General features: G+C 72.3%; 50 protein-coding genes and 2 pseudogenes (1 of these 52 running past the window's edge). 27 read left to right on the top strand and 25 right to left on the bottom strand.

Going from position 1 to position 56,018, the window contains the following annotated elements; translation table 11 throughout:
* Positions 1–908, bottom strand: partial view of a wax ester/triacylglycerol synthase family O-acyltransferase gene (locus AB0J69_RS35850; RefSeq protein WP_364126780.1) — the 5' portion only. It extends 523 nt beyond the left edge of the window; the window shows 908 of its 1,431 coding nt (coding positions 1–908); its start codon is at positions 906–908; the stop codon falls past the left edge of the window.
* 24 nt (positions 909–932) lie between these two features.
* Positions 933–1,982 (bottom strand): winged helix DNA-binding domain-containing protein, encoded by a 1,050-nt coding sequence (locus tag AB0J69_RS35845; protein WP_364126778.1) that lies wholly within the window; start codon positions 1,980–1,982, stop codon positions 933–935.
* A gap of 9 nt (positions 1,983–1,991) precedes the next feature.
* Here AB0J69_RS35845 and AB0J69_RS35840 point away from each other — a divergent pair, with 9 nt between their 5' ends.
* A complete protein-coding gene (locus AB0J69_RS35840; RefSeq protein WP_364126776.1) occupies positions 1,992–3,170 on the top strand; it encodes a cysteine desulfurase-like protein in 1,179 nt (392 codons plus the stop codon).
* A gap of 151 nt (positions 3,171–3,321) precedes the next feature.
* Here the strand turns inward: AB0J69_RS35840 and AB0J69_RS35835 are convergent, their stop codons facing one another.
* Both AB0J69_RS35835 and AB0J69_RS35830 read right to left on the bottom strand, forming a co-directional pair.
* Positions 3,322–3,765, bottom strand: coding sequence for a hypothetical protein (locus AB0J69_RS35835; protein ID WP_364126773.1), 444 nt, complete (start codon positions 3,763–3,765; stop codon positions 3,322–3,324).
* A gap of 1,140 nt (positions 3,766–4,905) precedes the next feature.
* Positions 4,906–5,202 (bottom strand): hypothetical protein, encoded by a 297-nt coding sequence (locus tag AB0J69_RS35830; protein WP_364126770.1) that lies wholly within the window; start codon positions 5,200–5,202, stop codon positions 4,906–4,908.
* Between the two features lie 398 nt (positions 5,203–5,600).
* On the opposite strand from AB0J69_RS35830, the gene AB0J69_RS35825 reads away from it, so the two are divergent.
* Positions 5,601–5,879: a hypothetical protein gene (locus tag AB0J69_RS35825; RefSeq protein WP_364126767.1), complete on the top strand. Its 279-nt coding sequence runs from the start codon at positions 5,601–5,603 to the stop codon at positions 5,877–5,879.
* A 133-nt stretch (positions 5,880–6,012) separates the two neighbouring features.
* On the opposite strand, the gene pta is transcribed toward AB0J69_RS35825, so the two are convergent.
* On the bottom strand, positions 6,013–8,049 hold the full coding sequence (pta, locus tag AB0J69_RS35820) for a phosphate acetyltransferase (protein ID WP_364126764.1): 2,037 nt from the start codon (positions 8,047–8,049) through the stop codon (positions 6,013–6,015).
* A 113-nt stretch (positions 8,050–8,162) separates the two neighbouring features.
* Between pta and AB0J69_RS35815 the strand changes: the two genes are divergently transcribed.
* The 3 genes from AB0J69_RS35815 to AB0J69_RS35805 all read left to right on the top strand — a co-directional run bounded on the left by AB0J69_RS35815 (position 8,163) and on the right by AB0J69_RS35805 (position 10,194).
* The gene (locus AB0J69_RS35815; RefSeq protein WP_364126761.1) at positions 8,163–8,564 is read left to right on the top strand and encodes a VOC family protein; all 402 of its coding nucleotides are present in this window, start codon (positions 8,163–8,165) and stop codon (positions 8,562–8,564) included.
* A gap of 261 nt (positions 8,565–8,825) precedes the next feature.
* Positions 8,826–9,635 (top strand): metalloregulator ArsR/SmtB family transcription factor, encoded by an 810-nt coding sequence (locus AB0J69_RS35810; RefSeq protein ID WP_364126759.1) that lies wholly within the window; start codon positions 8,826–8,828, stop codon positions 9,633–9,635.
* Between the two features lie 49 nt (positions 9,636–9,684).
* The gene (locus AB0J69_RS35805; RefSeq protein ID WP_364126756.1) at positions 9,685–10,194 is read left to right on the top strand and encodes a hypothetical protein; all 510 of its coding nucleotides are present in this window, start codon (positions 9,685–9,687) and stop codon (positions 10,192–10,194) included.
* A gap of 151 nt (positions 10,195–10,345) precedes the next feature.
* Here the strand turns inward: AB0J69_RS35805 and AB0J69_RS35800 are convergent, their stop codons facing one another.
* On the bottom strand, positions 10,346–10,738 hold the full coding sequence (locus AB0J69_RS35800) for a hypothetical protein (RefSeq protein ID WP_364126754.1): 393 nt from the start codon (positions 10,736–10,738) through the stop codon (positions 10,346–10,348).
* Between the two features lie 110 nt (positions 10,739–10,848).
* On the opposite strand from AB0J69_RS35800, the gene AB0J69_RS35795 reads away from it, so the two are divergent.
* On the top strand, positions 10,849–11,427 hold the full coding sequence (locus AB0J69_RS35795) for a TOPRIM nucleotidyl transferase/hydrolase domain-containing protein (protein ID WP_364126751.1): 579 nt from the start codon (positions 10,849–10,851) through the stop codon (positions 11,425–11,427).
* A gap of 5 nt (positions 11,428–11,432) precedes the next feature.
* Here AB0J69_RS35795 and AB0J69_RS35790 read toward each other — a convergent pair.
* Positions 11,433–12,033 (bottom strand): annotated as a pseudogene (locus AB0J69_RS35790) (SDR family oxidoreductase).
* A 68-nt stretch (positions 12,034–12,101) separates the two neighbouring features.
* On the opposite strand from AB0J69_RS35790, the pseudogene AB0J69_RS35785 reads away from it, so the two are divergent.
* The 4 genes and pseudogenes from AB0J69_RS35785 to AB0J69_RS35770 form a co-directional block, all read left to right on the top strand.
* A pseudogene (locus tag AB0J69_RS35785) lies at positions 12,102–12,230 on the top strand (TetR family transcriptional regulator); the annotation flags it as partial.
* Positions 12,231–12,286: 56 nt separating this feature from the next.
* On the top strand, positions 12,287–12,730 hold the full coding sequence (locus AB0J69_RS35780; RefSeq protein WP_364126749.1) for a hypothetical protein: 444 nt from the start codon (positions 12,287–12,289) through the stop codon (positions 12,728–12,730).
* 23 nt (positions 12,731–12,753) lie between these two features.
* A complete protein-coding gene (locus AB0J69_RS35775) occupies positions 12,754–13,632 on the top strand; it encodes an AraC family transcriptional regulator (RefSeq protein WP_364126747.1) in 879 nt (292 codons plus the stop codon).
* Between the two features lie 59 nt (positions 13,633–13,691).
* Positions 13,692–14,129, top strand: coding sequence for an SRPBCC family protein (locus tag AB0J69_RS35770; RefSeq protein WP_364126744.1), 438 nt, complete (start codon positions 13,692–13,694; stop codon positions 14,127–14,129).
* 80 nt (positions 14,130–14,209) lie between these two features.
* On the opposite strand, the gene AB0J69_RS35765 is transcribed toward AB0J69_RS35770, so the two are convergent.
* Positions 14,210–14,638 carry an MmcQ/YjbR family DNA-binding protein gene (locus AB0J69_RS35765; protein WP_364126742.1) on the bottom strand — a complete coding sequence of 143 codons (429 nt, stop codon included), beginning with the start codon at positions 14,636–14,638 and terminating at the stop codon, positions 14,210–14,212.
* A gap of 118 nt (positions 14,639–14,756) precedes the next feature.
* On the opposite strand from AB0J69_RS35765, the gene AB0J69_RS35760 reads away from it, so the two are divergent.
* A complete protein-coding gene (locus AB0J69_RS35760) occupies positions 14,757–15,356 on the top strand; it encodes a TIGR03086 family metal-binding protein (protein ID WP_364126739.1) in 600 nt (199 codons plus the stop codon).
* A 45-nt stretch (positions 15,357–15,401) separates the two neighbouring features.
* Positions 15,402–15,683 (top strand): TIM-barrel domain-containing protein, encoded by a 282-nt coding sequence (locus tag AB0J69_RS35755; RefSeq protein ID WP_364126737.1) that lies wholly within the window; start codon positions 15,402–15,404, stop codon positions 15,681–15,683.
* Here the strand turns inward: AB0J69_RS35755 and AB0J69_RS35750 are convergent.
* Together AB0J69_RS35750 and AB0J69_RS35745 are read right to left on the bottom strand one after the other, a co-directional pair.
* Positions 15,680–18,313 carry an AAA family ATPase gene (locus tag AB0J69_RS35750; protein ID WP_364126734.1) on the bottom strand — a complete coding sequence of 878 codons (2,634 nt, stop codon included), beginning with the start codon at positions 18,311–18,313 and terminating at the stop codon, positions 15,680–15,682. The genes AB0J69_RS35755 and AB0J69_RS35750 overlap by 4 nt on opposite strands.
* Positions 18,310–20,538, bottom strand: a complete 2,229-nt coding sequence (locus tag AB0J69_RS35745; RefSeq protein WP_364126732.1) for an NB-ARC domain-containing protein — start codon at positions 20,536–20,538, stop codon at positions 18,310–18,312. Before AB0J69_RS35745 ends, AB0J69_RS35750 begins: the two co-directional genes overlap by 4 nt.
* A 249-nt stretch (positions 20,539–20,787) precedes the next feature.
* Here AB0J69_RS35745 and sigJ point away from each other — a divergent pair, with 249 nt between their 5' ends.
* Both sigJ and AB0J69_RS35735 read left to right on the top strand, forming a co-directional pair.
* Positions 20,788–21,660: an RNA polymerase sigma factor SigJ gene (gene sigJ, locus AB0J69_RS35740; RefSeq protein WP_364126729.1), complete on the top strand. Its 873-nt coding sequence runs from the start codon at positions 20,788–20,790 to the stop codon at positions 21,658–21,660.
* Between the two features lie 68 nt (positions 21,661–21,728).
* Positions 21,729–22,883: an FAD-dependent oxidoreductase gene (locus tag AB0J69_RS35735; RefSeq protein ID WP_364126726.1), complete on the top strand. Its 1,155-nt coding sequence runs from the start codon at positions 21,729–21,731 to the stop codon at positions 22,881–22,883.
* A gap of 91 nt (positions 22,884–22,974) precedes the next feature.
* On the opposite strand, the gene AB0J69_RS35730 is transcribed toward AB0J69_RS35735, so the two are convergent.
* Positions 22,975–26,136 (bottom strand): amidohydrolase family protein, encoded by a 3,162-nt coding sequence (locus AB0J69_RS35730; RefSeq protein WP_364126723.1) that lies wholly within the window; start codon positions 26,134–26,136, stop codon positions 22,975–22,977.
* 336 nt (positions 26,137–26,472) lie between these two features.
* On the opposite strand from AB0J69_RS35730, the gene AB0J69_RS35725 reads away from it, so the two are divergent.
* The gene (locus AB0J69_RS35725; RefSeq protein ID WP_364126721.1) at positions 26,473–27,126 is read left to right on the top strand and encodes a hypothetical protein; all 654 of its coding nucleotides are present in this window, start codon (positions 26,473–26,475) and stop codon (positions 27,124–27,126) included.
* A gap of 278 nt (positions 27,127–27,404) precedes the next feature.
* On the top strand, positions 27,405–29,051 hold the full coding sequence (locus AB0J69_RS35720; RefSeq protein WP_364126719.1) for an FAD-binding protein: 1,647 nt from the start codon (positions 27,405–27,407) through the stop codon (positions 29,049–29,051).
* Positions 29,052–29,154: 103 nt separating this feature from the next.
* Here the strand turns inward: AB0J69_RS35720 and hutC are convergent, their stop codons facing one another.
* The gene (gene hutC, locus AB0J69_RS35715; RefSeq protein WP_364126717.1) at positions 29,155–29,916 is read right to left on the bottom strand and encodes a histidine utilization repressor; all 762 of its coding nucleotides are present in this window, start codon (positions 29,914–29,916) and stop codon (positions 29,155–29,157) included.
* A gap of 168 nt (positions 29,917–30,084) precedes the next feature.
* Here hutC and AB0J69_RS35710 point away from each other — a divergent pair, with 168 nt between their 5' ends.
* Genes AB0J69_RS35710 through hutI form a run of 5 tightly spaced genes read left to right on the top strand, consistent with a single transcriptional unit; the run spans position 30,085 to position 36,958 of the window.
* On the top strand, positions 30,085–31,512 hold the full coding sequence (locus tag AB0J69_RS35710; RefSeq protein WP_364126714.1) for a cytosine permease: 1,428 nt from the start codon (positions 30,085–30,087) through the stop codon (positions 31,510–31,512).
* A gap of 19 nt (positions 31,513–31,531) precedes the next feature.
* Positions 31,532–33,187, top strand: coding sequence for a urocanate hydratase (gene hutU, locus AB0J69_RS35705; protein WP_364126711.1), 1,656 nt, complete (start codon positions 31,532–31,534; stop codon positions 33,185–33,187).
* Positions 33,187–34,410 carry an allantoate amidohydrolase gene (locus AB0J69_RS35700; RefSeq protein ID WP_364126708.1) on the top strand — a complete coding sequence of 408 codons (1,224 nt, stop codon included), beginning with the start codon at positions 33,187–33,189 and terminating at the stop codon, positions 34,408–34,410. The genes hutU and AB0J69_RS35700 overlap by 1 nt, the downstream gene beginning before the upstream one ends.
* A complete protein-coding gene (locus AB0J69_RS35695) occupies positions 34,401–35,747 on the top strand; it encodes a formimidoylglutamate deiminase (RefSeq protein ID WP_364126706.1) in 1,347 nt (448 codons plus the stop codon). Before AB0J69_RS35700 ends, AB0J69_RS35695 begins: the two co-directional genes overlap by 10 nt.
* Positions 35,744–36,958: an imidazolonepropionase gene (hutI, locus tag AB0J69_RS35690; protein WP_364126703.1), complete on the top strand. Its 1,215-nt coding sequence runs from the start codon at positions 35,744–35,746 to the stop codon at positions 36,956–36,958. The genes AB0J69_RS35695 and hutI overlap by 4 nt, the downstream gene beginning before the upstream one ends.
* Positions 36,959–37,085: 127 nt before the next feature.
* On the opposite strand, the gene AB0J69_RS35685 is transcribed toward hutI, so the two are convergent.
* On the bottom strand, positions 37,086–37,553 hold the full coding sequence (locus AB0J69_RS35685) for a cupin domain-containing protein (RefSeq protein ID WP_364126700.1): 468 nt from the start codon (positions 37,551–37,553) through the stop codon (positions 37,086–37,088).
* Positions 37,554–37,648: 95 nt separating this feature from the next.
* Positions 37,649–39,049: a hypothetical protein gene (locus AB0J69_RS35680; RefSeq protein ID WP_364126697.1), complete on the bottom strand. Its 1,401-nt coding sequence runs from the start codon at positions 39,047–39,049 to the stop codon at positions 37,649–37,651.
* A gap of 155 nt (positions 39,050–39,204) precedes the next feature.
* Between AB0J69_RS35680 and AB0J69_RS35675 the strand changes: the two genes are divergently transcribed.
* Entirely contained in the window at positions 39,205–39,609 is a 405-nt protein-coding gene (locus AB0J69_RS35675) for a VOC family protein (protein ID WP_364126694.1), read from the top strand.
* A 24-nt stretch (positions 39,610–39,633) separates the two neighbouring features.
* Here the strand turns inward: AB0J69_RS35675 and AB0J69_RS35670 are convergent, their stop codons facing one another.
* From AB0J69_RS35670 to AB0J69_RS35645, 6 genes are all read right to left on the bottom strand, one after another.
* A complete protein-coding gene (locus AB0J69_RS35670; protein WP_364126692.1) occupies positions 39,634–40,167 on the bottom strand; it encodes a hypothetical protein in 534 nt (177 codons plus the stop codon).
* A 135-nt stretch (positions 40,168–40,302) separates the two neighbouring features.
* Positions 40,303–41,007 carry an ABC transporter ATP-binding protein gene (locus tag AB0J69_RS35665; protein ID WP_364126689.1) on the bottom strand — a complete coding sequence of 235 codons (705 nt, stop codon included), beginning with the start codon at positions 41,005–41,007 and terminating at the stop codon, positions 40,303–40,305.
* Positions 41,004–41,780 carry an ABC transporter ATP-binding protein gene (locus AB0J69_RS35660; RefSeq protein WP_364126686.1) on the bottom strand — a complete coding sequence of 259 codons (777 nt, stop codon included), beginning with the start codon at positions 41,778–41,780 and terminating at the stop codon, positions 41,004–41,006. Before AB0J69_RS35660 ends, AB0J69_RS35665 begins: the two co-directional genes overlap by 4 nt.
* Positions 41,777–42,823 carry a branched-chain amino acid ABC transporter permease gene (locus AB0J69_RS35655; RefSeq protein WP_364126684.1) on the bottom strand — a complete coding sequence of 349 codons (1,047 nt, stop codon included), beginning with the start codon at positions 42,821–42,823 and terminating at the stop codon, positions 41,777–41,779. The genes AB0J69_RS35660 and AB0J69_RS35655 overlap by 4 nt, the downstream gene beginning before the upstream one ends.
* Before the next feature lie 55 nt (positions 42,824–42,878).
* Positions 42,879–43,751: a branched-chain amino acid ABC transporter permease gene (locus AB0J69_RS35650; RefSeq protein ID WP_364126681.1), complete on the bottom strand. Its 873-nt coding sequence runs from the start codon at positions 43,749–43,751 to the stop codon at positions 42,879–42,881.
* On the bottom strand, positions 43,751–44,950 hold the full coding sequence (locus AB0J69_RS35645) for an ABC transporter substrate-binding protein (RefSeq protein ID WP_364126679.1): 1,200 nt from the start codon (positions 44,948–44,950) through the stop codon (positions 43,751–43,753). Before AB0J69_RS35645 ends, AB0J69_RS35650 begins: the two co-directional genes overlap by 1 nt.
* Before the next feature lie 288 nt (positions 44,951–45,238).
* On the opposite strand from AB0J69_RS35645, the gene boxB reads away from it, so the two are divergent.
* Complete coding sequence (gene boxB, locus AB0J69_RS35640; protein ID WP_364126676.1) at positions 45,239–46,717, top strand: benzoyl-CoA 2,3-epoxidase subunit BoxB; 1,479 nt, start codon at positions 45,239–45,241, stop codon at positions 46,715–46,717.
* Here boxB and AB0J69_RS35635 read toward each other — a convergent pair.
* Positions 46,714–47,598 carry a PaaX family transcriptional regulator C-terminal domain-containing protein gene (locus AB0J69_RS35635; protein ID WP_364126674.1) on the bottom strand — a complete coding sequence of 295 codons (885 nt, stop codon included), beginning with the start codon at positions 47,596–47,598 and terminating at the stop codon, positions 46,714–46,716. The two genes, boxB and AB0J69_RS35635, sit on opposite strands and share 4 nt — an antisense overlap.
* 201 nt (positions 47,599–47,799) lie before the next feature.
* On the opposite strand from AB0J69_RS35635, the gene boxC reads away from it, so the two are divergent.
* The 3 genes from boxC to AB0J69_RS35620 are packed head-to-tail and all read left to right on the top strand — an operon-like array spanning position 47,800 to position 51,939.
* Positions 47,800–49,440, top strand: coding sequence for a 2,3-epoxybenzoyl-CoA dihydrolase (gene boxC / locus AB0J69_RS35630; protein ID WP_364126671.1), 1,641 nt, complete (start codon positions 47,800–47,802; stop codon positions 49,438–49,440).
* Between the two features lie 2 nt (positions 49,441–49,442).
* Positions 49,443–51,020, top strand: coding sequence for a benzoate-CoA ligase family protein (locus tag AB0J69_RS35625; protein WP_364126668.1), 1,578 nt, complete (start codon positions 49,443–49,445; stop codon positions 51,018–51,020).
* Positions 51,021–51,069: 49 nt separating this feature from the next.
* A complete protein-coding gene (locus AB0J69_RS35620) occupies positions 51,070–51,939 on the top strand; it encodes an amidohydrolase family protein (protein ID WP_364126665.1) in 870 nt (289 codons plus the stop codon).
* Between the two features lie 61 nt (positions 51,940–52,000).
* On the opposite strand, the gene AB0J69_RS35615 is transcribed toward AB0J69_RS35620, so the two are convergent.
* The 3 genes from AB0J69_RS35615 to AB0J69_RS35605 form a co-directional block, all read right to left on the bottom strand.
* A complete protein-coding gene (locus AB0J69_RS35615) occupies positions 52,001–52,582 on the bottom strand; it encodes a GNAT family N-acetyltransferase (RefSeq protein ID WP_364126662.1) in 582 nt (193 codons plus the stop codon).
* A gap of 114 nt (positions 52,583–52,696) precedes the next feature.
* A complete protein-coding gene (locus AB0J69_RS35610) occupies positions 52,697–53,257 on the bottom strand; it encodes a TetR family transcriptional regulator (RefSeq protein WP_364126659.1) in 561 nt (186 codons plus the stop codon).
* Entirely contained in the window at positions 53,254–53,841 is a 588-nt protein-coding gene (locus AB0J69_RS35605; RefSeq protein ID WP_364126656.1) for a sugar O-acetyltransferase, read from the bottom strand. Before AB0J69_RS35605 ends, AB0J69_RS35610 begins: the two co-directional genes overlap by 4 nt.
* Positions 53,842–53,991: 150 nt before the next feature.
* Between AB0J69_RS35605 and AB0J69_RS35600 the strand changes: the two genes are divergently transcribed.
* Positions 53,992–54,687, top strand: coding sequence for a TetR/AcrR family transcriptional regulator (locus AB0J69_RS35600; protein ID WP_364126653.1), 696 nt, complete (start codon positions 53,992–53,994; stop codon positions 54,685–54,687).
* Positions 54,688–54,703: 16 nt separating this feature from the next.
* Here AB0J69_RS35600 and AB0J69_RS35595 read toward each other — a convergent pair whose 3' ends face one another.
* Positions 54,704–55,864, bottom strand: coding sequence for an inositol-3-phosphate synthase (locus tag AB0J69_RS35595; RefSeq protein WP_364126649.1), 1,161 nt, complete (start codon positions 55,862–55,864; stop codon positions 54,704–54,706).
* Positions 55,865–56,018 lie beyond the last annotated feature (154 nt).

Raw genomic sequence — 56,018 nt, 5'->3', positions numbered from 1 at the left:
GCCACCAGCGGCTGGCGCGGCACGCCCCCGTGCGCGGCCAGCCACCTGCGCAGCGCGCCCGCGCACACGGCCATCACCACGTCGTTCACGGTGACCCCGAACGCCTTGCGCACCTGCTTGATCTCCTCCAGCGGCAGCGACACGAACGCGAAGCGGCGGTGTCCCGACAGGGGGCCGCTGAACGGCGTCCTGGGGGCGGGCAGCGGCGGCAGGTCCGGGGCCCGGCCGCTGCCGGCCAGGCGGCGGGCCAGCCCGGAGACGAGGTTGGCGCCCGGGATCGAGGAGACGACGGGGATCTCGTCCAGGTGCGGGATGGCGCGGGCGGCGAACCGTACGGCGTAGGCGGGGTTGGTCGCCAGCCTGGCCAGGCCGCGCGCCAGCATGCCGGCCGGCCCGGGCGGCGGCGAGTCGCGCTCCGGCGCGTCCGCCGGCGCCGGCGCGGGCTCGGGGCTGGTGTCAAGCAGCGCGGCCAGAACGTCGGCGCCGCCGATCCCGTCCACGGCCGCGTGATGGATCTTGGTGTAGAGCCCCATGCGGCCGTCGGACAGCCCGTGGATCAGGTAGATCTCCCACAGCGGGCGGCCGCGGTCGAGCCGGCGGGAGTGCAGGCGCGAGATCTGGTCGGCGAGCTGCCGGTCGTCGCCGGGCGGGGGCAGGCCGATCTCGCGTACGTGGTAGTCGAGGTCCAGGTCGTCCTCCTGCATCCAGTACGGGTGGTCCAGCCCCAGCGGCACCGTGGCCAGCTTGCGCCGCAGGGCGGGCACGTACGGGAGCCGCCGTTCGAGCAGGGCCTGCAGGTCGGCGCGGTTCAGGTCGCCGTCGAGCACGGCCAGGCCGGCGATGTTGGCGATGTTGGTGGCGGTCTCGAAATGGAGGAACTGCGCGTCCAGGGCGGTCAACTGCGGCATCGTCCCACCTCCGCCACGAACAAATCAGACTGTGTCCGCCACTTCAAGGGAAAGGGTGACAGCGTCCGGTTCGGCGAAGGCCAGCAGCCGCGTCCCCTCCTCCTCCAGGAGACCGAGGTCGGCGCCGGCGAAGGGGCTGACCAGCAGCCTGGCCTTCTTTCCCGAGCGCTTGATCTGCCACGTCCCGGCGGCGAACCCGTCCACCAGGTACACCGCCCTCACCCGCAGGTTCTTGGTGGCCACCCGGCCCTTGTACTCCTCGGCCAGCACCCGGGTGCGGTCGGCGTGGCCGAGGACCAGGGTGTCGAAGTCGGGCAGGAACCGTACGGGCGCGGGCACGTCGCCGCCCGGCCTGGGCGCGCCGGGCAGGTCGAACAGCTGTCGGCCCGCGAAGTCGGCGACCCGCTCCAGGTCCATGCCCTCCATGACCTTCCTGAGCCCGCCCAGCCCCGACCAGGTCTGCACGTCGGCGGGGGTGGCGGGGCCGAAGGCGGCCAGGTACCGCCCGATCAGCGCCTCCGGGCCGGCGGGCGCCGGCTCGATGCCGGGAAGGCCGAACGACGGCTCGCGCGGGAAGCTCCACCGGTCCTCGGTCGGCTCCATGACCAGCGGGGTGAGCATGCGTACCGCGTAGCCGAGCGCGCGGTCGTACGCGTCGGGGAACTCCGCCAGAAGCCGCGGCCGCAGCTCGTTGAACGTCATGGGCCCCGCCGCCAGCAGCCGGTCGGCGGCGGCCACGACCGCGTCGAAGTCGACCTCCGGGAAGCGGCGCGCGGCGGCGGCCAGCACGGGCCGCACCACCGGCCGGAACACGGCGAAGTCGGCGGCCGTCACCAGGTGCAGCGTGGCCCGCCACATGGTGGCCCGCACCAGCGTGCGCGCGTGCAGCGCCGCGTGCAGGTCGTCGCGCTCGAACCCCGCCAGCCGGCTCCAGATCCCCAGGTACGGGGGCCGCGGCTCCTGCGCCTGCAGCCCGGCCAGCCGGTGCACGACGTCGGCCACGTCGCCCTCGTGGCGGGAGAGCAGATGCTGGCGGGCCAGCGTGGCACGGTTGAGGTCGCGCAGGGTGAGCATCTACCTATCATGCCTTTCCCCATCAAAGAGGTACGCGCCACGTACCCCGCGCTCTCCGACGGTTACGCCTACCTCGACGGCGCCGCCGGCACCCAGGTGCCCCGGCCCGTGATCGACGCCATCGCCACCGCCTACCGGACGGGGATCGGCAACGTCGGCGGCGCCTTCCCCGCCAGCCACCGCTCCGACGCCATCGTGGCCGCCTGCCGCGCCGCCGTCGCCGACCTGGTCGGCGGCCATCCGGACGGCGTGCTCCTCGGCCCGAACATGACCACCCTCACCTACCGCCTGGCCAGGGCCGTCGCGGGGCCGGGCGACGAGGTGGTGGTCTCCCGGCTGGACCACGACGCCAACGTCCGTCCCTGGACCCAGACGGGCGCCGCCGTACGCTGGGCCGAGGTGGACCCGGTCACCGGGGAGCTGCCGGTCGAGCAGTACGCCGGCCTGATCAACGAGCGCACCAGGGTGGTCGCGGTCACGGCGGCCAGCAACATCCTCGGCACCCGCCCCGACGTGCCCGCCATCGCCGCGCTGGCGCACCAGGCCGGGGCACTGGTGTACGTGGACGGCGTGCACGCCACCCCGCACGGCCCGGTGGACATGCGCGCGCTGGGCGCCGACTTCTACGCCACCAGCGCGTACAAGTGGTCGGGCCCGCACATCGGCGCGGTCGTCGCCGACCCCGCGCTGCTGGAGACGATCAGGCCGGACAAGCTGGCCTCCTCGCCGGACACGGTGCCGGAGCGGTTCGAGATGGGGACGGCCGCGTTCGCGGACCTCGACGGGGTGACGGCGGCCGTGGATCATCTGGCCGCCATGGTGCCGGGCACGGGCAACCGCCGCGACCGCCTGCTGACCTCGATGACCGCCGCCGAGGAGCACGAGCTGTCGCTGTTCGCGGTGCTGGTCGCGGGGCTGGAGACGATGCCGCACGTCACGTTGTACGGCAAGCCGGCCAGGCGCACGGCCACCGCCTACTTCAACGTCGCCGGCCGTACCCCGCGCCAGGTCGCCGAGCACCTGGCCAAGCTGGGGGTGAACGTCTGGAACGGCCACAACTACGCCTGGGAGCTGACCGGCGTGCTCGGCCTGCGCGACACGGGCGGGGCGGTCCGCGCGGGCCTGGTCCACTACAACGATCGCTCCGACGTGGACCGGCTCCTCGACGGGGTGGCCCGCCTGGCTTGAGCCGGCGCCTCCCAGTGCTCGATGCCGGCGGAGCCGCGCCGAGCACTGGGCCGCGTCACCGGCGGCCTCCATCGCCTTCGTGTCCCGGCTCGACGGGCGAGCCGGGACACGAACGCGGTGCCGCCGTGGGCGGGTTCACCGGGACGAGGGATCAGTCCAGCCCGTCCGGCCACCACCAGTTACCGTCGTCGCGCTTCTCCGGCTCGACCTTGTCGATCTTGTCTTCCTTGTCGTCCTTGACCGGCTCCGGCTTGACCACGTCACGCCTGACTTCCTCGTGGCGCCGGTCGAAGCGGTGGTGCTGCCTGTTGTGGGACCGGTTGTCGTTGTCGATGATGACGTCGATGTTCGGAGGACGCCACCGCGGGTGGTGCAGGATCGGCTTCTCCCTCGGGACGTACCTAGGCTTCGAGACGTGCTTGACCGGCTCGGCCGGCGGACCCCCGGCCTGGACAGCGGGGAAGCCCGCGCTCGCGTTGGCCACCCCCATGCCCAGGGGAAGGGCCATGACGCCGGCGGCGACCGCGCCGGTTAGAGCCAGTGCCGCGAGCCGCCCATGGCGCGGCGCCCACGACTGCCGAATCTTGGTGTTCATTTGCTCTCGTTTCCGTTCATGGATACATCGGCCAGACTCCGGCACCCACGCTTCTGGCGGGCACCCAGACGGAAGCAGACGTACCCATACAGATATTCTCAGTTACCTCCTTAAACCCAAACAACCCGTCAAAACCCACAGATCCCATCAATAACAGGGTTCCCTGTGATCGCCCACGTCACAGAGCTGGAACCCCCACCGGTAGATCATTCTTGGGCTCGGGCGCCCTACGTGATCGGGCTGATTACCTTTCCCTGGCACCGGCGCCGCATTTACCCCAAAAAATCGTGCGAAATGTTCTGTTCGTCGTATTAGGGGTTGGTTTCGTACGGCCGATTATGCGGGCGAGGGCGTCGGCCCAGACGAAGGGCCGGGGGATCTCGTACCTGGCCGGCCTGCCACGCCGGAACGCCACGAGGTCGCCGGAGCGGAACCGGCCGTCGTCCGTGCGGGCCGCCCTGGCAGCGGCGTACGGGCTGGTCAGAGGGTGGAGGCATCAGCAACGGATGCGAAGGAGGTGCCCACGAACGAGGCACAGGCCCATCGCTCTCGACGCCACCCGCCAGGGAGACCGTGGCCTGGCCGGCCAGGCCGGCGCACGAGCCGGTGCTCGACGCGAAGGTCACGCTCGCCCCCGCCCCCCGGGCACGCGATGGGGCGGCGGAGGCTCGCGATGCGACGGCGGACGGCGGAGGCCGTGCTGGACGTCCAGGGGCGGCTCATCAGGACCCGGGCCGGCGCCACTCGGCGACCGGCGTTCTGGGGTCCGCCAGCGACTGGGAAACCCGGCGCAAGCTCCATCACCGGGAGCCCCGCCCTCGACCGGACCGGTAGGAGCCGCGGATCGTACCGACTGTCGCGGCGGACCGTACCGTGCCCGACGAGGCGGTCATGGACATCGCCTGGTCAGCACCGTTCACAACGCCTGACGCCCGCACCGCGGCCGCCGAAGGCGCAAGCGGGGCCGCGGTCGCCGGCCGGCTCAGGAAGCAGCCGGTTCGTCGCGCACCTGGGACTCATCGCCGAACTTCGACGGTCGCGCCACCCGAACGCTCCCCTCTATGGAAAAAGATCCATTGCCGGGGGGCGTCCTCACCTCGGAGAGCCCCAGACTCCCAGCAGACATCAGTCTTCCCGGCACTACCGCGCCTGGTAATTCACGCGCCCTTTCCAACGGGCGGCGTCGGCCTGTGCCTTGACCACCGTCGTCATGTTGATCAGATAACCCTGGAGCGCGAACGCTCTCGCCTGCGTCTCGGCCATTTTCAGGGCAGTGATCCTTGATGAAACCGCCGCTGAATACCAATCACAGGGAGTGGCACAGGCCAGAGCCGCCTGAGCCGGAACGGCCCGATTCGCGGTCGTGGCCGACACGGGCGAGGCGGTAACCGCCAGGGGCACCGCAAGCACGGCCACCGTCGCCAGGAGCCGGGCCATGGGCCGCGTCTTCCCCGACCTTCCTGCTGTCTGCATGGGCTCTCCCATCGAGTTCGCCGGAGTGGTTGAGAAACAGTCTCGGTTCATCGAGGGGAAACAGCCCAGGACATCGACCGGCCATTCTCAGGACATTCATGTCCACGCGAGAGTCGAGAAAGCGCAGGCCCTGACCTGCATCAGATGGACGGCCCGCCTCCGATCGGAAAGGAGAGCGTCGCGAGCGAAGAGCTGGCGCTCCTGGGTGGTGTCGAGCCGGATTCTCCATCGGGCCCCTTCCCTGGAAGCCCCCGCTCTGGGCCGCGGACCAAGGCCGGAGCTTCGCCGCTGGTGAGGAATGCACATCTCCTGGTGACAGACCGCATCTAGGCCGGCCTGCACCGCGCTTCTACGGTCAGGTCATGACTCTCCGACGCTTCGCCGCCGCGGCCGGCGCCGCGCTCCTGGCCGTCTCACTCGCCGCCGCTCCCGCCCGAGCGGATGGCTTCCATGAATGCTTCTCCGGCACCCGCACCCCGGACGGCGAGTACTACAAGCTGTCCGGGTGGGGGTGCGCTGGAGGCGGCTATTACCAGGTGACCGTGGTCGTCATGGTTGGCGACGCCGCGGGCACCCACTCCTGCACCAGCGTCTTCTCCTGGCACGGGGACCTGTCAGGGGACCGGTGCCGGCTGACATAGATCCGGCGTCTGGTGCCCGCTCCGCCTGGGGCAGAAGGCCCGCCTGATCTTCGCGCTCAGGTTGTCACGGGCCGCTCCCCGATCGGGACACGCATGCTCCCTGTACCTCTCCCGTACCCGCTCGCCCGCCCACTCAGAGGCTGTCGTCGGCCACTTGGGCGGCCGTGACGGCGACGGTGGTGACGATGTCGGCCACGGTGGCGCCGCGGGACAGGTCGTTGACCGGCTTGCGCAGCCCCTGGAGCACCGGGCCGACCGCGACGGCGCCGGCGCTGCGCTGGACCGCCTTGTACAGGTTGTTGCCGGTGTTGAGGTCGGGCACCACGAAGACCGTGGCGCGTCCGGCCACCTGGCTGCCGGGCATCTTGGCCAGCGCCACCGTGGGATCCACCGCGGCGTCGTACTGGATCGGCCCTTCCACCTGGAGGTCGGGACGGCGCTCGCGGACGAGCGCGGTGGCGGTGCGGACCTTGTCGACGTCGGCGCCGGCTCCCGAGGCGCCCGTCGAGTACGACAGCATGGCGATCCTGGGATCGACGCCGAACAGCGCCGCGGTGCGCGCCGAGGCGATCGCGATGCCGGCCAGCTGCTCGGCGGTCGGGTCCGGGTTGACCGCGCAGTCGCCGTAGACGAGCACCCGATCGGCCAGGCACATGAAGAACACGCTGGAGACCAGGCCCAGGCGCAGGATCTCGAACGCCGGCCTGATCGTGTGCGCGGTGGTGTGCGCCGCGCCCGACACCATGCCGTCCGCCATGCCGGTGTGCACCATCAGCGTGCCGAAGTAGGAGACGTCGGTGACGGTGTCGCGGGCCAGCTCCACGGTCATCCCCCGGTGCGCCCGGACCTCGGCGTACTCGCGGGCGAACCGCTCGCGCAGCTCCGCGTCGAACGGGCTGAGCACCCTGGCCTCGTCCAGGTCCAGGCCGAGCTGGGCGGCCTGGACCCGGATCCGTTCCTCGTCGCCGAGCAGGGTGAGCTCGGCCACGCCCCGCCGCAGCAGGACGTCGGCCGCGCGCAGGATGCGCGGCTCCTCGCCCTCGGGCAGCACGATGTGCCGGCGCGGTGTGCGGGCGCGGTCCAGCAGCTCGTACTCGAACATCAGCGGCGTGACGACGTCGGTCTTGGCGATCGCCAGCCGCTCCAGCAGCAGCCCGCCGTCCACGTGCTCGGCGAACAACCGCAACGCCGTGTCGATCTTGCCGTCGGCCTCGGGCGTGAACCGGCCCTCCACCGCCGACAGGCGGGTCGCGGTGTCGAAGGTGTCGTGCTCGGTGGCGATCACCGGCAGCGGGATCGTCATGCCGCGCAGCAGCCGGTCCACCGGGTCCGGCAGATCCGTGCCGCCGGTCAGCACCACCGCCGACAGCGCCGGGAAGCCCGGCGAGGTGTGCGCCGCGATCAGGCCGGGCAGCAGCGCGGCGGCCCGGTCGGACGGGATGATCACCGCGGCGCCCTCGGTGTAGCGCTCCAGGATGCTGGGCAGCGACATCGCGCCCACCATCAGCGCGCTCGCCTCGCGGCCCAGCCCGTCCCGCTGGCCCAGGAAGAATCTGCCGTCACACGCGTTGAGCAGGTCGGCGACGGTCGGCGCGCGCAGCGAGGGGGCCTCCGGCAGTACGAACAGCGGCGTGTCGTGCGCGATCGTGAGCTGCCCGGCATCCGCCCGGGTGACCACGGCCGCGAGCTCGTGGGCATGATGCTGGGCCAGCTCCCTGGACGACAGCTCGACCGCCGCGGAGATCTCCGCGGCGGTCCTGCCCTTCCCGCTCACCACGTTGATCACCGGCGTGCCCAGGTCCGCGGCCAGCCTGGCGTTGAACCCGAACTCCGTCGGCGCCCCCACGTCGGTGTAGTCGGTGCCGACCACCACCACCGCGTCGCACCCGCGGGCCAGGGCCCGGTAGCGGGCCACGACGTCCCCGGCCGCGCGCTCGACGTCGGCGTGCACCTCGTCGTAGGTGACGCCCGCGCACGCCTCGTAGGGCAGGGCGAGCTGGAACCTGCTCCGGATGGTGTTGATCAGGGCATCCTCGCGGCCCTCCCGTACCACCGGCCGGAACACCCCCACGGTCTCCACCTGCCGGGACAGCAACTCCACCAGGCCCAGGGCGACGGTTCCCTTGTTGCTCGCCGCCTCGCCCGCCGCGACGTACACAGCACGTGTCATGTACCTCATTGTCGTCGCCCCCGGCGCACCCTTGATCGCCGGGGCGGCGGGGAGGCGGGGAGGCGGCTCGGCCGCGCTTGACCGGTCCTCCTGGGACACGTGACGGTGAGATCATGCGGTCAACACCTCTGTTCCAGAAGATCGACGCGGTCACCGTTCCCGTGCCGGACCTCGACAGCGGGCTGCGTTTCTACCAGCACCGTCTCGGGCACGAGCTGCTGTGGCGAAATGATCAGCTCGGTCAGGCGGGACTCGGCCTGCCGGACAGCGATGCGGAGATCGTCCTGGCCACCCGGCTCAACCTGGCGCCGACGTGGCTGGTGCGGTCGGCCGACGAGGCCGCCTCCGAGATCGTGGCCGCGGGGGGCCGGGTGGTCGCCGATCCGTCCGACATCCCCGTGGGCCGGGTCGCGATCGTCGCCGACCCCTTCGGCAATGAGCTCGTCCTGGTCGATCTGTCGAAGGGGCGGTACGTGACCGACCCGTCGGGGACCGTCACCGGCGTCGCCGAGTGATTGCGACCTCGCCGCCGGCCACGGTGCGGGAACGCGGCATCCAGCCGGTCCGCCGCGTCCCGGAGCCGGATGTCGCCGCCGCCTGTCCTGTGAGGGCCTGAGAGCCGCCGCATCCCGCGGTGCCCTCGGATTCGGTGTCGCCGTACGCCTTCGGACCGGCCGCTGGGTACAGCCCCGGCTCCACTCTCCTCTTCCGCCGCCGCGACCCCGGTTCGATCGGCCACTTGACGTTATGCAGGTAAATACCTGCATAATGAAGGTGTGAGCCTCGAAGCGAGAGCGATGGACTCGGTCTTCAAAGCGCTGGCCGACCCCACCCGGCGACTCCTGCTCGACCGTCTGCGCGAGCACAACGGCCAGACCTTGGGCGAGCTGTGCGAACGCCTGAACATGGCGCGCCAGTCAGCGACCCAGCATCTCGACATCCTCCAGCGCGCCAACCTCGTGACCGTCGTACGACGTGGGCGGGAGCGGCTGCACTACCTCAACCCGGCCCCCATCCACGAGATCGAGGAGCGCTGGATCTCGGGGTTCGACAGGCCCCGTCTGCAAGCGATCAGTGCCATCAAGAACCAGGCAGAGGAGTACGCCATGACCGACGCACGCACATCCGTGCCGACCTACGTCTACGTCACCTACATCCGCGCAAGCGCGAAGCAGGTGTGGCAAGCCCTGACGGACGCGGACCTCACGGCGCGTTACTGGGGACACGCCAACGTTTCGGACTGGCAGCCGGGCTCGCCCTGGGAGCACCGGCGCGTCGACGGATCAGGCATCGTCGACGTCGTCGGCCGGGTGATCGAGACCGAGCCCCCGACGCGCCTGGTCATCACCTTCGACGACGCCCCGGACGCCGAACAGCCGAGGGACCCGTCGGTGGTCACCTTCCTCGTCGAACCGCACCAGGACATCGTCCGCCTCACCGTGACCCACGAGAACCTCCCCAACCAGGAGATGGCCAACGGCATCTCGCACGGATGGCCGGCCGTCCTGGCGAACCTCAAGTCGCTGCTGGAGACCGGCGAGGTCCTTCCGCAGGCGCCGTGGGAGATGTACCGCGCGCACGCCTGAGCCGGCATCGTCCCGAGCCTTGTCGTTCGACTGCAGAAAGCAGACCTTGATGGACACCATCCCCCTGCGGGACGCCTACCGCGCGCTGCTGGACGCCGCCGCCACCGTGGACGGCCACGGCGATGCCGGCCCGCTCCCGCCGGCCGGTGAGTGGAACGCCGACCAGATCCTGGCGCACGTCGCCATACTCAACGCCACCACCCTCGCAGCCGTCTCCACCATCGCGTCGGGAGCGAACACGACCTACGACAACCGCATGGCCCTCGACACCTGGACCATCGAACGCCTCATCACGCTCACCGGCGGCAACGCCGGGCTCCGCGAGCGCATCCGTCTCCAGGCGGACGCCCTCTGCGCGCTCGGAGGGCCGGCGCTGAGCGACACCGAGCTCGACACACCGGTGCCCACCCGGCTCCTGTCCAAGGACACCGCCCTGGTCGACGCGCCCGTACCACTGAGGGACCTCATCACGGGCCTCGCGGAGGTCGAGCTGCCCGGCCACACGCGACAGCTCCTGGCCCTCCTCCCGAGCGGCGGCGCGGCCGAAGCCGCAACCTGACGACGATCATCAGCCGGCGCCGTCAGCCTCCCACCGGGAAGTTGGACCGGAAGACGTTGTGCGGATCGTGGCGACGCGTGATGGCCCGCAGGCGGCAGCGGGGCGATCGGTCCGGCGAGCAGGGCCTTGGCCGCGGCGTCGTCCAGTTCGGTCAGCAGTTCGCCGCGTGCCAGGCCCGGCCCCGGGCCTCGTCCTCGTCGCCGAGGTAGGTGGCGTCCACGGCGACCATGGGCGCGGAGCCGGGGAAGTGCAGCAGGTCCAGCCAGACCGTCAGCTCCTCCGGCGCGGCGGCGGTGATCTGCCGGTAGGCGTCCATGACCTCGGCGGCGTGCTCCCCCGCCCACAGGATCCGGCCGCCGAACAGGCGCGGCGCGGGAGGCAGGGTCAGCTCCAGGGCGGTGACGACGGCGAAGTCGCCGCCGCCGGCGCAGCGCCCAGAACAGGTCGGGGTCGGAGCCGGCGGTGATGTGCCGCCGCCGCCCTTTCGGCGTCGACGATGTCGAAGGCGGTGACGGCGTCGGCGACCCAGCCGTGCGCGATTCATCGGCCAATTCGGCGGAACGGTACGTGCGGAGGCCGCCTCCAGGCGGACGACTACGGCGGCGACGCGTAAAAGGAGGTGAACCCCTCCAGGCTCGGTGCGAGGCTGGGCTCGTGAGCGACACGCATACCGTGGTCCTGGTCGAGGGAGTCAGTGACAAATCGGCCATCGAAGCGTTGGCCGAGCGCCACGGCCGGAACCTGGCGGCCGAAGGCATCTCCGTCGTGGCGATGGGCGGTGCCACGAACATCGGGACGTACGTCGGCAGGTTCGGGCCTGCCGGTCGCGGCCTCCGGCTGGCCGGCCTGTGCGACGTCGGGGAGGAGGGCGACTTCCGGAGGAGTCTCGAGCGCGCCGGCCTTGGGTGCGATCTCGGCCGAAGCGATCTGGAGGCGCTCGGGTTCTTCGTGTGCGTCGCCGACCTGGAGGACGAGCTGATCCGCGCCCTCGGCACCGCCGCGGTCGAGCGTGTCGTCGCTGCCGAGGGCGAGCTCAGCTCGTTTCGTACGCTCCAGAAGCAACCCGCGTGGCGCGGGAGCCCCACTCACGACCAGTTGCGCCGGTTCATGGGATCAGGCGGTGGCCGCAAGATCCGCTACTCCGGCCTGCTCGTCGCGGCACTCGACCTCGATCGCGTGCCGCGTCCGCTGGATCTGCTGCTGGCCCACCTGTCGACCAGCCGGACCCGGTGATCTCGTCATCGCCGGGTGAGGCGGATCCGCCGTCGGGACCAGCGGGCGGCGTCGGAGGCGAGGAACGCGACGACGTCGGCCACGTCGTCGGCCTCCCCCAGGCGGTTGAGCGCCGTCGACCCGGCGATGAGCTCGGCCAGGCCCGGCGCTTCGAATGCCGGTCCGTTGGTGGCGGTCCGGGTGGCGCCGGGAGCGACCGCGTTCACCGTGATTCCGCGGGCCCCGAGCTCGTTGGCCAGGGTCATGCTCATCGTCTCGACGGCGCCCTTCGTCATGGCGAACGAGGTCTGGGCGGGATTGGCCATCCGGGTGGCCACGGACGAGATCGTGACGATGCGCCCACCGTCGCGGAGCAGCGGCAACGCTCGCTGGACGATGAAGTACGGCGCCCGTACGTTGACCGCGAAGAGGTGGTCGAACTCCGCCCGCGTCGTGGCGCCCACCGGCACGTTCGATCTCGTCGACCGTGGCCGTCACGCCGTCCTTGTCCGTGCCGAAGTGCACGATGGCCGTCGCCCCCTTCACCGCCAGCCGGATCGCGATCGCCCGCCCGATGCCGCGCGACGCTCCGGTCACCAGGGCCGTCTTGCCGGTCAGATCACTCATGCCCACCGTTCCACTCTGTTAGTCACTACCGAATTGGTGGTATCTATCCCTTCGGTAGTGTCTACCAAATGTCCGATCAGCACTCAACCTTGCGAGCGCAGCGGCGAGCCGAGACGCAGCGCACGATCCAGCTGCACGCCGTGCGGCTGTTCACCGAGCGCGGTTATGACGCCACGACCATGACCGACGTCGCCGAAGCCGCGGGCGTGTCGCCCATGACCGTCTACCGGCACTTCCCCACGAAGAGGACCTGGTGCTGGTCGACCAGCACGCCCGGCTCGTCGCCGAGCGGATCGTCGCGTCGTCCGCCGAGCAGCCCCTGGTCCGCCGCATCGGCGGCGCGCTCATCGACTCGGCCGCAACGCTCACCGGTGACGGCCAGGGGAACGACCTGGCGGGGAAGCGGTTCCTGCTCGCCCGCCTGCGGCTGATGATCTCGACCCCGGCCTTGCGGGCCAGGCACCTGGACAACCAGTACGCCCTTCGGCAGGCGATCGCCGATGCCCTCGGGGGTGATGCCACCGACCCGGACACGGCGTTCCGCGTCCAGGTGGCGGCCAGCGCCTGCCTCGCCGCCCTGCACACGGCGCTGGTGCGCTGGGCCGAGGACGACGGGCGGACCGACCTGCCCGGCCTGATCGCGGAGGCACTGGCCGCCGCCTTCGGCGATGACATCCGCGGCGGCGCCACCGCCTGAGCGTCCCCGGCTAGACTCGCAGGGTGTTCGACTCGCCCGACTTCGATCTGGCGCCCTATGCCGGCTTCGACACACCGGCGTACGTGCGGCACACGTACAACAGCTGGGACGATTCGGATTGGCGAGCACTGCTCGTGCAGAGCTTCACCCATGCGCCCGAGGCCGAGCACCTTCCACTCCCCGCGGTGTCCGACCTGCATCTCGTGCTCTGCGTCGCCGGGAACGCGGACATACGGATGCGCGCCGGCGGCAAACCCGTCCGGCGTCGCTGGGTTCCGGGGCATCTGGAGCTCATGGTCCCCGGCCGCGCCACCGCGCTCAGCTACCGGGCGACGTCCGGGTTGAGCACCGTCCAGGTGCACATCCCCTCGCCGGCCGTCCAGCAGGCCACCGGAGCGCTGGGCGGTCCCGAGCCCGACTTCGAGGCGCTGTCCGCCGCCCTGACGGCCGGAGACCCGGTGGTCGAACAGCTCCTGCGCTCGCTGCCGGGCACCGGCGGCCTCAGCGACCTGTACGCGGAGACCGCCGCGGCGTTCCTCGCCACCCACCTGCTGACCCGCGGCAGGAACGAGCGCCTGCCCGGTCCGGAGCACGCCGCCGTCCGGGCGGCCGTCGCCATCATGCGGGAGCGCCTGGCAGAGCCTCTGACGCTGGCCACCGTCGCCGCCGAGGTCCACCTGAGCGTGTACCATCTCGTCCGCGTCTTCCGGGAGGCCACCGGCGAGACACCCCACCGGTACCTCACCCGGTTGCGGATCGAGCGGGCGCAGCGGCTGCTGTCCACCAGCTCCCTCAGCATCGAGCAGATCGCCGGGCGGTGCGGGTTCGGCAGTCCGGGCGCGCTGTCGTCGGCCTTCCTGCGGCAGACCGGCGTCCGGCCCTCGGCGTACCGCAAGAACTGATCGATCCTCGGCAATCGCGCGCATGTCCCTGGAAGGCGGCGGTGTCTACGTTGGGGCACATGCCGTACTCCTATGACGTGACCGCGCGCTCGCAGGCTGCTCCCGATGCCGTCTTCGCGGCGCTCACCCATGCGGCCACCTGGCCGTTGTGGTCGCCGATCGACTCCGCCGACGTCGAGGACGGCGATCCCGGGGACCGGCAGCAGGTCGGCGACACCAGGATCTTCCGCACCGGCCGCAGCGTCGCCCGGGAGCGGATCGTCGAACTGACCACCGACCGGCGGTTCGTCTACGACAACCTGGGAGGGCCCTTCCGCTCCTACCGCGGCACCATCGAACTCGCGCCGGCACCCGGAGGGGGCACCGACATCTCCTGGTCCGCCACCTTCGACCCCAAGCTGCCGCTCTCGGGTGGCTTCTGGCGGTGGTACCTGACCCGCTTCATGCAGCGGATGGCTGACGGTCTCGCCGCGTACGCGAACGGCGGAACTGCGTGATCAGCCTCTTCCGTGGCGACGGCGGAACCGTGTGACCAGCCCCCATGACGACGGCGGGCCCGGGGCACACCGCACCCACGTCACCGCGGCGGATGTGCGCGGAGCCAGGCGGTCGCCCTGCGCGCCGATGCGCGGGACAGCCACGCGTCCTGGACCACCTCGGCCAGCTCGTCGCGGGTGAGCTCGCCGATCCGGCTCGCCCGCAGCAGCACCGACGGGTGACCGTCGAAGTGCGGGGTGGTGAAGAACGGGGACGTCTCGTCCTGCACCAGCGCCTGCTTGTCCGCCGGGGACTCGACCCAGAAAACGATCACATCCGCGTAGCGCTCCCCGGTGTCCGGGTCGGCCGCGTCCGGCCGTGGGTTGCGGAAGAAGACGAACGACTTCCCGCCCACCTGGTAGATCGGATTGCCGCCGGTCCCGTGCTCGACGGTCACGTGCGGCATGGCCAGCGCCAGCTCGTGCACGTCCTCGACGCGGGCGGCCCGGTTTCCGTCATCGTCGATCACAGCACCCAGCGTAGGCGGCGTCACGCGTGGGAAATTGTCGGAGCCGTCGATTACTTTTCCGATCCTGGCGAGTCTCCACGGTGGAGCGACGAGTCAGGCCCTACGGAGAGGAACCGCCATGTCCAAGATCGACCTGGAGCCCGCAGCCCGCGAGGTGGTGCGCCTGCTGGACGGCGTGACCGAGGACCGGATGGGCGATCCGACGCCGTGCGCCGGCACCCCGGTCGCCGCACTGCTCGACCACATCATGGGCTTGTCGCTGGCGTTCACGTGGGCGGCCCGCAAGACCACCCCGTCCGAAGCCGGGTCGGGGCAGGGCTCGGCGGGTGCCGCGCAGCTCGATCCGGAGTGGCGCACGCTGCTTCCGAAGCGGCTCGATGAGCTGGTGGAGTCCTGGCGCGACCCGAAGGCCTGGGAGGGGATGACCGAGGCCGGCGGCGTGACGATGCCCGCCGCGCAGATTGCCGTGGTCGCGCTGGACGAGCTGGTCCTGCACGGCTGGGACCTGGCCCGCGCGACCGGCCAGCCGTTCACGTGCAGCCCGGCCGACACCGCGGCCGTCCTGGAGTTCACCACCACGGCGGCCGCACCGGAGCAGGCAGCCGGGCGGGAAGGGCTCTTCGGACCGGTGGTCGAGGTCCCCGAGGACGCACCACCGTTCGACCGCGCACTCGGCCTCGCCGGTCGCGACCCCGGCTGGACACCCAAGTCGGCGTGACCACCCGGCAAGGGAAGCGACGGCGCCGCACCTGGGCATTTCAAGGTGCTGGAGGAGCGGCGCGGCCGGGCCGAGGCGGTGCTGTTCGCGCGGTCGGCGACGGCCGGCAGTCAGCGGCTGCCGGTGCACGGGGGCGGCGACACGGGCTCGACGTACGAGTCCGTGGCGGAGACCCCGCGCATGTATCCGGGGCCGGACGGGGAGTCCACCCTCACGGTCACCGACCACGCCTCCGGCGAGCCCACCCGGTTCACCGTCGTCCGCTCGGGCGGCGAGGCCTCGGTCTCCTCCGCTCTCGCCTCCGGCTGGAGCCACGAACTCGCCTAAGGAGAGCCGCGGTCACGCGCGTCCAGCCAGGGCAGCAGCACCAGCGCGGGCGGAGCCAGCTCGTCGAGCCGCTCCTTCGTCCGGCTCAGCCACTTCTTGTCCCCGCAGGAGGCGAACAGGGCGCCCGCCTTCCACAGCAGCTCGATCGCCCGGTCGATGTGGCCGAGCCCCTTCTCCGACTCGGCCAGCCCGACGCGCACGCAGGCGCCGTACCAGAACTCGCCCATCTCCTCGTACTGGCGCAGCGCCAGCTCGAAACGGGACTTGGCCTCCTCCGGCTTGCCCTGCTCCAGGGCCAGGTCGCCGCCCACCCGTTCGAGCGCGGCGCTGATCGGCAGGCCCCCGTGCCGGGCCCGCAGCAGGACGCGGGCCTGCTCGATCCGGCGCGCGCAGCCGGCCGCGTCGCCGCGCCCGAGCAGCAGCCTGGCCAGCAGGATCAGCGCCCTGGCCTGTCCTGGCACGTTCCCCATCGCCTGGTACGACAGCCGCGCCCGCGAGATGTCCGCGACGGCCCGCAACTGGGACTGGTCCGCGTGGCAGCGGTCCAGCTGGTGCTGAACCCGTTCGCAGGCCACGGCAGCGTCCCAGACCAGATCGCCCGAGGTGAACCCCTCAGCCCTGGCCAACGACTCCTCCATCCGGCCGAAGTCGTCGCGCCGGGCCGCACAGCGACCGTTCAGCAGCCAGATCAGCGCCGCGAGGTAGACGTCGGCCCCCTCGCGGACCGGATCGCCCTCCGTGGGCCCGCTGGTCCGCCACGCTCCCGGGTCGAGCACCGCGTCGTTCTCCGCCAGCAGCGCCCCTGCCGCGCGCTCCACCATCGTCGTGCTGGTGGAGCCGGCCGCCAGCCGCGACTCCCGAAGCGCCTCCGCAGCCTCCTTGTACTTCCCGATCTGCTGCAGCGTCTGCCCTTTGAGCAGCAGCGCGCGGGCCTGCGTCCGCGGATGGGGCGGCAGGCTCATGAGGGCGTCGCACTCGGCCAGCGCCCGCACGTGGTCCTCGACCACCGCGGCGTGGCTCATGAGGGCCAGCCGGAGGCCCGCGACGTCGCCGTCAGGGGCGGAGTCGATGACCTGCTCGACGCAGCCGGCGAACTCGTCCAGGGCGACGGGGGCGCCCATGACGCCGCCGATCCGGGTGAGCAGCTGGCGGCAGGCCTCCGGGTAGCCGTGGTCGCGGGCGAAGAGGGCGGCGTTCAGGAGGTTCGTGTGCTCCATGCGCCGCCAGTACTCCTGGTTCTCCTGCACCGGCGTGAGCCAGAGGTCGCGCCGCGGGATCGCCGACGGCTGGACCTCGGGCCTGGGCAGGGCGTTGCGGCGGCCGCCGTCCATGACCTCGCAGGCCATCGTGAGCACCGTTCGCAGGAAATCGGTCCTGATCCGCGGGTCGGTGGCGGAGGGGAGAATGCCGCGCTCCCCCATGGCCGCGGGCAGCAGCTGGTCGGCCAGCAGGCGGCCGAACGGCGGGAACCGGTAGCGGGGGAAGCTCTGCTTCTCCACCGGCAGCAGCAGGCCGACGGTGCTCAGCGCGGCCAGGATGTTGCCCGCCTCCTCGGTCGTCACCTCCTGGTCGATCGCCGCGAACAGCGGCTGTAACACCCACGGCGCGAAGGTCTCCGCCTTCACCACGGACAGCAGCCGGAACGCCTGCTGCTCCCGCACGCCGAGGCGGCTCAGCTCGACGCGGTAGCCCTCGGTGACGTCGCGGCGGTAGGACTTCAGCCGGGCCAGCCGGTCGGCCGAGGACGACTTGAGCTGCGCGCGCACTTGGTTGAGGCCCCCGCCGGTGCGTGCCGCGTCGCCCGAGGCCCGCAGCGCCAGGGGCAGGCGTTCGCACAGCTCGGCCACCTCGGCGGCGCAGTCGGCGTCCGCGGTGTCCTCGGGCTCGGCGTAGGCCAGCAGGATCTCGGTCGCGTCGGCCATGGTCGGTGTCTTGAGCTGCAGCGACCGGTGCGACAGCAGCGAGCCGAGGTTGCCGCGGCTGGTGACCACGACCGCGCACAGGCCGGAGTTCGGCAGCAGGTCCTCCACCTGGGCGGCGTCGCGGGCCGCGTCCAGCACGATGAGGATCCTGCGCTTGGCCGTCATGCTGCGGAAGAGCGCCTGGAGCGCGGACAGCGTGAGCCTGCCGGCCCGCTCCGCCTCCTCCCCGAGCTCGACGACGAACGACTGGAGGATCTCCCGCGGCTCGCGCCGGTCCGCCGCGCGGCCGAGGTTCCCGTGCAGGTGACCGTCGGGATACTCGCCGCGCAGCTGGTAGGCCAGCTCGTTCGCCAGCGCGGTCTTGCCGATCCCCGGCCCGCCGTGGATGAACAACATCCTGGGCGTGCCCGAGCCGGCCCGCTCGGCCTGCGCCCGGTGCCGCTCGCGCAGGGCGGCGATCTCCTCCGCCCGCCCCCGGAACGTCAGCAGCCGCTCCGGCAGCATGTCCGGGCGGGCGATCCGGCCCCGCCAGAACGGCCGGCCCAGGGCCACCCACGGTCCGGCGCCGCCGAACAGCGCGCACAGCACGGCGAGCGGCAGCTTCCACGACTCCTGCACCACCTCGAGGGCGGCGGCCGTGCCCGAGGTCGCGGCGGCCACGACGCAGGCGCCCGCCACCGCCAGGCGGCGCGCCGAACCGGCCGTCATGCCGCCGGAGGGGGTCTGTCCGGGGAGGTCCCCGGCCGCCCTCGCCCGCGCGCGCCGCCTGCGCCGCCCGGGTCGCTCTCCTGAGCCGTGGCCCGGCGCACGCCGTCGACGTCCCCCAGCCGCTCGAACGCCTCCTTCGCCGCGGCCACCAGCCGTGCCGCCTCCCGCTCCAGGTCGACGTCGCGATAGAGCTTCACGAGCGCCGGGCTGCGGTAGACCTTGGCCAGCTCCAGGGACGCGTCGGCCTCCACGCTCGCGTCGCCGCACACGCTGAACGTCTCGACGGCCTCCTGCAGCCAGATCGCCGCCTCCTTGGGGTGCCCCTGGCCGAGCGCGGCCATCCCGTAGAAGTAGCGGCACAGGGCGGCGCCGTAGCGGCAGCGCATCGCCACGAACGAGCTCACGCCGGCCTGGGCGTGCTCGGCCGCGCGGACGTGGTCGCCGGCCAGCAGCGCGTTGCGCGCCAGGGAGTGGTCGATCCAGGCCTGCTGCAGCAGCTGGACGTCCTCGGTCTCCCGGGCCGCCAGCAGCGTCCGCGCCGCCTCGTCGAAGTCGCCCGCGGCGGTCAGCACGGCGGCCCCCGCCCAGGCGAGCCGCGTGCGTAACTCGTCCGTGGCGCCCCGGCCGACCTGCTCGGCGGCCGCGGCCACGTGGCGGCGGGCGGCGTCCAGGTGGCCGCGCAACGCCTCCATCGCGGCGTACTCGGTGTGAATGCGTACGGACTCGTATCCCTCGCCCACCTCGGTCGCCCTGCGCAGGGCCGCGTCGAAGTGGTGGGCGGCCTCGGTGAACTGGCGCAGCCGGCGGGCGTTGCGTCCCCGGCAGCGCAGCGCCCGCGCCGTGCTCCGCAGGTTGCCGCGCTCGATCGCGCGCGCGGCCATCTCCTCGGCCTCGGCCAGGTCGCCGAGCTCGGTGTAGATCTCGCTGAGCGCCGCGTACGCCGTCGCCGCCATCTCCTCCTCGCCGCGGTCGGAGGCGATCTGCACCGCGTCCCAGGCGGTGTTCAGCGCCGCGGTCAGCTCGCCGGCCTGGAGCTGGGTGTAGACGTCGACGCGTACCTGCTGGCCGACGTCGCGTTCGCTGCGCTCCTGGCTGGCGCTGTCCAGCAGGCTGCTGCGGCGGTCGCGTACGCGCGGATCGTCCAGGGGCGCCAGCCGGCGGGCGTATTCCAGTACGGGCTCGGGTACGCGGCAGTAGGGCAGGCCCGAGAAATCGGAGCTGCGGCGTTCCAGCAGCCGGGCGCCGGCGAGCCGGGCGGCCAGCCGGATGCCCTCCCCCGGTTCGGTGCCGGCCGCGGCGGCGAGCTTCCACGGCTCGAACTCGACGCTGCCGATGGCGGCCAGCGAGCGCAGCGCGTTCTTCTCCTCTTCGGTGAGGAAGACGTAGGCCGCGTCGTACGGGCTGGAGGTGGCCTGCTGCTGGGCCCGTTCCTTGGCGAACTCGGCCAACCGGCGCCGGGCCTCGTCGATGCGCCAGTTCGTCCGGGTGGCGAGCGCCGAACCGGCCAGCGAAAGGGCGAGCGGCACCGAGTGGCACTCCCTGATGAGGAAGCTCCAGTCCTGGCCGCTGACGCGGTCGCGGCCGAGCACGTCCTCCAGCAGCTCCAGCGCGTCCCGCTCGGACAGCGGGTCGAGATCGACCTCGGCCGAGAGCCGCACGCCGCGCACACCGCCCCGGGAGGTGACGATGAGCGCGCAGCCGGGCCCGGACGGAACCAGATCCCGGATGTCCATGCCCTCGGGCACGTCGTCGATCACCACGAGCACGCGCCGCCGCTGGGTGAGCTTGACGTACGTGGCCAGGCGGGCGGACGCGTCGTCGGGCACGCTCTCGTTGCCGCGCTGCAAGGCCCCCACGAACTGGCCGAGCGCCTCGGCGATCGCCGTGCCCTCGGGATGCAGCGGATTGAGCACGGCGAACAGCTGGCCGTCGGAGAACCGGGGCGCCACGGTGTGCGCGATGGTCAGCGCGAGAGCCGTCTTCCCAATTCCGGGCTGCCCTTTTATAAGAATTGCGCGGGCACCCACGTCTATTTTCCTGGAGAGCTCGTCGAGCTCCTTCATCCGCCCGGCCAGGAGTGGGGGCGCCACCGGCAGGGTGGTGGGCACCAGGAAGGCTGGGCGGCGGTCTTTGCTGCTGTAGGGGCGTTTGGCGAGGAACACCGGGATCGCGATGGCCAATAGCACGAGAACGAGCATCGCCGCGGCGACCGGAGTATCGACCATGAACCCCCCTCGTCATCTTGGTAGCAGGATGACGGAAACTTAGCGATTTGTCAGCGCGCTCACCGGACGCATTTCTCCATCAACCCTTCGCAAATCCGACATTTATTGCTATTTGCGCGTCAGCGAAGTAGCCCCGGCGGACGACGGTGGGCTCGGCGTCCTGCGCGAGGGCCGGTTCGGCCGGGTCGCGCATGGTTTGCCTAGGATCGGAGGTCGATTTGCCGGATCCGGAGGGGCAGGGGGCCGAGGGTGGAGCTGACCGGCACGCTGGCGGAGGCCGACTGGGAGTCGCATCGCTCCGCGGTCTTCGGGGCGGCCTACCGGATCCTCGGCACCGTGGCCGAGGCCGAGGACGTGACGCAGGAGGTCTGGTTGCGCGCCGCCGCCGCCGACCTGTCCGAGGTGCGGGATCTGCGGGCCTGGCTGGTGACGCTGGCCGCCCGGACGTCGTACAACGTGCTGAAGTCGGCGCGCGTGCGGCGCGAGTCCTATGTCGGGCCCTGGCTGCCCGAACCCCTGCTGACCGGGCCCGACGCCGCCACCCAGGTGCTCATGGACGAGTCCGTGGGCACCGCGATGCTGGTGGTCATGGAGACGCTCTCCCCCGCCGAACGCGTCGCGCTGGTGCTGCACGACGTCTTCGACTTCCCGTTCGACCGGATCGCCGAGGTGCTCGGCGGCACGCCCGCCGCCGGCCGCAAGCTCGCCTCCCGCGCGCGGGCGCGGGTCGCCGCGGTCAAGGAGCAGCCCCGGGCGTCCAGGGCCGAGACGGAACGGGTGCTCAGGGCGTTCAAGGCGGCCGCCGTCGCGGGCGACATCGCCGGGCTCGTCGAGCTGCTCGACCCCGAGGCCGTCTACGTCGCCGACGGCGGCGGCAAGGTGACCGCGGCCCGCAAGCCGGTCCAGGGGGCCGAGCGGATCGCCCTGCTGGCGGTCAGGCAGATCGAGCTCAGGCGGCCCGACGCGTTCCGGGTCATCGAGGTGAACGGGCGCCCGGCCCTGGCGACCTACCGCGGCGGCCGTCTGGTCTGGCTCGACACCGTGGAGATCGCCGACGGGCGGATCACGGCGTTCAGGAGGCTGGCCAATCCCGAGAAGTTCGCCCACCTCGGTCACATCTGAAGCCTCCTTGTTGTCTCCCTGCCGACCCGCCCCCGACCGCCGGGGGCGGGCTGAGAGAGGACGGGACAGTGGCACACGTTGTGATCATCGGAGGCGGTTTCGCGGGCGTGTGGAGCGCGGCCGGAGCGGCGCTGGCATGCGGGGACGCGGACCTGCGCATCACGCTCATCGCGCCGAACACCCACCTGGTGCTCCGGCCGCGCCTGTACGAGCCGGAACCTGACCTGGCCAAGGTGCAGCTCAGCCGGATCCTCGAGCCGATCGGCGTCGAGCACCTGCGGGCATCGGTGAGCACGATCGACACCGGCCGCCGCGTGGTGGTGGCCGACGGCCGGGAGATCGGCTACGACCGCCTGGTGCTGGCGGCGGGCAGCAGGCTCCTCCGGCCCCAGGGCCTGCCCGGCGCCGATCGGCTCTTCGACATCGACACCCTGGACGGAGCCCGGCGGCTCACCGACCACCTGCGCGACCGCGAGGGATATTCCGCCGTGGTCGTCGGCGCCGGGTTCGTCGGCTTGGAGGCCGCGACCGAACTGGCCGCGCGGGGCCGGGTGCTGCTGGTGGACCGGTCGGAGGTGGTCGGCAACCCGCTCGGCCCGGGCCCGCGCGGGGAGATCGAGGCGGCGCTGGACCGGCTGGGCGTCGAACGCCGCCTCGCGACGACGGTGACCGAGGTCGGGGACGGATACGCCGTCCTCTCCGACGGCACCAAGGTGGAGGCGGACGCGGTGGTCTGGTCCGTGGGGCTCAGGGCCAGCGAGCTCACCCGGCACATCTCCGGCGAGCTCGACCACCTCGGCCGGGTGCCGGTGGACCAGCGGCTGCGCGCCCTTCCCGAGGTGTTCGCCGCCGGGGACACGGCCGCGGCGGCGTTCGACGCCGAGCACACGGTCATGCAGGCCTGCCAGCACGCCACCCCGCTCGGCAAGGTCGCCGGGTACAACGCGGCGGCCGACCTGCTCGGCGTGCCGCTGCGCGACTTCACCCCCGGCCCGTACGTCACCTGCCTGGACCTGGGCGGCGCGGGTGCGATCTTCACCCGGGGCTGGGACCGCAGGGTGATGGCCTCGGGCGCCGAGGGCAAGGAGGTCAAGAAGCGGATCAACCAGCAGATCCACCCGCCGGTCGACGACGCCTCGAAGATCCTCGCCGCCGCCGACCGCGTCCGCATCGAGCTGCCCTTCTTCCCCCGCGACGAGGAAAGGGGAGCTCCCGCCGCATAGACCGGAAAGACCGCTCCCGCCGCATGGACCCGCGCCACGACGCGGCGGCCCACCGGGCCGCCGCGTCGCCCGGCTCCCGCCGTGGCGCCTTTCAGTGGTCGTGGCAGCAGGAAATGCGGGCTCTCACCAGCTCGTCCGGGTTGTTCCACCAATGGCCCGCGGTGCTCGGGTGGACGGGGACACGGGCCTTGACCCTGCCGGAAGGGGCGGGGGCGGGCTGGTCGGTGGTGGTGGCGGACGGGTACGGCGCGAGGAGCTGCTCGACGGTGTGGTGCCTCCCGCCGACGACGACGGCGGTGACGTTCGCGGCATCCTCGATGCGGGACAGCGGATCGCCGTCGACGATGGCCAGGTCGGCGTACATGCCCCTGGCGATCCTGCCCAGCGGCTGGCCGAGGTAGGTGCCGGTCGTGCTGGTGGCGGCGGTGAGCGCCTCCAGCGGGGTCAGGCCGTACCTGACCATGGCGCGCAGGTTCATGTGCAGGCTGACCCCGAGGTGATCGATGGGTGCGTCGGTGCCGACGGTGACGACGCCGCCGCCGCGGATCATCGCCGCCAGCTGCGCGACCTGGTTGGCCAGGTTCGTGAGGGTCACCTTGATCACCGCCGGGTCGGCGTTCTGCGCCGAGGTGACCGTTGCCCTCAGTTGCGCCATCCGCCAGTTCGGGTAGAGCCGGCGGACCCGTTCGTCGCCGGCCAGCGAGGCGTCGTCCCGGTAGAGGGCGGTGGAGTTGAACAGGGTGGGGGTTCTGGCCATCTTCGAGGCGTTGAACATGGCGATGACGTCCGAATAGGCGGAGCCGACGTTCGTGACGGTGCGTGAATACCCGAACCGGCTGGTGGCGCCGATGTGCTCGGTCTGGTCGCCGCCCATGGCGATCGCCGGGTAATGGTAGTGCGAGCTGACCGGTTTGCCGTGGCGGTGGGCCCAGTCGATGACCTCCTTGTGCCAGGCGACCGGCAGCCGTACGTAGCACTTCATCAGGTCGTAGTCGAGGCCGGCGGCCCGCTCGAGCTCCAGCCGCAGCTGGTCGTGGGAGAACGTCGGCCGCATGAAGTTGTAGTAGACGCGCGCCCCGTCGATGGCCTCGCCGGTGCCCAGGTAACGCGGTGCGAGCCGGGCGCCGGACTGCACCGACTCGCGTTCCTCGACCATGTGGTACGCGGGCGAGCCGGGCGAGCGGGTCGTGGTGACGCCGAGGGCGAGCCACAGCGGGCCCTGACGCGAGCCGTAGGCGTAGCCCTGCATCTCCCGGTGATGGTGGATGTCGATCAGGCCGGGCATGACGAATCTGTCGCGGGCGTCGACCAGGGTGCCGCGCCGGCCTTCCCGGTGCGGCTCGACCGCGGCGATGCGCTGGCCTCGTACGATGATGTCGACGTCACGGGCGACGGTCGCGGAGACGCCGTCCCACATGCGCCCGGCGTGGATCACGACCTGGTCGGGGCCGGTGTCGTTGCGCCAGGTCAGCCGGATCGGGATGGAGCGGGCGGACCCGCCGCCGACGCGTACGCTGCGCAGCCGCCCGCCGCTCAGATAGACCAGGGAGTCGCCCGCCCAGGCCGGGGCGTCGGACACCTCCCGGGTGACCTGACGGGCACGCCCGGTGGGCCGCCCGGCCCGGTCGACCGGCAGGACCCACAGGAGCGACTCCATGGCGAAGGCGAGCATGGTGCCGTCCGGCGACCAGACAGGCCCGTCGTCACCACGGGTCTGCAAGGACCGGTGCGGCGCAGGGTCGACGTACGTGCCGGCGCCGGTGGCCCGGTCGACGAGCAGGATCTTGGACAGCCCCTCGCGGTAGCGGCGCGAGTACGGCACGACCGCCGCCAGCGCGATCGTCCTGCCGTCGGGTGACCACGTCGGCCTGCCCGGTTCGAAGGTCGCGTCGAAGACTTTCTGCAGGTCGCCGGTGGCGACGTCCAGCACCCACAGAGCGCCGTCCTGGTCCAGGTAGGCGATCTCCGTCCCGTCAGGCGACCACCGGACCGACAGGGCGGCGGAGTCGGTCAGGTGGGTCAGCTGCCGGTCGGTGCCCGTGCCCAGGTCACGGACCCAGATGTTCAGGGTGCCGGTGCGGTCGGTGACGAAAGCCAGCTGCCGCCCGTCCGGGGAGAAGTCCGGGTCGGCCTTCCACCACCGGTCACGGAACAGCGGCCGAGGGGTGTCGCCGATGCGCATCAGGTAGATGTCGTTGAGCGCGCGGAACGCGACGGTGGACCCGTCCGGCGACACGACCGGGCTGCCGATCCCGACGACGGGGAACGACCCGGGCGCGTCGAACACGCGGACCTTCTTCTCGTACTTCGGCGTCGTCGTGGTCAGGGCGGCCGTGAAACCGACGATGCCGGCGGAGGCGGAGCCGAGGCGGCGGGTCCGGATGGTGCCGGCGGAGGTGTAGAAGTAGCGCCCGTCAGGCGCGAACCGGGCCCGGAACGGGAAGACCTCCTCGCCGGTGACGAGGGTGCCCGCGGTGCCGGCCAGATCGTTCATGCCCGCGTGGAAGAGGTGGTAGGCGAGGTCTGTCCCGTTCGGCAGCCAGGCCGGCTGGTGGATGACCTGGCCGGCGGGGACCGTGACCGCGGCGCCGCGCGCACCGGTGGCGACGTCGATGACGTCGATCCTGGTATCGGCGACGACGAAGGCGACCTTGGTGCCGTCGGGTGACCAGGCCGGCTCGTACTCCTCGCTGGAGGTGTCCGCCAGGACGCGGGTCGCTCCGGTGGCGACGTCGAGCAGGTGGATCCCGTAGCTGCCGCCGGCGTCGGACGAGTAGGCGATGGTGCGCCCGTCGGGGCTGTACCGGGGCTCGCGGTGATCGTACGGGCCGGTGGTGAGCTGCTTGATCGCGGACCCGTCGGGGCGGATCGTCCACAGGTTGAAGACGCCGTCGCGGTACGACTGGAACACGATGGTGGACCCGTCCGGGGACCAGTCGGGCTGGGCGATGTCGTACAGGTCGCTGGTGAGCCGGCGGGCGGTGCCACCGGAGGCGGAGCAGACCCACAGGACGCCGAGCAGGTCGAGGGCCAGCCGGCGGCCGTCGGGGGAGGGCGCGACGGCGAAGCCGGTGCCGGACGTGACGGCCGCCCGGCGGCTGCCGCCCGCTGCGCGGGCCGCTGTGCCGGCCCGCGCAGGTGACGCGGTGACCGGGGTGATCGCGGCGGCGAGGGCGGCACCGGCGCCGCCCGTCAGGACGGCGCGGCGGGAGATCGGTGCGAATGCGTCAGGAGGAATCGGGGGGCGCGACATCGGGGATTTCCCTCCACTGGTTCACGCTTCGGCCTGGAAGATCATCCGGAGGGGCCACCGTGACGGACCGGGTGCGGGCCGGGCGCATGGCCTCTCGCCTGTGCTGCGCGCATGCCGCGAGGGTGCCGCGGGATGTCGTCGCGGACTCGGATCCGGGCCGAACACGATCAACAGGAGATCGCGCCCTGACGCGGATCTTCGCATAGGGCGTTAATACGTTGGTCAAGATGATTGGTCAAGGGGCCAGGAGCCGGTGCGGCGCAGGAGGCAGCCGACCGGTGCTGCCCCTTCCCGCCGGCCCTTGACAGGAGCGGCACGCGCGGGGAGAGAGGACACATGAAGGACGACGACCCCGCAGCACTCATGACCGCGCTCACCACCGAACATTTCGTCCTGCAAACCGCCGCCTCCACCGCCACCAGCGAGGAATCCTCGCGGGCCACGCTCTACGTGATGGCCCTGTCCAGCTCGCTGGTCGCGATGGGCTTCACCGCCCAGACCAGCGCCTTCACCCCCCTGGCCGCCACCGTCCTGCCCGTCGTGTTCGTCCTCGGGCTGTTCACCACTGTCCGCCTCGTCGACACCGGCCTGCAGAACATGCACCTGCGCAGCGCCATCGCCCGCATCCGCGCCTACTACCGCGGGCTCAGCCCGCAGGCGCCGCGCTACATCCTCATGTGGGACGACCAGGCCGACGAGGCCGCCGAAGCGATGGCCGACCTCGTCCCGGTGCCGCGACACGACAGGCTCGTCGGCCTGTTCACCATCGCCAGCATGGTCGCGGCCATCAACAGCGTCGTCGCCGGCACCGGCACCGCCCTGCTCGTCTCGGTGCTCGGGGGCGCCGTCCCGCTCGCCGTCGCGCTCGGCCTCGGCGCGGCCGCGCTCCACTTCGGCCTGTTCTACGCCTACCAGCGCCGCCGTTACCGCATCCGCCTGGAACGCTGGAACCACCTCACCCGTCCCCGGGAACCGGACACGACCGGATGAGTCCGCGCCGGCACGGGGTCGTGATCGCGGCCTGCCCCGGCTGCCCGAGGGGGTGCCGTGGCCCCGGGCCGGCATCGGCATCCGCCGCGACCGGCTCGCCGCCCGCGACTTCGGCCAGATCTTCCCCTACGTCCAAGGCCGCTGACTCACCGGGCTCCGGTCAGCGGTGTACCTAGGTCCACCCCTGCCGTACGGCTGCCTGCATTGTCCCGCCATACCCCCACTTCTAGCGTCGTGGGTGCATGTTTTGGACGCACACTAGGGGATCGAGGATCAGCATGAGCGAGATCACACGTCGCGGGCTCCTCGGCCGGGCGGCGGCGGTCGGCGGGGCGACCGTGGCGTCCGTGGCGTCCGGGCTCACGCCGGCGGCGGGCACCGCGTGGGCCGCGCCGGCCCACGCGGGCGCCCCGGAGTTCGGCCCGGTGATCGTACGACGCGGTGATCCCCGTTACGAGGACCTGGCGGTACGCCGGACGAACCAGCGCTTCCGCGCCGAGCCCGACTACTTCTGCGTCCCCGGCTCCACGGAGCAGGTCGTGGCCGCCGTCAACGAGGCGGTCCGCGCAGGCCGGCGGGTCACCGTGCGGAGCGGCGGCCACTGCTACGAGAACTTCGTGGGCGACGGCGCGCAGGTGGTGATCGACCTGTGCGAGCTGTCGGAGGTGTACTACGACGAACGGCGCCGCGCGTTCGCCATCGAGGCCGGGGCCACGCTCATGCAGGCCTACCGCACGCTCTACTTCGGCTGGGGCGTCACCATTCCCGGCGGCCAGTGCGGGGGCGTGGCCGCCGGGGGCCACATCGCGGGCGGCGGGTACGGGCCGCTGTCCCGGCGCGACGGGCTCACCGTCGACTACCTGGACGCGGTCGAGGTCGTGGTGGTCGACCGTACCGGCCGGGCCCGCACGGTGGTCGCGACCAGGAACCCGGCCGACCCGAACCACGACCTGTGGTGGGCGCACACCGGTGGCGGCGGCGGGAACTTCGGCATCGTGACCCGCTACTGGCTGCGCGACCCCGGCGCCCGCGGCGACGACCCGGCCGAGCTGCTCCCCCGGCCGCCCGCGACCGTCCTGTCGGGCGTGGCCATCTGGTCCTGGAACGGCATGACCAAGGAGTCGTTCCGCCGGCTGCTGGGCAACTACGCCGGGTGGCACGAGCGCAACAGCTCCCCGGACAGCCCGCATGCCTCCCTGTGGGGCTCCCTGCTGGTGCCCGGCCGCCAGACCGGCGCCGACCCGGGCGGGATCATCCTGCCCGCGCAGATCGACGCGGACGTGCCCGGCGCCGAGCGGCTCCTGCGCGAGCACTTCGCCGCCGTGGCCGAGGGGGTCACGCCCGAGGTGTTCGTGCCGCCGCTGGAACGTGACCCGTGGTTCCAGGCCGTTCGTACGCTGTCGCTGAGCGCGGAGTCGGAGAGCGGCCGGTACAAGGGCAAGTCGGCCTACCTGCGCAAGGCGTTGACCGACGAGCAGGCGGACGTGGCGTACGAGGCTCTGACCACCGGCGGGGAGATCTCCTCGACCGGCCTGCTCTGGCTCCTGTCGTACGGGGGGCAGGTGAACCGGATCCGGCCGGAGGCGACCGCGACCGTGGAGCGCCAGTCCGTGCTCAAGATGATCCACCTGGTGAGCTGGCCGGAGGAGCAGGACGGAGCGGCGCACCTGGAGTGGGTACGGCGGCTGCACCAGCGGACGTTCGCGGCCACGGGCGGGGTGCCGGTGCCGGGCGGCAACTGCGGCGGCGCGTACGTCAACTACCCGGACACCGACCACGCCGACCCGCGGTGGAACACCTCCGGCGTGCCCTGGTCGACGATCTACTACGGGGCGAACTACGCGCGGCTGCAGCGGGTGAAGGCGCGCTGGGACCCGCGGGACGTCTTCCGTCACGCGCTGTCGGTGCGCGCCCAGGGTTCCTGACAGCGCCGGGCCTCCCGCCCGCCTCCGCGGCACCCGCGCCGCGGGGGCGGGCGGCTCGTGTGCCACGGCCTCCGCACCGCCAACGGGCGCCGGTGGCGAGCGCTCAGTCGGCGCCGAAGGAGCCTTCGAGCCGGTGGCGGGAGCCCGGGTGGAGGAGGCGGGCGGAGCTCACAAGGACGTCGTAGGACCAGGTGCGGCGGCGGACGAGCAGGCACGGCTCGTGGCGGGCGATGCGCAGCAGGCGGCGCTCGGTGGAGTCGGCCAGCACCGCCTCGACGATGTGCTCGCCGCGGGTGAGCGGGGCCACCTCGTTCAGGTAGGCGTGCGGGGTCTGCCGGGTGAAGTCGCGCTCCAGGTAGTGGGGGACGGCGGCGGGGTTGACCAGGCGATCCTCGAGCTGGATGGGCGTGTCGTCCTCGAAGTGCACGATGAGCGAGCGGAACACGGTCGGCCCCGCCACGGCGCGCAGCTCCGGGTCGGCCACCTCGGAGGACTCCTCGCGCACGTGGACGACCTCGGTGCGGTGCCGGTGCCCGTGCCGGCGCACGTCGTCGGCGATGTTCCTGACCTGCAGCAGCGCGGAGGCGGCCTTGGGAGTGGCGACGAAGGTGCCCACCCCGGCCCGCCGCACGATGAGGCCCTCGTGGGTCAGCTCGCGCAGCGCCCGGTTGATCGTCATGCGGGACAGGCCGAGCGCGCTGACGAGCTGGTGCTCCGACGGGAGCTGCTGGCCGTCCGACCACCGCCCGGACCGCACGCCGGCCGCGATGAGGTTCTTGACCCGTTCGTACGCCGGCGCCGAGGCGGGGCCGACCTGCTGGAACTGGGCGGCGAGTTCGGACTCGACCACCGTGATGGGCACCATGGCCTGGCGATCCTCGGGGTAGGGGGACGGCGGGGCGGAGGAGGTCTCCGGGGCCCGATGGCCCGAAGTTTATCTTCCCCTCAGGGTAGCGAGCTGTATATACAGGACTGTACATTTCCTCCAACCCCTGATCCCCCAGGGCGCATGACGCGCGAGAGGCGGACCGCCATGAATCACGACCAACCCCCGGGCGCGGGCCCCGCCGTGGAGCGCCGGACGATCGACGTGATCCCCGACGCCGAGCGGCACGGCACGCCGCGCAGCCAGTTCACCCTCTGGTTCGGTGCCAACATGCAGATCACGGCGATCGTGGACGGCGCGCTCGCCGTCGTCTTCGGCGCCGACGCCCTCTGGGCGATCGTCGCCCTGCTCATCGGCAACGTCCTGGGCGGCGTCGTGATGGCGCTGCACTCCGCCCAGGGCCCGCGGCTCGGCCTGCCCCAGATGATCTCCAGCCGGGCGCAGTTCGGCGTGCTCGGCGCGGTCGTGCCGCTCGTGCTGGTCGTGCTGATGTACCTGGGCTTCGCCGCGACCGGCAGCGTGCTGGCCGGCCAGGCGCTCGGCCGGATCCTCGACGTGCCCGCGACCGCCGGCATCCTGATCTTCGGCGCGCTGACGGCGATCGTCGCGGTGACCGGCTACCGGCTCATCCACACCGTCGGCAGGATCGCGACCGTGGTGGGCGTGTGCGGCCTGGGCTACCTGCTGATCGCCGTGTTCACCACGTACGACGTGGGGTCGGTCGTCGGCGTCAAGCCGTTCGAGGCGCCGACGTTCCTGCTGGCCGTGGGGCTCGGCGCGGCCTGGCAGCTCACGTTCGGCCCCTACGTCGCCGACTACTCGCGCTACCTGCCCCGCCGGACCAGCGAGCGCGCCACGTTCTGGAGCACGTTCGCGGGCAGCGTGATCGGCTCGCAGTGGGCGATGACGCTGGGCGCGCTGATCGCGGCCGTCTCCGGCGGCGCGTTCGTCGGCGACCAGGTCGGGTTCGTCGGCGAGCTGGCCGGCCCCGCGGCCGTCGCGCTGCTGATCTACATCGTGATCGTGGTCGGCAAGCTGACCGTCAACACGCTCAACGCCTACGGTGGGTTCATGTGCCTGCTGACGACCGTGACGGCGTTCAACGGCCGGACGCGGATCTCGCCGGTGGCCCGCGCCCTCTACATCGTCGGCTTCACGGCCGTGTCGGTCGCCGTGGCGATCATGGCCAGCGCCGACTTCCTGAACAACTTCAAGAACTTCGTGCTCGTGCTGCTCATGGTGTTCACACCGTGGAGCGCCATCAACCTCACCGACTACTACCGGATCTCCAAGGAGCGGGTGGACATCCCCGCCCTGTACGACCCGGCCGGCCGATACGGCCGCTGGAACGTGCCCGCGCTGACCTGCTACGCCTTCGGCGTGCTGATCCAGATCCCGTTCCTGGCCCAGAAGCTCTACACAGGCCCGATCACCGAGTTGCTCGGCGGCGCGGACATCTCCTGGATCGTCGGCCTGCTGGCGACCGCCGCCCTCTACTACCCCTGGGCCAGGCGCACCTCCAACCCGCCCGCCGAGATGATCTACCCCTCCGCCGAGCCCGCCCCGATCCGCTGACCGAAAGGAAACCGACACGATGGAAGGCGCACGCCCGGTCCGGGCCGCCCGCGGCACCGAGCTGACGACCCTGGGCTGGCAGCAGGAGGCCGCGCTGCGGATGCTGCAGAACAACCTCGACCCCGAGGTGGCCGAGCATCCCGACAAGCTGGTGGTCTACGGCGGTACGGGGCGCGCCGCCCGCGACTGGCGCTCCTTCGACGCGATCGAGCGGACGCTGCGCACGCTGAAGGCCGACGAGACGATGCTCGTCCAGTCGGGCCGGCCGGTCGGCGTCATGACCACCCACGAGTGGGCGCCGCGCGTGCTGATCGCCAACTCCAACCTGGTCGGCGACTGGGCCAACTGGGAGGAGTTCCGGCGGCTGGAGGCGGCCGGGCTCACCATGTACGGCCAGATGACGGCCGGTTCGTGGATCTACATCGGCACGCAGGGCATCCTGCAGGGCACGTACGAGACGTTCGCCGCGGTCGCGGCCAAGAAGTTCGGCGGCTCGCTGGCCGGGACGATCACGCTCACCGCCGGGCTCGGCGGCATGGGCGGCGCCCAGCCGCTGGCGGTCACCATGAACGGCGGCGTCGCGATCTGCGTCGAGTGCGACCCGTCCCGCATCCAGCGCCGCCTCGACCACGGCTACCTCGACGTGCGCGCCGACGACCTGGGACACGCGCTGCGGCTGGCGGCCGAGGCCAGGGACGCCCGGCGCCCGCTGTCGATCGGCCTGCTCGGCAACGCCGCCGAGGTGCTGCCGAGCATGCTCGCCGCGGGCGCCCCGATCGACGTCGTGACCGACCAGACCAGCGCGCACGACCCGCTGGCTTACCTGCCGCTCGGCGTGGCGTTCGAGGACATGTCCGCCGAGCGCGACAAGGACCCGGCCGGCTTCACCGAGCGGGCGCGGGCGTCGATGGCCCGGCACGTCGAGGCCATGGTCGGGTTCATGGACGCCGGGGCCGAAGTGTTCGACTACGGCAACTCCATCCGCGGCGAGGCCAAGCTGGCCGGCTACGGGCGCGCCTTCGACTTCCCCGGGTTCGTACCGGCCTACATCAGGCCGCTGTTCTGCGAGGGCAAGGGCCCGTTCCGGTGGGCCGCGCTGAGCGGCGACCCGGCCGACATCGCCGCCACCGACCGCGCGATCCTGGAGCTGTTCCCGGACAACGAGCCGCTGGCCCGCTGGATCCGCCTGGCCGGCGAGAAGGTGCACTTCCAGGGCCTGCCCGCGCGGATCTGCTGGCTGGGGTACGGCGAGCGCGACCGGGCCGGCGAGCGGTTCAACGACATGGTCGCCGGCGGCGAGCTGCGCGCCCCGATCGTCATCGGCCGCGACCACCTGGACTGCGGGTCGGTGGCCTCGCCGTACCGCGAGACCGAGGGCATGCTCGACGGCTCCGACGCGATCGCCGACTGGCCGCTGCTCAACGCGATGGTCAACGTGGCCTCCGGCGCCTCCTGGGTGTCGATCCACCACGGCGGCGGGGTCGGCATCGGGCGCTCCATCCACGCCGGCCAGGTGACCGTGGCCGACGGCACCGCGCTGGCCGGGGAGAAGATCCGCCGCGTGCTCACCAACGACCCCGGCATGGGCGTCATCCGGCACGTGGACGCGGGGTACGAACGCGCCGAGCAGGTCGCCCTCGACAGCGGCGTGCGCGTGCCGATGAAGGAGTCCTGATGCCGCCGTCGTTCCAGGAGATGTGGGCGGAGCTGCTGCCGGTCGGGCGGCACTCCGGCTCCGGCGGCTACCGGCGCTTCGCCTGGACCGCGGCGGACGCCGAGTGCCGGGACTGGTTCCGCGAGCAGGCGGCGGCGCGCGGCCTGCTCTGCGAGGTCGACCGCAACGGCAACCAGTGGGCCTGGCTCGGCGACCCGGCGGCGGGCGACGCGGTCGTGACGGGATCGCACCTGGACTCGGTGCCGGATGGCGGGGCGTTCGACGGGCCGCTCGGTGTCGTGTCGGCGTTCGCCGCGCTCGACGAGCTGCGGGCGCGCGGCGCGCGGCCCTCCCGCCCGATCGCGGTCGTGAACTTCGGCGACGAGGAGGGCGCGCGCTTCGGGCTCGCCTGCGCCGGCTCGCGGCTGAGCGCCGGTGAGCTCACCCCGGAGCGGGCCGCCGGGCTGCGGGACGCGGACGGGATCTCCCTGCCGCAGGCGATGGAGCGGGCCGGTCACGACCCCGAGGCGATCGGCGCGGACGACGAACGGCTCGCCCGCGTCGGGATCTTCGTCGAGCTGCACGTCGAGCAGGGGCGCCACCTCGCGGACACGGCCTCCCCGGTGGGCGTGGCCTCGTCGATCTGGCCGCACGGGCGCTGGCGGTTCGACTTCCGCGGCGAGGCCGACCACGCCGGCACCACCCGGATGGAGGACCGGCGCGACCCGATGCCCGCCTACGCCGCCACCGTCCTGGCCGCGCGGGAGCGGGCCGCCGCTGCGGGCGCGCGGGTCACGTTCGGCAAGCTGAGCGTGGCACCGAACGGCGTCAACGCGATCCCGAGCCTGGTGCGGGCCTGGCTGGACGCCCGCGCCGCCGATCAGGACGCGCTCGGCCTGGTCGTCGACGGGATCGAGAGCGCCGCCCGCGAGCACGCCGCCCGCGAAGGGGTGGAGGTGACGCTCGCCCGCGAGTCCTTCACCCCGGTGGTGGACTTCGCGCCCGCGCTGCGCGACGAGCTGGTCCGGCTGCTGGCCGCGCGCCGGCCGTACGAGGTGCCCGTGCTGCCGACGGGCGCCGGGCACGACGCGGGCATCCTGGCCGCGAAGGTGCCCACGGCCATGCTGTTCGTCCGCAACCCCACCGGCGTGTCCCACTCCCCCGCCGAACACGCCCGCGAGGACGACTGCCTGGCGGGCGTCGAGGCGCTCACCGACGTGCTGGAGGGCCTGGCATGCCGGTGACGCCCGTCACCTACCACGCCGAGCACGCCTGGACCGGCGGGACGGTCGCCTCCGGAGTCGTGATCGAGATCGCCGGGGAGCGGATCACCTCCGTCCGGACGGGGGTCGCCGTGCCGCCGCCCGGGGCGGTGGTGCTGCGCGGGCTGACCCTCCCGGGGCTGGCCAACGCGCACTCGCACGCCTTCCACCGCGCGCTGCGCGGCATCGCGCAGCGCGGTTCCGGCACGTTCTGGACCTGGCGTGACAGCATGTACGACGTCGCCGGCCGGCTCGATCCCGACACCTACCTGGAGCTGGCGCGGGCGGTCTACGCCGAGATGGCGCTGGCCGGGATCACCTGCGTCGGCGAGTTCCACTACTTGCACCACGCGCCGGGCGGCACCCCGTACGCCGATCCGAACGCCATGGGCGAGGCGCTGATCGAGGCGGCCGCCCAGGCCGGGATCCGGATCACCCTGCTGGACGCGTGCTACCTCTCGTCCGGCTTCGGCGCGCCACCGGAGCGGCACCAGCTCCGCTTCACCGACGGCGACGCGGACGCCTGGGCGGTGCGGGCGTCGGCGCTGAAGGAGCGCGGGCACGCCCGGATCGGCGCGGCCATCCACTCGGTCCGCGCGGTGCCCGCCGGCCAGATCGCCGCCGTCGCGCGGTGGGCCGCCGACCGCGAGGCACCGCTCCACGTGCACCTGTCGGAGCAGCCCGCCGAGAACGAGGCCTGCCTGGCCGCCCACGGACGCACGCCCGCCCGGCTGCTGGCCGACCACGGCGCGCTCGGCCCGCGCACCTCCGCCGTACACGCCACCCACCTCACCGGCGAGGACATCGGCCTGCTGGGCAGCTCGGGCACCACGATCTGCATGTGCCCGACCACCGAACGGGACCTGGCGGACGGCATCGGCCCGGCGACCGACCTGGCCCGCGCCGGGTCGCCGATCAGCCTGGGCAGCGACAGCCACGCCGTGGTGGACCTGTTCGAGGAGGCGCGCGCCGTGGAGCTGGACGAGCGGCTGCGGACCCTGCGGCGCGGCCACTGGAGCGCCGCCGCGCTGCTGCGCGCCGCGACGGAGGACGGGCACGCCTCGCTCGGCTGGCCCGAGGCGGGCCGGATCGAGGCGGGCGCGCCGGCCGACCTGACCACGGTCGCGCTCGACTCGGTGCGCACGGCCGGCCCGCCCCCGTCCCTCGGCGCGGAGACCGCGGTGTTCGCCGCCACCGCCGCCGACGTGCGGCACGTCGTGGTGGGCGGGCGCTCGGTCGTCCGCGACGGCGTCCACCTCCTGGTACGGGACGTGCCCGGGGCACTCTCCCGGACGATCGCCCGCCTCACCCGTCCATGACCGCCTCCGGAAGAAGGATCCGCCCCGTGTCCGTCGCCATCACCGGCATCGGCAGCCTGCTCACCAACGACCCCGAGCTGGGCACGATCACCGACGCCGCCGTGGTCCTCGACGGCGGCCGGGTCGCCTGGGCCGGCCCGGCCTCCCGGGTCCCCGACGCCGACGAACGCGTGGACGCCGGCGGGCGGGCCGCGATCCCCGGCTTCGTGGACTCGCACGCGCATCTGGTGTTCGCCGGAGACCGCACCGCGGAGTTCGACGCCCGCATGTCGGGGTCGCCGTACACGGCGGGCGGCATCCGTACCACCGTGGCGGCCACCCGGGCGGCCTCCGACGCCGAGCTGGCGGCGAACGTCGCGCGCTACGTGGCCGAGGCGCTGCGCCAGGGCACCACGACGATCGAGTGCAAGTCCGGCTACGGGCTCACCGTCGAGGACGAGGCGCGGGCGCTGCGCATCGCGGCCGCGCACACCGACGAGGTCACCTACCTGGGCGCGCACGTGGTGCCCCCGGAGTACGCCACGGCGCCGGACGCGTACGTGGACCTGGTGACCGGGCCCATGCTCGACGCCTGCGCGCCGTACGCCCGGTGGGTGGACGTCTTCTGCGAGCGCGGGGCCTTCGACGGCGACCAGGCGCGCGCCGTGCTCACGGCGGGCGCGCGGGCGGGCCTGGCGCCCCGGGTGCACGCCAACCAGCTCGGCCCCGGACCCGGCGTGCGGCTGGCGGTGGAGCTGGGGGCCGCCTCCGCCGACCACTGCACGCACCTCGACGACGCCGACGTGGACGCCCTCGCGAGCGGCTCGACGGTGGCGACCCTGCTGCCCGGCGCCGAGTTCTCCACGCGGGCGCCGTACCCGGACGCGCGTCGCCTGCTGGACGCCGGCGTGACGGTGGCGCTGTCCACCGACTGCAACCCGGGGTCGAGCTTCACCAGCTCGATGCCGTTCTGCGTGGCGATCGCCGTACGCGAGATGGGCATGACCCCGGACGAGGCCGTGGTCGCGGCCACGCTGGGCGGAGCCAGGGCGCTGCGCCGCGACGACGTGGGCCGCCTGTCCCCCGGCGGACGCGCCGACCTGGTCCTCCTCGACGCGCCGAGCCACGTCCACCTGGCCTACCGCCCGGGCGTCCCCCTCGTGTCGGCGGTGTGGCGGCACGGGGTCCGCGAGGCGTCCGCGGTTCAGCCGTTCGATACCGGTAGGGCGTGACTGGTGTAAGGCCCTGGTGTGGGTGGGAACGAACAACCCGGCGCCGTCTCTGCTCACGCACGCAAGGGCGGCGCCGAACCATCTCCTCCGGCGGGCGGCGCCTGGGGCCGGGGCCCGTCCGCGCGGGTCACGGCACCGGGCGCGGGCCGACGATGTCGATCCCGTGCCGCGCCGCGATCTCGCTCAGCGCGGCCGGGTCCGGTGTCGCACCGCCCGCGTCGATCACGAAGTCGGCGAAGCCCGGGCCGTGGTGCAGCGTCAGATAGCGGGCGGAGTCGCTCGTCACCACGAACCCGTGTGGCCGCCCGGCGGCCAGCACGGCAGCGCAGCCGGCACCGGCCCAGTGCTCCCGGCCGTCCACCACCACCCGCAGCTCGCCCTCCAGCACCACGAAGGTCTCGCTGTCGGCCCGGTGGACGTGCATCGGGCTGCCGTGCCCCCGACGGCCCCGGGACTCGACGACCGCGAACTCGCCGCCGGTGTCGTGGCCGGTGACGCGCAGGTGATAGAGCTCGCCGAGGAACGAGACGGTCTGCTGGGTGTCCGGCGTGGTGATCGCCGGATTCCGGATTCGCGCGGCGTTCGAGGATGTCATACCGACAGTCTCCCGGCAGGCCGGTGGCGGCGGCGTTGACCACGCGTGCACGGGCGTGGACGGCGGGTGCGGGAACCGGTCGGCGGGGTCCGCGGCTACCCGGCGGCGTACAGCCTGGCCAGGCGCGCGCCGAGATCGGCGCCGTAGTTCTGGTGGTAGACCTGGGCGGAGCAGTAGACCGGGCCGCCCGTCCGCGCCAGCCCGGCCGTCCAGGTGGTGGCGTTCTCCACGCCGGGGTCGCTCAGCTGCAGGCCGGTGAGCGCGATGTCGTCCACGCTCGCGTCGATGAAGTAGTTGCTCACGCCCTTGCGCTCGTACAGCCGCCACTGCAGCTTCGCGCTCGTCGCCCCCGCCAGCCTGGCCGTCAGGTCGACCGTCACCTTCTGCCAGACGTTCCCCGCGTCGGCGGTGACGTCCCGGTCCCAGACCAGCTGGCCGTTGAGCAGGAGCTGCTTCCTGTGGTAGCCGGACGGGCTCGTGGAGCCGCTGGTGTCGCGGTGCCAGAAGCTCACCGCGCGCGTGGCCGCGCCCGGTGTCAGGGTCGCGGTCCGCGTCGCCCCGCAGGCCATCCCGGGCTTGGTGGCGGTGCCGGTCTGGACGACGAAGCTCAGCCGTCCGCTGCCGGTGCGGGCCAGGTTGTCCGTCGCGGGGCGCGTCCAGCCCTGGTCGCGGGACACGAACGGCAGCTTGTACTGCAGGATCCCGGCGAGCTCTCCGGTACGGACGAGCTCGATCCCCTTCCTGGTGATCGCCTCGACGTAGGAGACCGTCGGCTTCTGGGCGGCGTGGCTCAGCGGATGGGCGTACGGCATCAGGTAGACCTCGGTGCCGGGCAGCCGCGCGGCGAGCTGCTTGACCTGGTACGACAGGCTCCACGTCCACGAGGTGTCCCGGTGCGGCTCGTCGCGGAAGGGGAAGATCACCCCGTCGAGGAGCGGGACCTGCCCGGCGATGAACGCGTCGGTGAACTGGCTGTAGTAGACGGTCGGCACGAACTTCAGCGCGGGGCTGACCGCCTCGGCCGCGGCCCGCATCTGCCCGACGTAGGCGGGGGTGAACGTCGAAAGATCGTAGGCGTAGTCGTCCACCGTCCAGCCGACCAGGTTGGGAGAGCTCTTGGCGAGGGTGGCGATCTCGCGGGACCAGGCGACGTAGTCGTTCTTGAACGGCCGGGAGACGGCTGCCTGGCTCGGCGCGTACACCAGCACCCACACGCTGATCCCGGCCTGCCTGGCCGCCGGCAGGAACTCGTCCCGCAGGTCGGTCCAGTGCACGTTGTCACCGGCCATCGGGTACACGTAGGTGTTCGCGTCGAGTGCCGCCAGCCCCGCGAGGATCGCCTTGGTGTCCACGTGCCTGATCCCGTCGGCCCGCGGCTCCTCCTCCCGGATGAGGTTGCCCGCCGTGCCCACCACGGCGGGGGCATCGGCGTGGGACACGCCGGAGATCAGCGACAGCAGCACGGAGAAGACGGTCACGAGCACGAGACGGATCACGAGGGGTTCCTTAGGACATGATCAGGCGGCAGGCCCGTCAGCGTAGTGAGCGCGGGTATGCCGCCGGTATGCCGTGTGCGCCCGATCGGGCCGCCGTCCCGCAGGGCCGCGGTGGGGAGTGGTGCCCCCGTCCCGCCGGCACTACTCTGCCGATCATGCGCATGCTGCATCTCGGGCTGCGGGTCACCGACCTGGAACGCTCGCTCGACTTCTACACCGCGCTCGGGTACGCCGAGCTCGGCGGCGTCCCCGACACGAAGTTCGGCAGCCTGACCATGCTCCAGCTGCCCGACGACCCGTTCGTCAGCCTCGAGCTCGTGCACGACCCCGCCAGACCGGTCGAGGACACCAGCGCCGTCAACCACCTCGTCGTCCAGGTGGACGACCTCGACGCCACGATCGCCGACCTCGCGGCCAAGGGCGTCACGGCCGAGCCACCGGCGGAACCGGGGCCGGGGGTCCGGACGTCATGGCTCACCGACCCCGACGGCTACCGGATCGAGCTCGTGCAGTGGCCGCCCGGGCATCCGGCCGGCATGACAGCGGCCGATTTCGCCTGACGCGCCGCAGGCGGTCCGGCCACCTCACGCCGGCTGGCTCTTGTGACCGCAGGAAGGGCACTCCGTCGTGAGGCTGCCTTCATGACGGGTGCATGCGCACGGGAACGAACCGCAATAGATCAGGTCGGAATCCGGCCAGTCGCTCTCGTCACGAATCTTCGCACCGCCGAGACTCATGAACTGAAAAGTACGTGTGTCGGAATCGTCATTGACGATCTGAATGCGCCAGTTACTTCCGGGGCGATCGAGAGCTACTCGTACGAGGTACACGTCGAGGTTCTTCCGCATCCAGGTCGCCGAGCCGGCAATGTGGTTCTCGGCATCGGCGACCTGCTGCGTCTCGGGGAATTCCGTGACCTCCACCACGGGTCCCGTGCCGGCCGCGAGGTGGATCAGCGGCGGCCTGCCGCCGTCATTGTGGCCGTCAGGGGCGAAGGCCGTGACTCGTACCAGCATCGTCCGGTTCGAGTCGGTCGTCTCGATGTCGATGAATTGGCTTGACTCTCCGGCGGCCAGCTGCAACGGAGCTGACGAGCTAGGGAAATTGCCAGAATTCATGACTTACCATCCGATCAATGCACCGACAGGCTGGGAATGCCCCTAGCCCTATTTGCCCAGATCAGCACGCCGGCGCACGGGGCCTTCGGCAAACAAGCCCCCATTGTCGTCCCACGAGCATTCCAATGCCGCGGGTCAGCCGACGCCGAGAAGAGCGTGGGCGCGGGTGCGATCGGCGCGGAAGTCGGCGGTCGAACCCCGGTGCACGATCCGTCCCTTCTGCATGACCGCCACCTCGTCCGCCAGGCGGAAGGCCAGGTGCAGGTCCTGCTCCACGAGCACGATCGCGATGCCCTCGCCGCGCAGCCCTTCCAGCAGGCCCGCGACCTGGTCGACGACGGCGGGGGCGAGGCCGTCGGACGGCTCGTCCAGCAGGAGCAGGCGCGGAGCGCGCAGCAGGGCCCGGCCGATCGCCAGCATCTGCTGCTCCCCGCCCGACAGCTGGTCACCGCGGTGGGCGCGGCGCTCGGCCAGGCGCGGCATCAGCTCGTAGACGCGTTCCACCGTCCACGTCGGCTGTCCGCGGCGGGCCGCGAGGCCCAGGTTCTCCGCCACGGTGAGGGGTGCGAACACGCGGCGGCCCTGCGGGACGATGGCAACGCCGCTGCGGGCGACGGTGTGCGCGGCGGCCCCGGCGAGTTCGCGGTCGCCGACGCGGACGCTGCCCGCGTACGGCTTGAGCAGGCCCATGACGGTGTGGACGAAGGTGGTCTTGCCTGCGCCGTTGCGGCCGAGCAGCGCCACGACGCCGCCCTCGGGCACGGTGAGGTCGACGCCGTCGAGCACGGTGGTGCCCGCGTAGCCCGCGCGCAGCTCCCGTACGGTGAGCACGTCCGTCATCGGGAGTCTCCGGTGAAGAGGTCGTCGGTTCTGGCCGAGCCGAGGTAGGCCCGCTGGACCTCGCCGTCGGCCCGGATCTGCTCGGGAGAGCCGGAGGCCAGGACTCGCCCCAGGTGCAGGACGGTCACCCGGCCGGCCAGGCGGAAGACCACGTCCAAGTCGTGCTCGACGATGAGCAGGGTCAGGCTGTCCGGCAGGCGTTCGACCAGGTCGGCGAAGCGTTCGGTCTCGGCGGCGGACATGCCCGCGGTGGGCTCGTCGAACATGACCAGGGCTGGCTGCGCGGCCAGCACCATCGCCACCTCGAGCTGCCTGCGCTCGCCGTGGGACAGCGCGGCGGCCCGGTCTCCCGCCCGCCCGGTCAGCCCGACCGATTCCAGGTGGCGGCGCGCCTCGGCCTCGGTACGGCGGAAGCGGCGCGCGGCCCGGTCGAAGCGGTGCGCCACGCGGTGGACGCGCTGGACGGCGAGGGCGACGTTGTCCAGGACGGAGCAGTTCAGGAAGAGGCTGGCGTGCTGGTAGGTGCGCAGCAGGCCACGCCGGGCACGCTCGGGCTCCGGCAGCGCCGTGATGTCGTCGCCGCCGAACAGCACGCTCCCTCCGGTGGCCGGCAACGTTCCGGCCACGGTGGCGAACAGCGTCGACTTGCCGGCCCCGTTCGGCCCGATGAGAGCGTGCCGCTCCCCCGGCAGCACGGACAGGTCCACGCCGTCGACGGCCCGGAGCGACCCGTAGGCGCGGGTGAGGCCGCGCAGCTCCAGCAGAGGCGTCACGGGATTCGCTCCTTCCGATGACGGCGGCGGAGACCGGCGGTGAGGCCGGCGGTGAGACCAGCCGTGAGACCGGCAAGGCCGCGCGGGAGCAGGAAGACCACGGCCACGAAGACCAGGCCCAGCACCAGCGGGCCGTGGCCGCCGATGGAGGCCGACAGGTTGTCGCGGACCAGCAGCACCAGGGCCGCTCCCAGGCAGGGGCCCCACAGGCTGCCGGCGCCGCCGATCACCACGCTGAGCAGGGCGAGCGCCGCGACCTCGAAGGCCAGGTCCCCGGGCGAGACGAACCGGGCATGCGCCGCCCACAGCGCCCCGCCGGTGCCCGCGACGGCTCCGGCGAGGCAGAACACGCCGTACCGGGCGAGCGCGGGTCGGTAGCCCAGGGCCCGCAGCCGGGGCTCGTTGTCGCGGATGCCGCGCAACGTCCTGCCGTACGGGGAGCGCACGACCAGCGCGACCGCCGCGAAGACGATGACCGCCACCGCGAGCACCCACCAGTAGACGAACCCGGCGGCGGTGAGCGGCGGGCCGCCGAACAGGCTGATCGGCGGCATCCCGGCCAGCCCGTTCCCGGCGCCCACGGCCGGCCAGGTGTCGGCCACCTGGTGCACCGACTCGCCGATGGCAAGCGTCAGCATCAGGAAGACGATGCCCCGGGCTCGGACCGCCACCCAGCCGGTGAGGGCTGCGGTGATCAGACCGGCGGCCAGGCCGGCGAGTGCCTGGACGGCCGCGTCGGAGGTGAGGTGGATGCCCACCAGCGCGGCGGTGTAGGCGCCGGCGCCGAAGTAGGCCGCCTGCCCCAGGGTGGGCAGCCCCGTGACCCCGGTCAGCAGGTCGACGCTGAGCACCAGCACGGCGAAGGCGAGGATCCGGGTCATGGTCGACACCGGGTAGACGCCCAGCACCAGGGGCGCCGCCGCGAGCAGCACGAGCACCGGCACGGCCACGAGGGCCTTGCGGGCGATCCGCCTGGGCCGGCTGTCGTCCACCGCTTCCGTCCGATCGGCCGCCGACGTGGCCGTCTCGTAGGTGGCCTTCACGCCTCCACCGCTTCCGTCCGATCGGCCGCCGGAGTCGCGGTCCGGCAGGCCGCCTTCACGCGGGCACCGCCTTCCGCGCGGGCAGCAGGCCCGCCGGGCGCACCAGGAGCACCAGGCCCATCGCCCCGAAGATCAGGAAGGACGCGTACTCGGGCAGCAGCGCGGTGCCGAGGGCCTGGACCTGCCCGATCAGCACGGCGCCGAGCAGCGCGCCGCGAACGGAGCCCAGCCCGCCGATGACCACCACGACCAGCGCGAGCAGCAGCACCTTCTCGTCCAGGCCCGGCGCGGCGCCCAGGATGGGCCCGGCCAGCACGCCGCCGACGGCCGCGAGCCCCGCTCCCGCGGCGAAGACCCCGACGAGCACCCTGCCGGTGTTGATGCCCAGCGCGGACACCATGCCGCGATCGGCGACGGTCGCGCGGATCAGCGAGCCGAGCCGGCTCCGCTCGACCAGCACGTAGACGCCCACGGCGAGCACCGCCCCGAAGCCGATCACCAGCAGCCGGTAGACCGGGTAGGCCTGGCCGAACACGGAGACGCTCCCCGCCACCGACGCGGGCGCGGCGACGGAGTGCACCTCGTTGCCGAAGACCGCCGACAGCGTCTCGGCGACCACCAGCGAGGCGCCGAGGGTGAGCAGGGCCTGGTCGAGGTGGTGCGGCGTGGCCCGCGACAGGCCGGCGAGCACGCCGCCGAGCACGGCCCCCACCGCGGCGGCGACCAGCACCGCCAGGACGAAGGCCGGCAGGCCGCCCTCGCCGGCGGTCAGCGCGACCACGATGTACGCGCCGACCAGGTAAACCGCTCCGTGGGCGAGGTTGAGCACGTCCATCATGCCGAACACCAGCGACAGGCCGAGCGCGATGGCGAACAGCAACGAGCCCATCGCCAGGCCGTTGAGCACGCTCACCAGGTACGTGACCATCAGCTCAGCTCGCTGAGGACGGCATTGACCACGGTGCCGCCGGTGGAGCGGACCTCCCGCAGGTAGTACTTCTGCTGGGCGTCGTGGTCGGCGTCGAAGCTCCACCCGCCCCGGGGGCTGTCGACGGTCCCCACCGTGCCCAGCGCCTTGACCAGTTCGTCGCCGGTGCCGCCGGGGGCGTTGGCGAGCGCCTTGTCCAGCACCGACGCGGCGTCGTAGGCCTGCACCGCGTACACCGTCGGGGCCTCGTCGTAGGCCTTGCGGTAGGCGTCCACGAACTCCTTGTTGCGCGGGGTGTCCAGTTCCGAGGAGTAGTGGAGCGAGGTCTTCACGCCCACTGCGGCGTCGCCCTGGGCGTCGAGCACGCCGCCCTCGGTCAGGAAGCCGGTGCCGTACAGCGGTGTGCTGTCGGCCAGCCCGAACTGCTGGTACTGCTTGACGAAGCTCACGGCCTCCGCGCCGGCGTAGAAGGCGTAGACGGCCTTGGCGTCGGAGCCGCGGATCGCCGACAGGAAGGGCTGGAAATCCTGGGTCTTGCCGAAGGGGGTGTACTTCTCCCCCGCCACCTTGCCGCCCGCCGCCTCGAACGTCTTGCGGAACCCGGCGACCATCTCCCGGCCGGCGGCGTAGTCGGCGGCGATGAGGTAGACGCCGCCCTTGACCTCCTTGGCCACGGCGGGGCCCAGCGGGGCCGCGACCTTCCCGTTGGCGAAGCTGGTGCGCCACACATACGCGGACTTGCGGGCGCCGGTGATGTCGTCCGCGCCCGCGTTCGCCACCAGCAGCGGTTTCTTGGACTCGTGGAAGAAGTCGCGCAGGCCCAGTGCGGTGGCGGAGTTGACGACGCCGACCACCGCGGTGGCCTGGTCCTGCGTCACCAGCTTCTGCGCGGCCGGCACGCCGGTCTGCGGGCCCTCGCCCTCGTCGGCACTGACCACCTCGACGGTACGGTTGCCGAGTTTGCCGGCGTGCTGGTCGAGATAGAGCTGGAAGCCGTTGCGCATGTCCTCGCCGAGCGGCGCGTAGACGCCCGACAGCGGCACCAGCAACCCGATCTTCACCGCGTCGCCGGCCTGGCCACCGCCGGACTGGTCGAGACTCGAGCCGGCGCAACCCGAGAGCACGACAGCGGCCGTCGTCAGGGCGAGGACGGCCGTGCTGGTGCGTAACGTGCGCAGATCGATGGAGAGAACGTGCATGGCAACACTCCAGGGAGATGGCTCGGCGCGCCCCCGTGCTGAGACGGTGCGCCCAGAATCTACAGACGCCTGTTGTGACGTCAATAGCGTGTAACCAATCGAGACCTTCGACGCCCGTTCATCGCGGCCGACCCCGGCGCGGTCGCGGCACCGGCCGGATCCGCGGCGGCGATCCGCACCCTGAGCTGCCGTTATCGCCCCGGCCGCACAATACTTGCTACACATACCTTCTGTGTCGCGATAAGAATGTGGCATGTTGAGGAGTGTGTCCATCAGCAAGGAGTAGCCATGTCCACTGACTCCCGCACCGGCGCCGCACCCTCACCCTCCGGCCCGCTCAGCCGCGTCGACTACAGCGAGCGCATCCCCAACAACGTCGACCTGGCGAGCGACCGCCGCCTGCAGCGCGCGCTGGAGAGCTGGCAGCCGAAGTTCCTGGACTGGTGGAAGACGCTCGGCCCGGCCCTGCCGACCAAGGACGTCTACCTGCGCACCGCGGTCGCCGTCGGGCGCGACGGGTGGGCACACTTCGACCACGTCCCCATGGAGGAGTACCGCTGGGGCATCTTCCTGGCCGAGCGCGACCCCGACCGCACGGTCGGCTTCGGCAAGCACAAGGGCGAGCCCGCCTGGCAGGAGGTGCCCGGCGAGCACCGGGCCGACCTGATGCGGCTGATCGTCGTGCAGGGCGACACCGAGCCCGCCAGCGTGGAGCAGCAGCGCGTCCTCGGCAACACCGCGCCCAGCATCTACGACCTGCGCAACCTCTTCCAGGTCAACGTGGAAGAGGGCCGCCACCTGTGGGCCATGGTCTACCTGCTGCACGCCTACTTCGGCCGGGAGGGCCGCGAGGAGGCCGAGCAGCTGCTCAAGCGCAACTCCGGCAACCTCGACGCGCCCCGCATCCTCGGCGCGTTCAACGAGGAGACCACCGACTGGCTGCAGTTCTTCATGTTCACCTACTTCACCGACCGCGACGGCAAGTACCAGCTCGGCACGCTGAAGGAGTCGGCGTTCGACCCCCTCGCGCGCACCTGCCAGTTCATGCTCAAGGAGGAGGCCCACCACATGTTCGTGGGCACCACCGGGGTGCAGCGCACGCTGGAGCGCACGGCCGAGCTGATGAGGCGGCACGGCACCGCCGACATCCTGCCCCACGGGGGCATCCCGCTCGACATCATCCAGAAGTACCTGAACTTCCAGTTCTCCGTCTCCATGGACCTGTTCGGCTCCGAGCAGTCCACCAACGCCGGCAACTACTACACCTCGGGGCTCAAGGGCCGCTGGATGGAGACCCGGCGCAAGGACGACCACGTCCTGCTGGAGGCCACCCGCGAGCTGCGCTACGTCGCTGACGGCCGGATCACGACCAGGACCGTCCCCATGCTCAGCGCCCTCAACCTCGACCTGCGCGACGAGTACACCACCGACTGCGCCCACGGCGTGCGCCGCTGGAACCAGGCGCTGGAGGACGCCGGCCTGGACGAGCGGCTCTACCTGCCGCACGAGGGCTTCAACCGCAAGGTCGGCGTCTACGCCGGCCACCACGTCACCCCGCACGGCGAGGTCGTGGACGAGGCCGCCTGGCAGGCCCGCGCCCACACCTGGCTCCCCACGGCCGAGGACCGCGAGAAGGTGGCCTCCCTCATGGTCCCCGAGTACGAGTACGGCAAGTTCGCCGGCTGGATCGCCCCGCCGAAGACCGGCATCAACGACCAGCCGGTCGAGTTCGACTACGTGCACCTGGCCGACGAAGGGCTGCTCTAGTGCCGCGCGGCCGCCTCCTCCTCCATGCGGTCCCACTCGGACTGGGCGCGCCGGTGCCACCGGTTGTGCAGGTCGTGGAAGACGGCGGCCGCCCGGGTGCCGGGCCAGGCGTGGTCGAGCAGCTCGGCGGGCAGGTCGGGGTCGAGGAACGGGAAGCGCCGCCACTCCTGGATGAGCAGCACCTGGTTGACGAACGCCTCGCGGTCGGAGGAGACCGTGCGGCGTTCGAAACGTTCGATGAAGCTCAGATAGCGCTTCTCGACGTCGTCGAGGTCCCAGGCGGCCGTGATGATCTTCGTGGTGTCGCCGATGCCCGCCGACGGACCGGTCCAGGCGTAGGCCCGATCGGCGAGGTCGAGCTCCCGGACGACCTCGCGCACCTCGGCCTCCTTGGAGGCGTCGGGCACCACCCACAGCCCCGGAGCCGGCGAGCCGAGGCCCAGCCAGGTGAGCTTGGTGCGCAGCCGGTGGCGGAGCTGACGCTGGGTCTCGGGCACGCCCGCGGTGAGCACGAGCCAGCGGCCGTCCCATGTGTGCGGCCGGCGCATGAAGCCGTAGATCCGCTCGGCGCCCTCGCGCAGCAGCCGGTCCCCCGCCTCCGACAGGATCCAGCGCACTTTGCGGCCGTGCCGCTCCGACTGCAGCAGCCCCTCGGCCGCGGTGCGGGACAGGGCCTGCCGGGCGGACTTCTCCTCCACGCCGAGGGACGCGAGGGCCTCGATCAGGCTGCCGGTCCACATCTCGCCGCGGCGGGGCATGACGAACTCTCCGAGGATGGTCAGCAGCAAGGACCGGGCGCTGGCGGACGTCCTGTCCTGCGGGCGTTCCGCGGGCACGGCCGACCGGCCGCCATCGGGCGTGCGCGGTTCGCTCGGGGCCACCGCTCCCTCCCTCGTCCGAAGCTCCGTGACGCGCATTCTCTCAGGTCAGGCACGCCTGCCCGTAATCCGGACCGGGGTCACGGAAGCGCATCAGTAAATACTACAAAGCCTTGACGCTACTCCTATATCAAGTCGAATATGAGGGGCTAAGGTCCCGAATCCTCGGAGCACGCATTGACTGTCACCGCTGGAACCTCACCGATGGTCCGCTTCGCGACCTCGCCGGACCGCTACCGCCACTGGACGCTTGAGGTGGACGGCGGGGTGGCCACCGTCACCTTGCGCGTGGACGAGCACGGCGGCCTCGTCCCCGGTTACGAGCTCAAGATGAACTCCTACGACCTCGGCGTCGACATCGAGCTGTACGACCTCGTCCAGCGGCTGCGCTTCGAGCACCCGGAGGTCAAGGCGGTCGTCGTGACCGGCGGCCTGGACCGGATGTTCTGCGCCGGAGCCAACATCCGCATGCTCGCCCAGTCCTCGCACCCGTGGAAGGTGAACTTCTGCAAGTTCACCAATGAGACCCGCAACGGCATCGAGGACGCCACCGAGCACTCCGGCCAGACCTGGATCGCCGCGCTCAACGGCACCGCCGCGGGCGGCGGCTACGAGCTGGCGCTGGCCTGCGACCAGATCGTCCTCATCGACGACGGCTCCTCGGCCGTCTCGCTGCCCGAGGTGCCGCTGCTCGGCGTGCTGCCCGGCACCGGCGGCCTGACCCGCGTGGTGGACAAGCGGCACGTACGCAAGGACCGCGCCGATGTGTTCGCCACCAGGTCCGAGGGCCTGCGCGGCAAGACCGCCCGCGAATGGGGCCTGGTCGACGCCACCGTTCCGCGCAACGCCTTCTCCGAGGAGGTCGCCAGGCGCGCCGGCGAGGCGGTGCGGGCGTCCCGGCGCCCCTCGGGCGCCAAGGGCGTCGTCCTGACGCCGCTCGACCGCGGCGACGAGGGCGACACCATCACCTACCCGTACGTGTCCGCCCGGATCGACCGGGCGAACCGCAGGGTCGAGATCACGGTGTCCGGCCCCCACGACACCCCGCCCGCCGACCCCGCCGCCCGGGGAGCGGACTACTGGCCGCTGGCCATGACCCGGGCGCTGGACGACCTCATCCTGCACCTGCGTACCAACGAGCTGGACCTCGGCATCTGGGTGCTGCGCACCGCCGGCGACCCCGAACGGGTGCTGGCCTACGACACCCAGCTCCACGAAGCGGACGACTGGTTCGCCAACGAGGTGCGCCACTACTACAAACGCACGCTCAAACGCCTCGACGTCACCAGCCGCAGCCTCATCGCCGTCATCGACCCGGGCACCGCCTTCGCCGGGCTGCTGGCCGAACTGGCGCTGGCCGCCGACCGGCAGTACATGCTGGAGGGCGTCTACGAGGACCGCGACGACGGCGGCCCCGCCGCGATCGTCCTCAGCCCGTCCAACGACGGCGACTACCCGATGGGCAACGGCCTGTCGCGCCTGCGGTCCCGCTTCTGGGGCGACGACGCCGGGCTCGAAGCCGTGCGCGCCCGGCTCGGCGAGCCGCTGGACGCCGCCGCCGCGCTGGAGCTCGGCCTGGTCACCGTGGCCATGGACGACATCGACTTCGCGGAAGAACTCCGCATCGTCCTGGAAGAGCGCGCCTCGCTCTCGCCGGACGCGCTGACCGGCATGGAGGCCAACCACCGCTTCGTCGGGCCGGAGACCGTGGAAACCAAGATCTTCGGCCGGCTCACCGCCTGGCAGAACTGGATCTTCGTCCGCCCGAACGCCTCCGGCCCCGACGGCGCCCTGCGCCGCTACGGCACCGGCCGCAAGGGCGACTACGACCTCGAGCGGGTGTGACCATGAGCGGGAGCGAGTTCAACGCCGGCGTCTGGCTCTGCCACCGCCACGTGCGCGAAGGCCGGGGCGACCGCGTCGCCGTCCGCGCCGGGACCACGCTCACCTACGCCGGGCTGTCGGCGCTGGTCTCCGCGGCCACCGCGGGGCTGCGCGGGCTGGACCTGCGGCGCGACGATCGGGTGCTGTTCGTCACCGGCGACGACGTGCCCATGTTCACCGGCATCCTGGCGGCCTTCTGCGCCGGATTCGTCGCCGTACCGGTCTCCACGATGCTAGGGGCCAAGGAGCTCGGCACGATCATCGCCGACTCCGGCGCGAGCGTGGTGGTGGCGAGCGCCGAGTACGGCCCGCAGGTCCAGGAGGCGCTCACCATGGCGCCCGAGGTGCGCCACCTGGTGTGCGACGGCCCCGAACCGCTGCCCGCGCCCGCCGGGATCACCTCGCTGACCTGGCAGGACCTCCTCGCGGACGGGGAGCGGGCGCCGGCCGGGCTGCGCGAGCCCGCCGGCACGCTGGAGGACTCCTGGGCGCTGTGGCTCTACACCTCCGGAACGACCGGCGCCCCCAAGGGCGCCATGCACCGCCACGCCGGCATCCGGCACGTCTGCGAGACCTACGGCGACCAGGTGCTCGGCATCCGCCCCGACGACGTCTGCTTCTCCGTCGCCAAGCTCTTCTTCGCCTACGGCATCGGCAACTCGATGTTCTTCCCCCTCGCGGCCGGCGCGGCGACGCTGCTCGAACCGCGCCGTCCCAGCCCCGCCGTGACCGCCGAGCGCCTGGCCGCCGACCGGCCGACGTTGTTCTTCGGGGTCCCCACCTTCTACGCCGCGCTGCTCGGCGCCGGCCTGCCCGAGGACACCTTCATGTCGGTACGGCTGGGCGCCTCGGCGGGAGAGGCGCTGCCCGCGCCCCTGCAGGACCGCTTCACCCGGCGCTTCGGCGTGGAGATCATCGACGGCATCGGCTCCACCGAGGCCCTGCACATCTTCCTGTCCAACCGGCCCGGCGAGGTGCGCCCCGGCACCACGGGCCGGCCGGTGCCCGGCTACGACATCGAGCTGCGTGACGCGGAGGGCGCCCCCGTACCCGACGGGCAGCCCGGCTCCCTGCACGTGCGGGGCGGGTCCGTCGCCCTGGGCTACTGGCGGCGGGCCGACGCCGGCCGGGCGGTGTTCGCGGGCGAGTGGCTCAACACCGGCGACACCTACGTCCGCTCCCCCGACGGCTACTACACCTGCCTGGGCCGCAGCAACGACCTGCTCAAGGCGGGCGGCATCTGGGTCTCGCCGGTGGAGGTCGAGAGCCGCCTGCTGGAGCATCCTCAGGTCGAGGAGGCCGCGGTGGTCGGCCTGGCGGACGAGCACGGGCTCGACAAGCCGGTCGCCTGCGTCGTCGTCCGGAGCCCGGTCACCGCCGGCGAGCTGATCCAGTGGTGCCGCGACGGCCTGGCCGCGTTCAAGCGGCCCCGTCAGGTGATCTTCCTCGACCGGCTGCCCAAGACCGCGACCGGCAAGATCCAGCGCTTCAAGGTCCGCCGGATCGTCGCGGACCTGGCCGGCGGGGGGCTGCCCGGATGAGCGCCCGCGACGCCGGCGCGCGCGAGCAGGTCACCGCGAAGGTGCTGCCATGATCGACGGCCTCCCGCTCATCGACGCGCACGTCCACGTGCCGCTGCTCGGCACCCTCAGGCCGGCCTGGCGGCGGTGGGCCCGCGACTTCGGCGCGGACGGCGTCATGGAGGACGCCTGGGATCGCGAGGGCCGGCCGCGCCCGGCTCGCCTGGACGAGATCTTCGCGGCCGAGGGCGTGGACGTCGCGCTGCTGTTCTGCGAGTACAGCCCCAAGGCGACCGGCACGCAGGCGTTCGAGGACCTGCTGCCCATCGTCGAGCACAACCCGGCCCGCTTCCGCCCGGTCGCCAACGTCAACCCGCACCTGCACTTCCCGATCGCCGCCGAGGTACGCCGGCAACTCGACCTCGGAGCCGCCGCGCTCAAGCTGCATCCTGTGCACGGCGGCTTCCGCTGCGACGACGCGGCGCTGTACCGGGCGTACCACGTGCTCGAAGAACGTGCCGTCCCGCTCGTCGTCCACTGCGGCACCAGCTCCTTCCCCGGCGCCGCCAACGAGAACGCCGACCCGCGCTTCCTCATCCCGGTGATCCGTGACTTCCCCGGGCTCAACGTCGTGCTCGCGCACGGCGGGCGCGGCTGGTGGTACGACGCCGCCGCCTTCCTCGCCCTGTCCCACGACACCGTCTGGCTGGAGCTGTCCGGCCTGCCGCCCAAACGGCTGCCGGAGTACTACGCCAAGTTCGACCTCGCCCGCCTCGCCCGCAAGTGGATCTTCGGCACCGACTGGCCGGGCGTGCCCGGCACCGCCGCCAACGCGCGTGCCGTCGCCGGACTGGTGCCCGGCAAGGTGGCCGCGGCCGTCCTCGCCGGGAACGCCAGGAACGTGTACGCCGGTCTGCCCCCGATCCAGGAGGCGCACTGACCCACACCCGCTACCGGCCGATCCCCGCCTCCGGATCACCGGCCTCACATATGCCACATATTCATGACGACGTGTTAGACCGATGTGGAGTGACCGCCTCCAGGTCCTTGCGGTAGATCACGAAGTGGCAGGGCGTGGCCAGGTGCGGCGCCAGGTGCGGGTAGTCCCGCTCCACCACCCCCGTGGCGACCGGCCGATAGCCGATCCGGCCGTACCAGGCGGCCAGGAACTCCTTGGACGGATGCCGCCAGTCCCGCGGCATCAGCAGCTCCAGCTGCATGACCCCGCGCCCCTCCGCCCGGCCGAGCCGCTCGGCGAAGCGTACGAGCTCCCGCCCCAGCCCCAAGCCCCGATGCCGGGGCGAGGCGGCCAGCATCCCGAACTCGCTCGTGTCGCCGTCGACCTCCCGCACCCGCACGCACCCGGCGATCCGCCCGTCCACGAGCGCCACGGCGATCTCCTCCGCCTTGACGTAACCGGCGATCTCCGCCACGGACGTACGGGCGACGCCACCGGCCCACAAGCCCTCCTCGGCGACCGCGTACACCTCGTTCACCAGATCCGCGAGCTCGGCCATCAGCCCGTCATCAGCGGCGGCACCCACCGGAAGCCGCCGGATCTCGAACTCCCGCGCAACGATCATCAGGCACTCCTTGTCTCGTTCCCCATCGGATCCGGCTCAATTCTCGGCCCGGCCGCGCAGGAACGCGGTCACCGGTTCCCGGTTCCTGCCTGGCGGGTGGGTGCGGGGAGGGGGTCAGCGCAGGTACCGGTGGATGGCGTGGCGGATCTGCTCCGGTGTCATCGGGTCGGTCGACAGGGCGCTGTGCAGCGTGAGCCCTTCGATGAGCGCGTCGAGCTCGCGGGCGGTGGTGGCGTCGAAGTGGCGTTCCAGCGCCTGCCGGCTGCGGGCCATCCACGCCTGGGTGACGGCCAGGAGGGCCGGGTTGCGGGCCGCGGCCACGTACAGCTCCGCCGTGAGGACGAGGTCGTGCCGGGAGCCGAGCAGGTCGTCCGCCACCAGCGTGATGACGGCCTCGACGGCCTCGTCACGGTCGCGGGCGGCGCTCAGACGCTCGTCGAAGACGCGGGCCACGGCGTCGGCGTGCCGGGTGAACGCCTCGGCGAGCACCTCCTCCAGGGACGCGAAGTGGTACGTCATCGAGCCCAGCGGCACGTCCGCGGCGCGGGCGATCTCCCGGTGCGTCGTCCCGGCGACGCCGCGCTCGGCGATGACGGTGAGCGCGGCGTCGATCAGCCGGTCCCGCCGCCCGGGGTCGTGCCGCCGCTGCCGCCGCGGGATGGCGGGAGTGCTCATGCCGTGCCCGGCTCGATCGTACGGATCACGCGGGCCGGGTTGCCGGCCGCGACGACGTTCGCCGGGAGATCGCGGGTGACCACCGCGCCGGCGCCGACGACCGTGTTCTCCCCGATCGTCACCCCGGGCAGGACGATCGCCCCGCTGCCCAGCCACACGTTGTCGCCGATGGTGATCGGCTGGGCGGCCTCCCACTTGGCCCTCCGCAGCTCCGGGTCCACCGGGTGGGTCGGCGTCAGGAGCTGCACGTTCGTCCCGATCTGGACGTCGTCGCCGATGGTGATCGGCGCGACGTCCAGGGCGACGAGGCCGAAGTTGGCGAACGAGCGGGCGCCGATGCGGAGGTGGCTGCCGTAGTCGACGCGCAGCGGCGGCCGGATCACCGTGCCCTCGCCGACCGCGCCGAGCAACTCGGTGAGCAGCCGGCGCTGCTCCCGCGGGTCGCGGGCCGACGTGGCGTTGAAGGCGTCCATCAGGTCGGCGGCGCGCAGCAGGCGCTCGGCCAGTTCCGGGTCGTCGGCGACGTACAGGTCACCGGCGAGCATCCGCTCCCGCATCGAACGGTCGTCAAGGTTGGCCATCATACGTACAACAGTACATATATTGCGTACGCTTGTACGTATCGGCCCGGCCATGGGCGGGGGCCGAACCACCGGACCAGGGCCTGCTTGAGGCCGCCGGGGTCCGCCGCGGAGCTCGGTGAACACCGGAGGTCCCCACGATAAGATACGCAAGTGAATCGTAAGAACGAGCGGATCACAGGCGGGCGCGAAGAGGGCGGCGCGATCGGGGCGCGGGCGGCGGAACGTCGTGCCGACGGCGACACGACCCGTGACAGCGGCGCAGCCCGTAGACGCGGCCCCGAACTCGAGGACGCGCTCCTCGACGCCGCATGGGACGTGCTGGTCGAGCACGGATATCACGGCTTCACCTACGAAGCGGTCGCCGCCCGCGCCGGCACGAGCCGTCCCGTGCTCTACCGGCGCTGGCCGCAGCGCGACGACCTGCTGCTGGCCACGCTCACCAGGTTCTGGCAGCCGATCGAGGTGCCCGACACCGGCAACCTCCGCGACGACGCGATCGGCTTCCTGCGCAACGCCGACGCCGACCGCGCCGGCATGATCACGTTGATGAGCGTGCGGCTGGGAGGCTACTTCCACGACACCGGCACCAGCCTCGGCGAGCTACGCGACACCCTCGTGCCGCCGGGCCAGGCGACCGCCTTCGAGATGATCGTCGCCCGCGCGGTCGGGCGCGGCGAGCTGCCCGACGTGCCACGTCCGTCCCGCGTGGTGAACCTGCCGCTGGACCTGCTGCGCCACGACATGTTCATGACGATGCGCGCGGTGCCGGACGAGTCGATCGTCGAGATCGTGGACAGGGTGTGGCTGCCGCTGCTGGGGGTGCCCGGCGCTCCGCCCGCGTCCTAGCCGGGTCCCGGCGCCGTCATCGCGTCGTCTGCCCCTCCCCGCGCGCGCCGAGTGCGTCAACGGCGGCCCGCAACGCCTGCCACTGCTCGGCCAGCCCGTGCGGTACGTCTCCGAGGGGGTCCTTGAAGAAGAAGGCCAGTTCGGTGAGCGGGCCCGTGCGCCCGGCCCGATGCGCGGCCGCGGTCAGCCGCGCCAGGTCCAGGATCAGCGGCGCGGCCAGCGCCGAGTCGCAGCCGTGCCAGGTGAACTCCATGCGCATGCGGGTTCCGAGGAAGCCCTCGAAGGAGATCAGGTCCCAGGCGCTCTTGAAGTCGCCGAGGTCCTCGACGAAGTCGATCCGGGTGTCACCCTGCGGGACGTAGCCGAGCGTCTCGGCGAGCACGCGTTGTTTGCTGGCGGACTTGGCCGCGTTGGCGGCCGGCTGGGCGAGGTTGGCGCCGTCGCCGCCGCCCAGCAGGTTGATCCCCGACCAGGTGCGCACCTTCAGGTTGCGCTGGGCGAACATCGGGGCGAGCACCGACTTGACCAGGGTCTCGCCGGTCTTGCCGTCGTGGCCCGCGTACGGGAGCCCCTCCCTGCGGGCCAGCGTGTCGAGGGCGGGCAGGCGGGCCCCGGTGGAGGGGGTGAAGTCGACGTACGGGCAGCCGGCTCGCAGGGCGGCGTAGGCGGCCAGCGCGCTGGGCGGCAGGACGGCCTCCAGGCCGCCCAGCGCGGCGCGCAGCGCGTCGAGATCGGCGTGGGCGGGATGGGGTGGCGGGGCCGGTTCGGTGGTCGACACGTTGATCACGACGACGCGGTCCAGCCCGTGCCGCCGGCGGAAGCGGTCCAGGTCGGCGCCGATGGCGTCGGCGGTCTCGGCCTGGGTGTCGTGGACCGGCAGGGGCAGGACGTCCTGCTCGACCTCGGACAGCGCGTCGCGTACGGCCTCGGCCGGCCGCCCGGGGACGATTCCCGCCTCGGCCAGGGCGGCGGCCTTCTTGCCCAGGGGGATCGAGGAGATGTCGTGGCCGCCGAAGACCAGGTCCCCGATGCCGGGGAGGGCGTCGCTGTGCAGTTCGGGCGACTCCAGGACGCACCCGGTAGGTTCGGCCAGGCCCGCCCGGACCGCCAGCGCCCCGAGCATGCTGGTGACCGCGACCGATCCTCGTGCGCCGATCAGCCATACTCCGGTTCTCATCTGTCTCCTCTCGCGATGGTCCGCCGGGGCGGGGGATGCCCCGGCGGGATGTCCACGGCGGGTCGGTTGGTGGCGGGGGGGGGGCCCGGGGGGGGGGCCCCCCCCGGCGGGGCGGGGGGTATAGGTGGGGATGGCGGGGGGGGAGGGGGGGGGC

The sequence above is a fragment of the Nonomuraea sp. NPDC049709 genome, assembly GCF_040674815.1.
Taxonomy (GTDB): domain Bacteria; phylum Actinomycetota; class Actinomycetes; order Streptosporangiales; family Streptosporangiaceae; genus Nonomuraea.
This window is presented reverse-complemented; position numbering and strand designations above follow the sequence as displayed.

Excerpts from the sequence above, each read along its gene's own strand:
- AB0J69_RS35610 (WP_364126659.1), bottom strand. The coding sequence starts at position 53,257 with ATGAGCACTCCCGCCATCCCGCGGCGGCAGCGGCGGCACGACCCCGGG.
- AB0J69_RS35695 (WP_364126706.1), top strand. The coding sequence starts at position 34,401 with ATGCCGGTGACGCCCGTCACCTACCACGCCGAGCACGCCTGGACCGGC.
- AB0J69_RS35835 (WP_364126773.1), bottom strand. The coding sequence starts at position 3,765 with ATGAACACCAAGATTCGGCAGTCGTGGGCGCCGCGCCATGGGCGGCTC.
- AB0J69_RS35645 (WP_364126679.1), bottom strand. The coding sequence starts at position 44,950 with ATGCACGTTCTCTCCATCGATCTGCGCACGTTACGCACCAGCACGGCC.
- AB0J69_RS35650 (WP_364126681.1), bottom strand. The coding sequence starts at position 43,751 with ATGGTCACGTACCTGGTGAGCGTGCTCAACGGCCTGGCGATGGGCTCG.
- boxB (WP_364126676.1), top strand. The coding sequence starts at position 45,239 with ATGTCCACTGACTCCCGCACCGGCGCCGCACCCTCACCCTCCGGCCCG.
- AB0J69_RS35815 (WP_364126761.1), top strand. The coding sequence starts at position 8,163 with ATGCGGTCAACACCTCTGTTCCAGAAGATCGACGCGGTCACCGTTCCC.
- AB0J69_RS35620 (WP_364126665.1), top strand. The coding sequence starts at position 51,070 with ATGATCGACGGCCTCCCGCTCATCGACGCGCACGTCCACGTGCCGCTG.
- AB0J69_RS35805 (WP_364126756.1), top strand. The coding sequence starts at position 9,685 with ATGGACACCATCCCCCTGCGGGACGCCTACCGCGCGCTGCTGGACGCC.
- pta (WP_364126764.1), bottom strand. The coding sequence starts at position 8,049 with ATGACACGTGCTGTGTACGTCGCGGCGGGCGAGGCGGCGAGCAACAAG.
- AB0J69_RS35760 (WP_364126739.1), top strand. The coding sequence starts at position 14,757 with ATGTCCAAGATCGACCTGGAGCCCGCAGCCCGCGAGGTGGTGCGCCTG.
- AB0J69_RS35800 (WP_364126754.1), bottom strand. The coding sequence starts at position 10,738 with ATGAATCGCGCACGGCTGGGTCGCCGACGCCGTCACCGCCTTCGACAT.
- AB0J69_RS35710 (WP_364126714.1), top strand. The coding sequence starts at position 30,085 with ATGAATCACGACCAACCCCCGGGCGCGGGCCCCGCCGTGGAGCGCCGG.
- AB0J69_RS35720 (WP_364126719.1), top strand. The coding sequence starts at position 27,405 with ATGAGCGAGATCACACGTCGCGGGCTCCTCGGCCGGGCGGCGGCGGTC.
- AB0J69_RS35725 (WP_364126721.1), top strand. The coding sequence starts at position 26,473 with ATGAAGGACGACGACCCCGCAGCACTCATGACCGCGCTCACCACCGAA.
- AB0J69_RS35670 (WP_364126692.1), bottom strand. The coding sequence starts at position 40,167 with ATGAATTCTGGCAATTTCCCTAGCTCGTCAGCTCCGTTGCAGCTGGCC.
- AB0J69_RS35675 (WP_364126694.1), top strand. The coding sequence starts at position 39,205 with ATGCGCATGCTGCATCTCGGGCTGCGGGTCACCGACCTGGAACGCTCG.
- AB0J69_RS35685 (WP_364126700.1), bottom strand. The coding sequence starts at position 37,553 with ATGACATCCTCGAACGCCGCGCGAATCCGGAATCCGGCGATCACCACG.
- hutI (WP_364126703.1), top strand. The coding sequence starts at position 35,744 with ATGACCGCCTCCGGAAGAAGGATCCGCCCCGTGTCCGTCGCCATCACC.
- AB0J69_RS35730 (WP_364126723.1), bottom strand. The coding sequence starts at position 26,136 with ATGTCGCGCCCCCCGATTCCTCCTGACGCATTCGCACCGATCTCCCGC.
- hutU (WP_364126711.1), top strand. The coding sequence starts at position 31,532 with ATGGAAGGCGCACGCCCGGTCCGGGCCGCCCGCGGCACCGAGCTGACG.
- AB0J69_RS35595 (WP_364126649.1), bottom strand. The coding sequence starts at position 55,864 with ATGAGAACCGGAGTATGGCTGATCGGCGCACGAGGATCGGTCGCGGTC.
- AB0J69_RS35825 (WP_364126767.1), top strand. The coding sequence starts at position 5,601 with ATGACTCTCCGACGCTTCGCCGCCGCGGCCGGCGCCGCGCTCCTGGCC.
- hutC (WP_364126717.1), bottom strand. The coding sequence starts at position 29,916 with ATGGTGCCCATCACGGTGGTCGAGTCCGAACTCGCCGCCCAGTTCCAG.
- AB0J69_RS35745 (WP_364126732.1), bottom strand. The coding sequence starts at position 20,538 with ATGGTCGATACTCCGGTCGCCGCGGCGATGCTCGTTCTCGTGCTATTG.
- AB0J69_RS35845 (WP_364126778.1), bottom strand. The coding sequence starts at position 1,982 with ATGCTCACCCTGCGCGACCTCAACCGTGCCACGCTGGCCCGCCAGCAT.
- AB0J69_RS35830 (WP_364126770.1), bottom strand. The coding sequence starts at position 5,202 with ATGGCCCGGCTCCTGGCGACGGTGGCCGTGCTTGCGGTGCCCCTGGCG.
- AB0J69_RS35840 (WP_364126776.1), top strand. The coding sequence starts at position 1,992 with ATGCCTTTCCCCATCAAAGAGGTACGCGCCACGTACCCCGCGCTCTCC.
- AB0J69_RS35700 (WP_364126708.1), top strand. The coding sequence starts at position 33,187 with ATGCCGCCGTCGTTCCAGGAGATGTGGGCGGAGCTGCTGCCGGTCGGG.
- AB0J69_RS35625 (WP_364126668.1), top strand. The coding sequence starts at position 49,443 with ATGAGCGGGAGCGAGTTCAACGCCGGCGTCTGGCTCTGCCACCGCCAC.
- AB0J69_RS35770 (WP_364126744.1), top strand. The coding sequence starts at position 13,692 with ATGCCGTACTCCTATGACGTGACCGCGCGCTCGCAGGCTGCTCCCGAT.
- boxC (WP_364126671.1), top strand. The coding sequence starts at position 47,800 with ATGGTCCGCTTCGCGACCTCGCCGGACCGCTACCGCCACTGGACGCTT.
- AB0J69_RS35615 (WP_364126662.1), bottom strand. The coding sequence starts at position 52,582 with ATGATCGTTGCGCGGGAGTTCGAGATCCGGCGGCTTCCGGTGGGTGCC.
- AB0J69_RS35605 (WP_364126656.1), bottom strand. The coding sequence starts at position 53,841 with ATGATGGCCAACCTTGACGACCGTTCGATGCGGGAGCGGATGCTCGCC.
- AB0J69_RS35750 (WP_364126734.1), bottom strand. The coding sequence starts at position 18,313 with ATGACGGCCGGTTCGGCGCGCCGCCTGGCGGTGGCGGGCGCCTGCGTC.
- AB0J69_RS35665 (WP_364126689.1), bottom strand. The coding sequence starts at position 41,007 with ATGACGGACGTGCTCACCGTACGGGAGCTGCGCGCGGGCTACGCGGGC.